Below are 55,526 nucleotides of genomic sequence, written 5' to 3'. Positions count from 1 at the left end.
ACTGGGCCGAGCCCCTCGATCTCGACGCGATCGCCGCGCACGCGGGCTATTCGCGGTACCACTTCGTGCGCGCTTTCAAGGCCGCGTACGGGCGGACGCCGGGCCAGTACCTGACCCTTCGCCGGATCGAGCGGGCCCAGGAGCTGCTGCGCACGGCAAACCTGAGCGTCACCGAAATCTGTCATCTGGTCGGCTTCACCAGTCTGGGCAGTTTCTCCACCCGGTTCAGGCAGGTCACCGGACTGAGCCCCACCGAGTACCGGGCGAAGCATGTGGGCCGCGGCGCCGCGCTGATTCCCGGCTGTTACGCCATGCTCTGGGCCGGTGGCTTTCCCCGGGCGGAGCCGGGCCCCGAAGCCCGCAATTCTCAAGAAGCACCCTGAGCCGGGTCGTGCCTACGGTGGCTGGGCACGAAGGCAGTCACATCAGGTTCAGGGAGCAGCGTATGATCAAGGGACTGGCCATTGCCACCATCTGGGTCCTCGACCAGGACCGTGCCAAGGAGTTCTACACGGAGAAGCTCGGGCTTGAGGTGCGCACGGACATGTCGTTCGGTGACGGCGGCATGCGCTGGCTCACGGTCGGGGCCAAGGACCAGCCGGAGGTGGAGCTGACGCTCATGGTGCCGGGCCCGCCGGCCATGGACGCGGAGTCCGCCGAGGCACTGCGGACACTGGTGTCCAAGGGGATGCTCGGCGCGGGTGTGCTGGCCACCGACGACATCCACGGCGACTACGCCACGCTCAAGGCCCGCGGGGTGCAGTTCCTGCAGGAGCCCAAGGAGCGCCCCTACGGCACCGAGGCGATCTTCCGCGACGACTCCGGCAATTGGTTCTCCTTCACCCAGCGGCGGGAGGGTGACCTCGACCTGGACAAGGACTGGGCCTGAACGAACGTGAGGTGCTGTCGAGCACCTCACGCGGCGACAGGCGTCCGCGAGGACGGCTTCGGTACCGGTGAGTCTCAGCAGACGCAGCAGCTGCAACAGGCATGTGAGAGCCGTGCAGTTCGTGGATGCCGGCCGTCAAGTCGCTTACGTATCCGCCTGCTTGACATCGCGGCACCCCCTCATGAGCGACGCCCGGCCTCCTGACCCGGAGCTTCACCGGCGAGGGCGGCATTCGGCCTGCGCAGCGGGGCTCCGGCGTTGTGGAGGCTCGCCAGAGCCTGCCTGTAGGAGGCGAGCAGGCTGGTTTCGAGGTAGCCCACGCCCAGCTCCTGGCAGTAGCCGCGGACGATGGCCTGGGCCTTGCGCAGGTGGGGGCTGGGCATGCTCGGGAAGAGGTGGTGCTCGATCTGGTAGTTCAGCCCGCCGAGCGCGATGTCGGTGAACCATCCCCCGCGCACATTGCGTGAGGTGAGCACCTGACGCCGCAGGAAGTCCGGGCGTTCCCTTCCGGTCAGGATCGGCATGCCCTTGTGGTTGGGGGCGAAGATCGAGCCGAGGTAGACGCCGAACAGGCACTGGTTCACCACGAGGAACGCGATGGCCATACCGGGCGGCAGCACCAGGAACAGTGCCGTCAGATACGCCGCGAAGTGCGCGAAGAGGAGCACGCCCTCCAGGCGGCGGTTCTTCAACGAAGGATTGGCGAGCGCTCGTACGCCCGAGAGGTGGAGGTTGAAGCCTTCCAGCGTCAGCAGCGGGAAGAAGAGATACGCCTGCCTGCGCCCGAGCAGTTTGGGCAGCCCCTTGGCCGCGCGGGCCTGGGACTGGGACCAGACCAGCACATCGGGGTCGAGATCCGGATCGAGGTCTTCATGGTTGGGGTTGGCGTGGTGACGGGTGTGCTTGTCCTGCCACCAGCCGTATCCCATGCCGATGCCGGCGTTGCCGGCGATGCGTCCTGACACCTCGCTCGCTCTGCGCAGCCGGAAGACCTGCCGGTGGGCGATGTCGTGTGCGACCAGCGCCACCTGCCCGAAGACCACGGCGAGGAACGCGGCGACGGCCAGGGTCCACCAGCTCCGCCCCACCAGCACGAAGGCGGCCCAACCGCCGATGTACAGCAAGGCGACGGCAGAGATGCGGATCGTGTAGTAGCCCGGGCGGCGGGCCATCAGGCGTGAATCGGCGATCCTCTTGGACAGCCGGGCGAAATCGCTCCCCGCCACATCCGTGGGTACGGGAATGGTGCTGTTCGTCGGCACGGCCTTGAGCCCTTCAGTGGACGGCACCCGGGTGCTGCAGCACCTGGTGCTCCACGCAGCCGAATGGCGGGGTCACGGCCGAGCGCATCCCTGGCGGGACCACTTCGAAGGTTGCGAGAGGCTTCCACCGTACCTCGCGGCCACCTCGCGGCCGATACCCGGCGGCCTGCCCCGCAAGGGCGCCCGTGCACGTACGTCGCCCTCCTTCACTCGCTGGAGCCGCCCCACGAGGAGACACCAAGCGGCGCGCTATGCTCCGCATCCGGATTGTTGGGTGTAGCCGTCAGTCTGATCGAGGTCTAGGCTGGTGTTGACGCCCCTGCCCCCGGCGGCCCTGTCCGCTCGGCCGAAGCAGGTGGCAACCCATGGCGCACAACGTAACCGCACCTCCCTACCGGGACACAGCGGCAAGCGCGGGAAGCGTACGAACGAGCGAGGCTCTGCGCATCTACGACCGCCACGGTGACGCGCTGTTCTCCCTGGCACTGCTTCTGTGCCGGGATGTCGAATGGGCCGTCGAGGCGGTCGTCGCCACCGTAACGCAGGGCTGCGGAACGGTATCTGACTCCGCGTCAGACGTGCAGCGGCAGGAACTGGCAGCGGATCTGTGGCACAGGTACGCGGCCGGTCCCCAAGCCCGGCAAGGCACTTCGGGGTCTGCCTACCGACCCGGCGACACCGACGACAGTGCGTGGCTCGGGCAGCAACAGGCCCTGCTGGGGCTGGTGTTGTTCGGCTGCCACACCTACGAGCAGGCCGCCGCGCTCATCGGCATCTCCGCGCCCACGGCAGCGCTGCACCTGCGCACCGTGTTGCGCAGAGCCGCGGCTGAAAAGTACTTCGTCGAACGATGAAGTTCGTCGCGGCAGGATGTCGTCGACTGGCGCTGCCCAGAGAGGTCTTTGTCGGGCGGCGCCGGCTCGAATGGCTCGCAACCCCCGTCACCCGACATGTCGTTGCCATGGGATCTCACCGGGAAGCCACCGGGACCTCGCCGACGGCACAGCAACCGCCCGACCGGGCACGACTTTCCCGGGATGAGTCATGCGTATATCACCGCTTCTGTTCATCGACCGGCGCCAAGAGGGCCTGCGTACATGGATCATCGCGGCAGGAGCCCTCGACCTGGACTCCGCCCCTGTGCTCGCCGATGCCTTCGCGCGGGAGCTCAAAGGTCGGGGTACGGCAGACCTGCACGTCGACCTGAGCGGCGTCGCATTCTGTGACTGTGTCGGACTCAGCGCTCTCCTCACCGCGGCTCATGACACCCGCGCGGCAGGGCGAGCCTTCCAGGCACACTCCCCCGTTCCCGCCGTCCTGCGCCTGTTCGGCCTGACCGGCACCACCGACATCCTGCTCAGCCGATCCCTCGCGCCCCGGGAAGCGGCTGCGGCGGGATGACGCCATAGCCAGCCGGCCTCGTCCGTGCCGCCACTATGCTGAGATACGAGAGGTGGCGCTGGTGCTCAGCCCGGAGATGAACGACAAGCTGAGAGCCCTGCACTCGGATGCCGGGTCCGGTCTCGACGGCTGTGCGGCGCTCCTCGGTATGGATCACCTCGTGGTCTCCCTCTCCCTCGGCGACCAGGTGACGGAACAGCTGTGGTCCTCCAGCCGCATCAGCGCGGACTTCGAGGACCTGCAGTTCACCTTGGGGGAAGGCCCCGGGCCGGACGCCCTGCGCACGCGCCGGCTGGTGCTGGAACACGATGTGGCCGCGGTCGACGCGGAGCGATGGCCGGCTCTCATCCCCGCGATGTCCCGTCTTCCGATCCAGGCCGTGTTCTGCCTCCCGCTGTCTCTCGGCGGCATCACGGTCGGTGTCCTCACCGGGCTGCGCGCATCGCCCGGTCACATGAGCGGTCAGGAAACGGATGACGCTCTGGGGCTCGCCGCGGCCCTGACCCTGCAGCTCCTCTGCGACGGCCGGCCGCCCGAAGACGAACTGCACCGGGCCGCGGTTCACCAGGCCACCGGCATGCTCAGCGTCCAGCTTGCCCTCCCGTTGAGCGAGGCGCTGCTGCGCCTGCGCGCCTACGCCTACAGTCACGACCGCTCCATCGTCGAAGCCGCCGAAGACGTCGTCTCCCGGCGGCTTCGGCTGGACGACGATGATCCGGAACCCGAATCACCCAAGGAGACGAGGGGATGACATCCATGTCCCGCGAACAGCGAGTATCAGAGGTCTTCGTGCAGGTCGCGGACTCCCTCATCGCCGACTTCGACCTCACCGAGTTTTTGGAGGAGCTGTGCGCCCATTGCGTACGCCTGCTCGACGTGTCCGCCGCAGGCCTTCTCCTCGCCAACGAGAGCGGTCTGCTGCACACGGTCGCGGCCTCCGACGAAAACACGCACCTGCTCGAACTCTTCGCCAGCCAGCACGATCAGGGCCCCTGCGTCGACTGCTACCACTCCCGCACAGCCCACCCGAATATCGACCTGCTCGACTCCGAGACCAGCCGAATCTGGCCGGCGTTCGCCGAGCAGGCCCGCAAAAGCGGCTTCCAACGGAGCCACGTCTTTCCGCTACGCCTGCGTGACCGCACGATCGGGGCGATGAATCTCTTCCACACGAGTCCGCAGTCGCTGAGCGCCCAGGACGCCTCCCTCGCCCAGGCCCTGGCCGACATCGCCACCATCGCGCTCCTGCAACAACGCGACCTCGGCCAGGAACAGATGGAGAAGATGCAGCTCCAGCACGCCCTCACCAGCCGCATCGTCATCGAACAGGCCAAGGGCATCCTGGCCGAGCGCTGGACCGTCAACCCCGACACCGCATACAGCGCCCTGCGCACCTACGCCCGCGCCAACCATCTGCGCATCTCCGACTGCGCCCGCCAGATCATCGACCAGACTCTCGACACCGGCCAGATCCCTCGTCCCCAGAGCACTCAGAACTAACCGCGTCGACGGAGTGCGAGGTGGGTGGCCCTCAGCGGCCTCACCGCTCCCCTGACATCCGGCAGTCAGGTAGGGGCGCGTCGCGGTCGGCTTCTGCTTGTGATTCAGGTGGGCCGAGTCGGTGGTCGAGTGCGGCGCCGACGTCGGGGCAGTTCGTGCGGATGACGTCGAGGAAGGCATCCAGTGCCGGGGAACGGTCCCGGGCGGTGAAGGACAGGACCAGGTCGGGCAGCGGCGTGCGTGGGGTCACCTCGCAGAACCACGTGCCGCGTCGCGGGGCCGCCAGCATGCGTGAGGGGCCCAGGCCGACGCCCACCCCGCAGGCGGCGAGGCCGATGATGGTGTGGATGTCCCTCGCGACGGTCGCACCGGAGAGCGCCGGGGAGTCCTTGCCCAGGAGGGTCCGCAGCGCGGTGACGACGGCGGGTTCGTCCTCGCCCGGCGCCACGATCAGCGGCTGTCGCCGCAGCTGGTCCACGTCCACCGACGACTGACCCGCGTACGGGTGCGTGCCGCTCACGACCGCGACCAAGTGGTCGTGCCCGACAGGCACGGACACCAGCTGCTCGGCTCCGACGCCCCGTGGCCGGCCGAGGCCGATCGACACGTCCAGTTCGCCGGCGACGAGCGCGGCCGTGCTGCGACTGGTCGCCATCTCGCGCAGTTCCAACCGCACGTCGGGCCGTTCACGGCCGAACCGGCCGAGGACGTCCGGCAGGGGTTCGAGCAGTGCCGAGGCGATGAAACCCAGGCGCAGTCGGCCCGTCTCACCGCGTGCTGCCCTGGCCGCGTCCACCGAGGCCGCCGTGATCTCGTCGAGCGCCCTGCGTGCCCGGGAGAGGAAGGCGGCGCCCGCAGCCGTGGGAAACACCCCTCGGCGGGTGCGGTCGAACAGGCGGGTGCCCACTTCCCGTTCGAGGTCGGCGATCTGCTTGGACAGCGGTGGCTGCGCGATGCCCAGCGCACCGGCCGCCCGGCCGAAGTGTTCGTGCTCGGCGAGAGCCAGCGCGTACCTCAGGTGCCGCGCCTCCATGTCGGCCTCCTCGCCATATCTCAGAGGTATCGTCGGCCAGCTTGTCAGATCTTTCGCTGGATGGTCGTGGCTGGGTCGCATGGAATGCGGTCATGACTGATTCCTCCTCCCCAGGCACCGTCTTCGTCCTCGTGCACGGAGCCTGGCACGGCTCCGGGCAGTGGGCGGCGACGCAGCGCGCACTCGCCGGACTCGGTGCCGCGAGCACGGCCGTCGACCTGCCCGGACACGGCTTCGACGCGCCACTGCCCAGCGGATACCTCCGGCCTGGCCAGCCGGGCCTGCTGACCGAGAGGTCCGCGCTCGCCGGCGTGACGATGGACGACTGCGCCGCGGCCGTGCTGGACACCCTGCGCCCGGTCCGCCACTACCGTCGGGTCGTGCTCGTCGCCCACAGCGCGGGCGGCGGCCCCGCGTCACTGGCCGCCGAGCGCGCACCCGGACTCGTCGACGAGATCGTCTACCTCTCTGCCTTCGTGCCCGCCGGACGGCCCCGGTTCTTCGACTATCTCGGCTCGCCCGAGAACGCCACGGCACGGGGTCAGAGCCTCAACCTCGGCGACCCCGGGCAGCTGGGCGCCGTGCGGATCAACCCGCTCTCGCAGGACCCCGCTTACGTCGAGGAACTGCGGCAGACCCACTACCACGACACCCCCCTTGACCGCTTCGACCGCTGGCGTTCGGCGCTGAGCCCCGATCTGCCGCTGGCGATCCCCACCACTCCGGTCATGGTGACTCCGCAACGGTGGGGGCGCGTCCCACGGACCTTCCTGCGCTGCGCCGACGATCGGGCGCTGCCGGCGGCCGTGCAGGACCTCATGATCGCGGAAGCCGACCGGGCCATGCCCGGCGATCCGTTCACCGTGCGCACCCTCCCGGGCAGCCACAGCCCGTTCGCCGCCCGGCCCAGTGAGCTCGCCGCGGCTCTGCTGCCGTGAGCGGCGGATGCCCCCTGCTCGCCTGTCGCGGCTCTGCTGCCGTGAGCGGCGGATGCTTCGTGCCGCCAGCGGTGCTCAGCGCCACCGCTCAGCGTGACTGTCGCCCTGGCGGCCGCGCCGGGCGGCCGCTCGCCACGCCCTCTTACGATCACGCCTGCGTGGGCAGGGTGAGAATCTCGGCTCCGTCGTCGGTGATGGCGATGGTGTGCTCGCTGTGCGCGGTCCGGCAGCCCGTCGCGCTGCGCAGTGTCCAGCCGTCGGCGTCGGTGACGAGCGTGGCGGTGTCGGCCATGACCCAGGGCTCCAGGGCGAGCAGCAGTCCGGGGCGCAGCTTGTATCCGCGGCCCGGCCGTCCGGTGTTCGCGACGTGGGGGTCCTGATGCATGGTCGAGCCGATGCCGTGGCCTCCGAACTCGGTGTTGATCGGGTAACCCGCCTCACTCAGAACCGTGCCGATGGCGTGGGAGAGATCGCCGATGCGCGCGCCAGGCTTGGCGGCGGCGATGCCGGCGGCGAGTGCGCGTTCGGTCGCCTCGATCATCGAGACGCTCTCCGCCGGCCTGGCCTTGCCCACCAGAAAGCTGATCGCGGCGTCAGCGGCCACTCCGCCCCTGGCCACGGCGAGGTCGAGAGTCAGCAGATCCCCGTCCGCCAGCGCGTAGTTGTGAGGGAGCCCGTGGAGCACTCCGTCGTTGACGGCCGTGCAGATGTAGTGCCCGAACGGGCCGCGCCCGAAGGAAGGTGCGTAGTCGACATAGCAGGACTGCGCGCCCGCCTCGGTGATCATCTCTTTGGCCCACTGGTCGATGTCCAGCAGGTTCGTCCCGACCGTGCTGCGCTGCTTCAGCGTGTGCAGGATGTCTCCGACCAGAGCGCCGGTGCCTCTCGCCCGCTCGAGTCGCGCGGCGTTCAGGATCTCGATCATGGGGGACCTCTCATGTGCGTCCAATAACTATCCCGGTCCAACTGTACCGGTATTAGAATTGGGCTCATGGTCAGGTTGCCGCTCACCCCCGCCGAGGTCGAACGCGGACAGCGCCTTGGCGCCCTGCTCCGCCGCGCCCGGGGCTGCCGCTCGATGCTGGACGTGGCGCTCGCTTCGCACATCTCGCCGGAGACCTTGCGGAAGATCGAATCCGGCCGTGTGGCCACCCCCGCCTTCCCGACCATCGCGGCGATCGCCGACACCCTCGGCCTGTCCCTCGACGCCGTCTGGGCCGAGATCGAGCCCAATCGGGCGGAGCGAACCGTGGAGGGTCAGTTGATCCCGCCTGTCGCACGGCGTCCATCGCTGGTGTCGTGACAGCCACTCCCCGCCTCACGTGCGCGTGAGCCGGCGAGCCTGGCCGTGGCCGCGTCAAGATCCGGTCCCGGAGCCACCCGGTCCGGGACACACACCGTCGGCCGGGCCAAGGGTGCTCACAGGGGGATCTGTTCGCCCATGCTGATGGAGCGGCTGATGGGGAGCCCGAAGTAGGCAACCGGGTGGGCGGAGTTGCGGGAGATGGCGAGGAAGAGCTTCTTGCGCCAGGACGCCATGTTCCGCTGGGAGGACTGCACGAGCGTGATCCGCGACAGGAAGTAGGTGACTTCCCTCAGATCCCGGGCGCTCAGGAGCCCGGTGGTGACGGCCAGGTGCAGGGCGGCGGGAACGTTGGGCTCGTCCTGGAATCCGAAGCTCGCGTTCAGGCTGCTGATGCCGTCGTCGTCGAAGCCCAGGTTGCCGCTGGTGAGGCGGTCGCCGACGGGCACGTGGGGAACGTTGCGGACCTGGATGTGCATGATGATCACCCGCTGCTGCAGGACGTGGTTGTGTTCGACGTTGGCCCGCAGGGCGAGGGGGGTGGTGTCGGGGTTCGCGTTGAGGAAGACGGCCGTGCCCGGCACTCGGTGGACCGGCGGGTCCAAGCCGCGCAGGTGCTCCACGAACTCCAGGAGCGGGCCCTCTTCCCGGGTGCGATTGCGGGTCACGATGATGCGGCCGCGCCGCCAGGTGAGCAGCACCGTGAAGACCGCGCCCGCTACCAGCAGGGGCAGCCATCCGCCGTGCGTGATCTTGGTGAGGTTGGCGAGGAAGAACGCGACCTCGACGGTCAGGAAGACCGCTCCGCCCAGCGCCACCAGCCACCGGGGTTTGTCCCACAGGCCGCGGGCCACTGCCAGGAACAGCACGGTGTTCAGGACGAACGTGCCGGTGACGGCCACCCCGTAGGCGGACGCCAGACCGGCGGACGATTCGAAACCCAGGACCAGGACCACCACCGCGGCGTACAGGGCCCAGTTGATCGCCGGGGAGTACACCTGCCCGACTTCCCGCTCGGAGGTGTGGCGGATCGTCATGCGCGGCAGGAAACCGAGCTGGACGGCCTGACGGGTCACGCTGAACGCACCGGAGATCACCGACTGGGAGGCGATGATGGTGGCCACCGTGGCGAGGAGCACCATCGGGATCCGGGCCCAGCCGGGGACGATCAGGAAGAAGGGGTTCTCCGCGGCGGAGGGGGTACGAAGGATCACCGCTCCCTGGCCGAGGTAGTTGAGGGTCAGCGCCGGAAAGACCACCAGGAACCAGGCGCGGGTGATGGGCCGGCGGCCGAAGTGGCCCATGTCCGCGTACAGCGCCTCCGCACCGGTCACCGCCAGCACTACCGCTCCCAGGGCGATGAACGCGACCGTCCCGTGCTCGGCGATGAACGCGGCGGCGTAGGTGGGCGAAAGGGCCCTGAGTATGGCGGGGTTCTCGCAGATCCCGTTGATCCCGGCGGCCGCCAGGACCGTGAACCACAGGGCCATCACCGGACCGAAGAGCTTGCCGACCAGGCCCGTGCCGTACCGCTGGATGACGAACAGGGCGGTCAGCACCGTCAGGGTGATCGGGACGACGAGGTGGCCGAGAGCGGGGGTGGCGACCTTGACGCCCTCGACAGCGGACAGCACCGAGATCGCGGGGGTGATGATGCCATCGCCGTAGAACAGCGAAGCCCCGAAGATGCCGAGCGCGATCAGAACGGCCTTGCCGCGCCGGGTCTTGAAGGAGTGGTTCTGCAGCATCGCGGTCAGGGCCATGATGCCGCCCTCGCCGTCGTTGTCGGCGCGCAGGATGAACGTCACGTACTTGACCGAGACGATCACGGTGATCGCCCAGAACACGAGCGAGATCACTCCGTACACCTCGACCGGGCTGGTCTGCACCCGGTGGTTGTCGGCGGTGAACACGGTCTGGACCGAGTACAGCGGGCTCGTGCCGATGTCGCCGAAGACCACCCCCAGCGCGCCCAGCGCCAACGCCACCGGCCCGCTGCGGTGCCGATCGGGACGGCTGCCGTCGTAGCGGCCCCCGTTCCGCGCCGGTTCGGCATCGGCGGCCGAGGAAGAAGAGGGGGCGGGTACATCAGGTTTGTCCGTCAACGCCCGAATCCAATCAATGGGAGCAGCGAGCCGATCCTAGAGGCCACCTGCCCCGATGACCCCCGGGCAAGTAGTGAGGAGGCTCGGCGATGCGCGGAATCACGTGCGCATCCGGGGACTTGACGCCATGTCAGATACCGGGGAGTTCCTGGCGGATGCGCCGCGAGGGCGGTGCGCAACGCCTTCGGCTGGGCCGCGCGGTCGAGCCCTGGCGCTTTCGGGGTCCCGCGGCAGCGACCGGGGCAGACGGTGGCGTCGGCGGTCTCCACGGCGAGGCCGGAGCCGGCCTTGCCCATCGCGATGCCGGAGTGGCCGGCGGCCGGAGCGGGGCGTCGTTGACACCGTCGCCGACGACCAGCACCCTGCGCCCTTCGGCCTCCCACTCCTTCACGACCGGCACCCTGCGCCCTCAGCCTCCCACTCCTCCACGGCCGCCAGCTTGCCCTGGGGCAGCAGCCCGGCGCGGACGTCGGTGATGCCCACCTCGCGCATGGACGGGGGCCCGGCCCCGCCTCACCGATGGCACCTGTCGGCCGCCCTCCCCTCCCCCGGGCACTTTGACCGGTTGCCGTCTTCGCCGTTTCCCGTGGCCCGGCCAACACCGGATCCCCGGCGTAGCCTGGCCCCCGCCATCGCGACAACGCGGTGGAAAGGTGGGGGAGGATGCATGAAGTCCCTTGATTCCAGAGCCCGTTGGCTGGCCGCCTTGTTATGTGCCGGGCTGCTGACGGTCGCCGGGACGGGCGTGGCGCAAGCCCGCCCGAATCCCGGTACCGAGAGCCTCACGCGGCTGCCCGCGTCCCAGTACGCGGTAGCGCCGCTCGTCAGCGCGGACGGCACCAAGGCGTACGTCCCGTCGATCGACGACGTCGGCACCTCGCTTGACGTCGTCAACACCCGGACCGGCAAGGTCACCGCGCAGGTGGCCACGGGCAGCGGACGGTGGGCCGGGCCGCTTCTTTTCGGTGCCGGGGGCAAGCAGATCTACCTGCTCACCGAGCGCACGCTCAACGTGTTCGACACGGCCACCAACACCCTGCGCGCCAGCTTCCCCGTTCCCGATCAGCCGAGGCCGGCGGGCTCGAACCCCGGATCGCTGTCGCGCATGGCCATCAGCCCGGACGGGGCCTCGATCTATCTGGGCCAGACCGGTCCGGACGACGGGACCCGGAGCACCGGGCCGTCCCGGCTGCTGGCGTTCTCTACGGTGCGGCAGGCGTTCACCACGACCGTGCCGTTGCCCGGCGAGAGCCCGCGCGCCGTCGTCGTCCGGCCGAACGGCAAGGACCTCTACGTCAGCGGCGATGTCGGGCTGATCCACTTCGACGTCTCGACCGGCGTCCCGACGCTGTTGCGCACCCTCTCGGACACGGGTTTCGTCGACGAACTGGCCCTCGCTCCCGACGGCCGCCGCCTGTACGCGCTGAGCAAGCCGGACGGCCACGCGGTCCTGGTCGACCTCGACAGCGACCGGGTACTGACCACCATCGACTTCCAGTCGAACTACCAACCGATCCTGAGCCCGGCCGTGAGCCGTGACGGCAGCCGGTTCTACGTGCTCGAGGACGACCAGCGCAGCGTGCCGAAGGTGCTGTCCTACAAGACGGCGACCAACACCCGCGTGGCCCGCGAGACGGTCAGCGGTTTCGACATGGAGCACGGGACGGGTCTGACCCTGGGGCCCGACGGCGAAACGATGTACATCACCGGCGTGAATTACGTCGACGATCCCGGGGCGTTCCTCCAGATCGTCACCTTCTGACGGCACGGTCGTCACCATCTGACGGCTCGGGCCCGGGCCCCGGCGGGCCCGGGCCCGAGCGGCGGCGAAGGCCCCTCTCTCCCTCCCATGGCGCATCCCGTCATGATCAATAGCCACCCGGCCCCAGGCCCCCGCAGCGACGCCCATGGACGCCATCCCAAGAAAGATCCGGGCGGCTGTCGATTACGCCGCGCCCCGTTCGACGTCCTGGTGAGCGGCGTCTCGCCGCACAATGGCGCTACCGGACCTGACAAGGGGATCCCATGGTTCAACTTCTGAGAGTCATGAACTTCAACGTGTCGAGCGACGGCATCGGTGCCGGTGAGCACCAGAGCCTTGAGCTGCCGTTCGGCCTTGAGCACCCCGAGAGGCTCTTCTCCTGGGCCGGAGCCACCGCGAGCTGGCCCATGCGCACGGATCCCGGCGGGAGCCGTGGCCTCGACGACTACTTCACGCGGGACTTCGCCCACAACATCGGCGCCGAGATCATGGGCCGCAACAAGTTCGGACCCCAGCGAGGCCCGTGGCAGGACCACGAGTGGCAGGGCTGGTGGGGGCAGGAGCCGCCGTTCCACACACCCGTCTACGTGATGACGCACCACCCGCGTCCCTCGTTCACGCTCTCCGACACCACGTTCCACTTCACCGATGCCGAGCCCGCCGAGGTCCTGAAGGAGGCACGGGAGGCGGCGCAGGGCAGGGACGTACGACTCGGCGGCGGGGTCAGCACGATCCGCCAGTACCTCGACGCCGGGCTCGTCGACACCCTGCACGTGGCCGTCTCGCCGTTCGAGCTCGGGTCCGGACTGCGGCTCTGGGACTCACCCGACGACCTCCTCGACCGGTTCCACCTGGAGGTCGTGCCGAGCCCCAGCGGCGTACGGCACCACTTGTTCTGGAGAAGGTGACACGGGGTTCGGGGCGGGCAGCGGCCGGCCCCGCTCGGTCGTCCCCTCAGCACCAGCCGCGCCGCGCGGCGCGCAGCCCCGCCTCGAAGCGGCTCCGGGCACCGAGCCGCTCCATCAGGGCCGCCATCGTGCGCCGTACGGTGCTGAGGGAGACGCCGAGTTGGCGTGCCGCGGCCTCGTCCGTGATGCCCCGGCCGAGCAGCGTGAGCAGTTCCCGCTCCTGCGGGGTGAGGCCGGTCCGCTCCTCGCGCGGCGCCGCGCACCCCAGCGGCAGCGCGGTCACCCACACCCGCTCGAACAGCACCACGAGCGCGGCGACCACGCCGGGCACCCGCAGTACCACCGCCCCGGCGCGGCTGTCCGACGGGTCGAGCGGGACGAGCGCGCAGCTCCGGTCGACGAGGATCATGCGCGGGGACAGCGTCGGCACGGTGCGCACCTCGCCGCCCGACTCGGCGAGCCAGCGGGCGTAGCCGAGGGTGGGGGCGCTGCCGCGCACGCTGTCCAGGCACACGGTGCGCATCGCCACTCCCCGGCCGAGCAGCAGCGCGTCATTGGGCTTGGCCGCGTCGAGCGCGGCCTGCGACTGGGCGCCGCCGGGCATGAACGTACAGATCTCCTCGGCCGCCTCAGCGGCTATCAGGTCGAGCCTCGCCTGGATCGCGTCGATGCCCACGAGCTGCTCGCTGTCGGTGCCGGGTGCCGCGCTCGGCCCCGCGCACAGACTGGAGATCATGCGGGTGACCTCGGTGTGAGCGGCGGTGATCTCCCTTTGCCGGCGGTCGAGTTCGTCCTGCCGGCGGCGTAGCAGGAGCCGTACTCCGAGTTCGGGGCTCACCGCCCGCCAGGTCCCCGGCCGGCCGACCGACTGGCGCAGCAGCTCCGCCTCGGCCAGCCGGTCCAGAGCCTCGCGCACCTCGTCGCCGTCCCGGCCCAAGTGCTCGGTGAGCTGCTCCACTCCCCAGCCCTCGGGCCGTGTGGCCATCAGCTGGTACACGGCCTCCGCGGTCGGATCGAGTCCGAGCGTCGACAACATCTGGTCCCCTCGTGTCCTGTCCGTGCGCCGCGTGGCCGGCCAGTGCGCCGGCGGCACGGGCCGGTCGGCGCCCGCCCGCGACGGTGCCCACGAGTCTGGCAAGCGGCAGCGGGGGCGTCTTGTGGAAATCGGCATGCGGGGCGGATCCGGTGCCGGGCGCCACTGCCCCGTACGCGGCCGCGCGCCATCGGTGCTTCGGGCTTCGGTGCTTCGGTGTTCCGGCTTGGGGCTTCGGGCTCGGGCCGGCGGCCGTTCAGCCCTCGAGGACCACGCTGGTCATCCGGCCGGGCACCCGGTCGAGGGGCGAGCCCGGGGGCAGCCCGCCGCGTGCCCGCGCGAAGGCCGACGGGGTCAGGCCCGTCATGGCCTTCACCTCCCGGCTGAGGTGGGCCTGATCGTGGAACCCGCACAGCGCGGCCGTCTGCGCGCCGCTGCCGCCGGCCGCGAGCATCCGCAGGGCCTGCTGCAAGCGGCCGACGCGTGCCATCGACTTGGGTGAGAGCCCCACCTGCTCCTGGAACCGGGCACGCAGCAGGCGCGGGCTCCAGCCGGTCTCGTCGGCGATGGCGGTGAGCGTCCGGGGGCCGCCGCCCCGCGTGCAGAGCCGGGACACCGCCCAGCGCACCTCGGGCGCGACGGTACGGGCCTCGTCGAGCCGGCCCGCCAGTTCGCGGTCCAGGACGTCGAACCGCTCCGGCCAGCCCGGCGCGTCCCGCAGCCGGTCGGCGAGCCGGTCGCTGCCGGCACCGAACACGTCCGCCAGGTCGAGGTAGGCGCTCTCGAAGTGCCGCATGGGGATGCCGAAGAGACGGTAGGCGCCGGTCAGCGTCATGTTCACCTCGACGCCGTGCACCACTCCTGAGTGCTCGCCGAGCGTCGGGAAGACCCGGGGCCCGGTGAGCATGGCCCGGTGCGCGGCCCTGGCCGACCCCTCGGCGGACAGCCTGAGCCCCTCGTGGAACGAGAAGACCAGGGTGATCAGGCCGATGGGCAGCTCCAACCGCCTGCGGGGCGTGGCGAATTCGGTCTGGAACCCCGAGTAGCACACCACGTGCGGACGCAGCGCGGCGGCGGGCAGCCGCCAGGAGATCCCGTCGCGTGCGCCCTGGACGCAGCCTCTCGCGGACAACCCAGACAGCCCTTGGGACGTACCCAACTCTCTTCACTCCCCGTACCGCACGGTGGTCGTGCCGTGACGAGCGCCGATCCTGCCAGGGGTGCCCGGGTGCCAACAGTGCTCCGCGCGCCACTTCTCCGGCCCGGATGACAGCAACCACTCAGAACGGTTGGTGTCACCCGCCGTGCCTTCCCCGCTCAGCGTGTCGCGTTGAAGACTTCCGGTGTCGCCACGGAACTCCGCAGATACGCAACGGAATAAGGAGGGCCGATCATGTTCTTCAGCTTCTTCGGGCTCATCTGGGACTGACCCACGCATGTATCTCACCATGGTGCCGCTGCATCTGACGGCCGGTCAGGAGGCGCGGCACCAGGTCGTCGACCACCATCTCCTGGGCGACCTCCTCTGGGTCGTCGCCGACGTCGGGGACCGCCTGGAGCACGTCTACGTGCAGGCCGCCCCCGGCCGCCTGGGCGTCGTGCTCTATCTCCTCGCCGACTCCCCGCGCTCCGCGCGACCGGTCGCCCTCGCCATCTGCCGCCGCGCGCTGCGCACTTCGCCGCTGCTGCGCGGCTGGCGCGTGGCCGAAGGTCCGGGGAGCAGCGCACCGTAGACTTCTCAAGGAGCTCGTGTTGATAGCCCAACTTCCGCTGCGCAGACCGCTGTTCGCGGTGTTGCTGCTCGCTCTGGCCCTCCTCGGTCCGGCCGCCTTCCTCTCCCCCGTCGCCCACGCCGTCGACTCGGTGCGCTGGGAGCAGACCAACCTCGCCGGCCTCGGCTACCTGCCGAGCGCCGAGATCGACGGTGTGGACGGCCCCCGGACGCACGCCGCGCTCAAGGCGTTCCAGTACGACAACGGCCTCGACGAGGACGGCGCGTACGGAGCGCGCAGCGACCTGGCCCTGCACCGCCAGGTCCGCGCCGTCCAGGCCAGGGCAAAGGTCGCGGCCGACGGCCTCTACGGGTCCGGCACGGGTGCCGCCGTCAAGAACTGGCAGGGGGCCCACGGCCTCGGCGCCGACGGCGTCGCCGGGCCCGCGACGATGTCGGGCATGGGCGTACCGCGCACCGTGTGGCTCACCGCGCAGGGCATGTTCGCCGCGCACGGCTGGAGTGTGTCCGCCCAGTTCAGCTGCCTCAAGAACCTGTGGAACGGCGAAAGCGACTGGAAGGTGTACGCAACCAACCCGAGCAGCGGCGCGTACGGCATCCCCCAGGCGCTGCCCGGCAGCAAGATGGCCACCGCGGGCTCCGACTGGCAGAGCGATCCGGCCACCCAGATCAGCTGGGGCCTCACCTACATCAGCGGCCGCTACAGCACCCCGTGCGGCGCGTGGAGCGCCTGGCAGTCCCGCTCCCCGCACTGGTACTGAGCCGCACGTCCGCCGGCCCGGAGCCCGCGACCGCCAGGGTCCGGGCTCCTCGCCCCACCGCACGACTCCCTCACCTCCCGAGGTTCCGGCATGCCCGCAGACTCCGCCGTCCTGTCCCACCGCACCCGCGTGCCGGATGCGGTGCGCACCGCGCCCTGCCCCGAATTGCGCGGCGCCGTCGTCTCCTACCGCGCGTTCACGGCCGCTCCCGGCCGGTCCACCAGACGTCTCGCGCTGCCGACGGGACTCGTCTCCCTCGTGATCGGCTTCGCCTTGCCGCGCCCGGTGCACGAGGGCGCCGCGCCATCGCCGCCCGTGTCGTCACTGGTCTCCGGAGTCCGGACGAGGGCCGCCTTCACCGGGTTGGCCGGACCGGCCACCGGCATCGAGGTGACGCTGACACCCACGGCGGCCTATTCCCTCTTCGACGCCTCTCTGCCCGAACTCACCGACCATCAGGTCGAGTTGCCCAATCGGCCCCTGCCCGAGACCGGACGGATTGCCTTGCGGCTGGGCCAACTGACGTGCTGGGAAGAACGGTTCGCACTGCTGGACCGATTCCTGTCGGAGCGGATCGCGGCCGGTCCCCCGGCCGCGCCGGGTGTCGTCCGCGCGGTCCTGGCCGTCCGGCGCGACGGTGGACGCCACTCCGTGACCGAGCTCGCCGCCGAGACCCGCCACAGCCCGCGTCACCTGGAGCGGCTGTTCAAGGAGCAAGTGGGCGTACCACCCAAGGCGTACGCGCAGATCGCCCGGTTCAGGAACGCCCTGTGGCTCCTCGGCACCGGCCTGCCGCCGGCCGATGTCGCCGCGCGGGCCGGGTTCCACGATCAGGCCCATCTCCACCGGGAATTCAAGTCGATGACGGGCCGCACGCCGCGCCAATTCCTGGAACGCGCACGCCTCGGGGGCCTCCGGTAAAGCCGCGTCGCATTCTTACAATCCCCCGGATTCAACGCGCGACAGTATGAATCCCGGAGAGCGCGGACAGCGTAACTCCCGCCCCGTTCCACATGTTTCCGGGAACGCCACGGGGGCTCCCGGAAAAACCCGGAAGAGGAATCTCATGAATCTCACCCAGAAGATCACCAGGTCCGCGGCCGTGGTCGCCGTCGCCGCCGGGATGGCCACAGGCGCGCTGGCCGCACCGGCGAGCGCGGCCCCCGGGATCTCCAACATCTCGGTGGGCTCGGGCAACACGCACGGCGTGTGGTGCGTCCAGAATGCCGTGAACAACTGGGCCCAGCGCACCGGCAAGGGCCGCCCGCTCGGCCAGGACAACATTTTCGGCAACGGCACCAAGTCCTGGGTCCAGGCATTCCAGCGGGCGTCGGGTCTTCCTGACGACGGAATCGTCGGGCAGAACACCGGAAACAGCATCCTCGACAATTCCGGCGGCTACCGCGCCTACTGCTACGACTACGTACCCAGCACCCGCCACTGACGCGATTCCCATGACGGCCAGGGGGCGGGCACGGCGGCCAAGTGGACCGATTCGGTCCGCCCCCTCCCACGAGCCGGGCGGGTGCGTCATCATCGTTGCCGGACCGGACACCCCCAACCCCGCACACCCGCCCCCCTCTCAACCCTTGCGCCCGCAGCGCACCTCTCGACGCGATGCGGTCGTCTCAACTCACAGGAGGAAAAGGCAACATGATGGATCGTCAGCGACTCTTCATCGGTTCTGGTGCCCTGGCCGCAGCCGCCGTCCTCGCCCTGTCAGGCACCGCCGACGCGGCCGTCGCCAAGCTCAGCCAGTCCGCGGCCGCCTCCCAGCTGTCGGCCGCCGGAGTCACCCACTCCTCCACCGGCGGCTGCACCACCCGGTCCAACGCCCACTGCACCTCGTACGACCAGATCAACCAGGCGACCGTGGACGGCCTCAAGACGCTCAAGAGCGCCAGCGGCTGTGCGATCAACGTCACCGGCGGCACCGAAGTCGGCCACGCCTCGGGCACCTACAGCCACTACAACGGCTACAAGGCCGACATCGCCCGCAACTCCTGCATCGACTCGTACGTCACGAACAGCTTCACCCACATCGCGACCCGCAGCGACGGTGCGACCCGCTGGCGCTCCTCGGCGGGCAACGTCTACGCGAACGAGGGCAGCCACTGGGACATCACGTACTGCGGCGGCAACTCGTCCTGCACGGCGGCAGCCAGCGCCTGACGCACACCTCGGCCTGTACGACGAACCAGTGCGGGCGGCTCGTACCGGCCGAGCGCTGGATGATCGACCAGTGATGCCGCGCGGGCGCACGCTGTTAGGTTCGGCCACGTGGTCGGGGCTCCTCCCTTCGCGCCGGTCGATCACCACCCCCCGCTTCGAGCCCGCTCCGGCGTGTCACGGCCGATTCGGGTGGTAGCCCGGGCCCCGGCGGGCCCGGCAGCAGGCGGCGCGAGCATGGGCTGACAGCAAGGACGCACGATGGCGACGTTGGACCGGATGAACGTAGGGCTGCGGAGCCTGCGGCTGCTGGAAGGCCAGCGCATGGCGCAGCGCCTGTTCTCGCACGTGATCGCCACACAGGTGATCAGGCCCGGGCGCAGCGAGGAGGAGGCCGACAACCGGATCGCCCTGATCGCCCGGGAGTTGTTCGGCGCACGGGCGGGCCGGTTCGGCCGCCGGGTCGTGCGGTCGGGGCCGGGCACCGTGGCCGGCGGGCGGTGTCCGGAGCGGGTCATCGGCGCGCAGGACCTGGTCGTGCTGGACTTCGAGTCGCTGTTGGCCCCCTACGAGACGGGCTTCGCCCGGACCGTGGCCCTCGGTGACGGTCTCGCGCGCCGCCGCCTCGTGCACGACCTGGCCGTCGTGGCCACCGGCGCCCGGGATGCCTTCCTGGCCGACGATTCCATCACCGGCGGCGAGCTCTACGCGAAGGTCCGCGGCCTGGCGGCCAAGGCCGGCCGCAGCCTGGGCGCCCGGCACTGCGGTCGGCTGACCGGCACCGCACCCGCCCCGCACGCGGAGGCAACCCGGCCGGAGGTCCTCATCGGCCCGCACAACGACCGGCCCCTGCGCCGGACGCTGGCGGGAGGGTGGCGGGCCCACTGGATCCTTCAGATCCGCCTCGTCGACGAACACCGTGGCTACGCCGCCGTGCACACGGAACTGCTCGACCTCGTCTGACCGGCTCGTGGTCCGCGCGGACCCTTGGCCCGCGCGGACCCTGCCGGGACCCGTGCGGAGGGTGCGCGGCAGCTCTCGCACGGTCCTAGGCCGATCCCGTCCGGAACACCGCGACCGTGCCGGTCGCGGGATCGGCCGCGTACACCTTGCCCGTGGTGTTGTTCGTCGCCAACGCGCTGAACTCGCGGGGTGTGCCGAGCGGAGACCGCCCCAGCAGCGTGCCGCCGTCGGCCACCCCGAGGCCGCCCGGCGCGCCGCGGCTGCTCGCCTGTGCGACGAAGATCCTGTTGAAGTCCTTCAGCACGGTGAGCTTGTGCGCTTGGTTTCCGGGGACGAGCGACACTCCGCACAGAGACGCTTGTCCCGTGACCGTCGTCCCGACGATCCGGTCGACGCGGGCCCCGGTACTGCCGCAGTTCGCTCCACCGTCCAAGTAGACGTAGACCGCACCCGCCGCGGCGTTGTAGACCGCCGCGTTGGGCCCGAAGGGCAGCCCCACCGGATCGTTGATCGGCGTCGAACTGCCGTCGCCGGGGTTGATGGCGATCGTTGTCGCGACGGCCTTCCACGCGCCCGAGGGGTTCGCCGGGCTCACCACGACGCACCTCTTGGCGAGGAGGTAGACGAGGTTGCGGCCCGGATCGACGGCGATGCTGCCACGAACGGAGCCGGCGACGAGGACGTCCCCGCTGTTGGTGCCGCAGGACGACTTCGTCGGGAACTGCGTCACGACCTTGACGTCGTGGGTCCCCGACGAGATGGCGAAGAGGCCGATGCCGGCGCCAGGGCTCGTGCCGGTGCCGATACCCGCCTTCGCGAGGTACACCGCGTGGTGCACGGGGTCGAAGGAGAAGTCCATGCTGTTGCTCGCGGCCACAACTCCCGCGGTGGGCAGCGCGATCGGCGTCGCCGACGCGTTACCGGCCGCTATGTAGGCGACCGCCGAGGTGCCTGCGACACCGCCGCCGACGTAGACGTCACCGTTCTCGGGAGAGACGGCCAGGCCGCTGACGGTCGTCGTGAAACCGCTGACGTGGGTCACTTGATTGGAGTTGGCCGTGTCGATGATCGCGACGCCGCCCGTACCCCCGACGTAGACCTGCCCCGTACCGGGGTTGACCGCGATGCGGGTGGGGTTCGACACGGCGCTGGACACGTCGATCGGGGAACCGACCGGAGTGTCGGTCCTGCCGTCGATCACGGTCACGTTGTTGCTGCCGCTGGCCACGACGTACACGCGATTGGCCTTCTCGTCCACCGCGAGGTCGGCCGGATTCGTGCCCGCCCGGATCGAGTCCGCGCCACTCTCCGTCGGCGTGGATGTGTCGTGCAGCGCGAACGACGACTTCTCGCCCCGGCCGCACTTGTTCTCCTCGCCGACCACCACCATGTTGTAGACCGGGTCGCCGGACAGCAGCCCGTCAGCCGTCAGATCGTCGGCCGTCCCATAGTGTCCGTGCTTCGCGCAGTAGGACTCCTCCGCCGTTCGCAGTGTGGCCGCGTCCGCGGCGATCGCCTTCTTGCGGCCCTTGTCGCCGATGCCCCTGACGGAGAACACCACGATGGCGGCGAGGACGCCGAGGATCACGATGACCACGAGCAACTCGATGAGCGTGAAGCCGTCCTGGCGTCTGGCGCGCAAGGAGAACAGGCGATGGTCCGATGTCATGGCAGTGGGCGCTTCCTTCGATCGATGGATCACGTTCAGCCCGAGCGCACGCGCGAGCCCTTGCCGCGTCACGGTGTTGCCCGTCGCACGGGCTTGACGTCCTTGGCTCCCCGTAGGTCGGGGCAGGCGATGCCCTTCCCGTCGTCGAGGTGGTTCGGGTCGGCCGGCGCGAAACGCAGCACGGCCTGCGCGTCCGCTTGGCTGGCGAAGTCCGCGCAGTCGTAGGCGTCATTGCCGTAGCGCAGGAAGTAGCGGGCGTCGAAGGACCGCTTCGGCTGCGGGCAGAGCGCGCTGCGCGTGTCGCCAGGACCGCACGTGAAGTGCTGCGCGATGGCGGCAACCGGTGTGGTGTCGCGCGGTTTTGGCAGTCCACGGCACGCGACGCCGCCTCCGTCGTCGAGGTGGTTCGGGTCGCTGGGGTCGGCCCGCAGCACCGCCTGGGCATCCGCCTGACTGGCGAAGCCGATGCACTCGAAGGCGTCGCCGTGGACGGCGTACTGCTTCGCGTCGAACACCTTGCTGTGGGGGCAGAGCGCGGTGCGCTGAGTGCCCGGCGTGCACCACGCGGGGTCGGACCCCTGGGCCGAGGCGGCCGAACCCGACCCGTCGCGCGCAAGCGTCACGACGACCAGCGCCACGGCGGCCAGCGCGAGAACCAGCCCACCCCACCTGATCGCGCGCGAGCGCGACGGTCTGCTCAACTGTGCCATTTCACGCCTCTGCCCATCGTGCCGCCGACCCCTTTCGCGCGTCCCGCAGCGGGCCGACGGCACACACTCGGCCGCCGAACCGTCGCAGGCTGGATACGTGCATTACATGCGCGGCGAGCCCGGTTGTCAATCATTGACTACTGGGATCCCGAGTGCGCACCATCTAGGCATGTGCGGCACCGCCATGCCGGAGGACCACGCAGATGCCAGGCGTTCCGGCACATCTGCCCACCCCCACCAGCGGGGTGCACAGGTGGCAGCCGCCACCCATCGGATCCACCAGGAGTAGCAGATGCAACCAAGATCCAGACACACCCGAAGCGCCCCCGACTCCGGCTTCAGAGCGATGCGCCGGGTACGGAACGCGTTCGCCGTGGGCGCCCTCGCGACGGCGCTGATCGTCGCCGCGGCACCGACAGGATTCGCCTCGACGGGTTCGCAGGTCGGCATCGCGAACAACATGTATCCCGCGGTGAAGGACATGAAGGGCGCGATCGAGTCGCTCGGGTCGTTCACGACGTTCTCGGCGAACACCGCGTCGCAGGTCGGCGGGTTCTGGAACAAGCCGGCGATCGATACGTCGACGATGCGCGGCATCACATCGGGAAGCCTGCGCCAGCAGCTGAAGAGCGCCGGTCCCTACACCACGTGCGACCCCTCGTCGTCGAACAACTGCGTCAACGGGCCGTTGCACATCGACGCGTTCCTGTCGGCGGACGAGACCAACGTGGACGCGGTCATCCCGACCGCGGACGGCGGGACGTGCACGGCGAGCGGGAGCGTCGAGTGCAACGGCGCGGTCGCGAGCAAACACGCCGTGGCGATCGGGCACTTGGCGATCTACAGCTGCAGCGGCAGCTGGGCCGGCTCGACTCACGGTGACGACCCGTCCAACGGCGGAACTCCGCCGCTGGCGTTCGGCGCGGACGCCAACGGCAGCGGCAACGGCAAGGCGCAGTCGCCTCGCTGTGACGCGTCGCCGGTCACCGGCGGCGCCCCCACGACGATCCCGGCGGTGGTGACCTGGCTCGGGACGAGTGGGCACCGGATCGCGGTCGCCGACCCGGCCTCCGCGCCGTTCGGCGCCGCGTCCAAGCAGGCGCTGATCCAGAACGGGTTCTCCTGGGTCACCAGCGGGGCGGGTCAGAACGTGTTCACCGGAAGCGCGTGCGACAGCGCGGGCACCGCGTGCAAGGTGCGCCTTGAGTCGGGGATCAGCCAGGTGCGCGGCGCGGTGACGGCGAACGCCGGCGGGAACACCCAGCTGGGTCTGGTCGCGAAGTCGAACATCATGCACGTGAGCTGGACGTCCAGCTCGCTGAACGGCACCACGGGCAACGACCCCAACACGTGGGCCGACGTCGATCCGAGCGCGTACTCGGCCTACGGAGACATCGAGCAGTACGGCGTCGCCCTGAACGGCGGCAACTCCGGGGCGGAGGCCGCCTGGGAAAACCTGTTCAACAGCAAGTGGGACAACGACACCACCATCCAGTCGACCCTCGCCGCCTACGGCTACTAGGCGATTCGGAACACTGGCACCGGACCGTCGGCCGGGCGCGAACATCGCCCGCCGACGGTCCCGGCGCGCCGATCCCCGTCGGCCGCCGCTCTGCCAATCGGCGGCAGGACCGCCGAAGCGCGATCCGGCGGCAACGCCAACTACCGTTCCCCTGAGTCCAGTTCGACCCATCCCGCCGTGAACCTCGGCCCGGATCGGCAACTGCCGCACTGCGGGTGCCGACCGGCACTCGCAGTGCCGAAGTGCGTCCCCGACTCTTGTTCGTCAGGCCCTGAGGAGGGGCCTCACTCATGCACAGATCACCACGTCGGCACCTCGCGCCGAGCGACCGCTCGGTCACGGTCACAGGCCGTCGCTCACGCCGGGTTCCGACACTCATCCTCGCGCTGGCGACCGTCGTGCTGGCCGGAAGCCCCGTCTCGGCCGCCGTCGCCCACCCGACCGGCTTCGCCACCGCGGTGAACCTCGACGACAACGGCCGCGGCAGCGCCGCCGTCACGATCGGCGATCTCAACCACGACGGGATACCGGACCTCGTGACGGCGATCCGCGCCGAGGGCCTCGGCGTGTTCCTCGGCTCGGGCGGCGGCGGCTTCGGCGCGGTGACGAAGTACGCGGCGCCGCGCACCGTTTCGAGCGTCTTCCTCGGCTCGGCTGTGCTCCGCGACGTCAACGGCGACGGCCACATGGACGTCATCAGTCAGGACGCGCGCGGCAACGCGGCCCTGGTCTGGCTCGGCGACGGCTCCGGCGCGCTCGGCGCGGGAGCGGCGGTGCGGCTCAACCCGACGGCCGGGTGCGACACCACGGGCGACAACCCGTGTGTGGCGCGCTTCCCGACCGACGTCGCCGTGGGCGACTTCGACGAGGACGGCAAGCCGGATCTCGCGACGTCCAACGCGAACACGAACAACGTCTCGGCAGTGCTCGGCAGCGGCGGCGGCACGTTCGGCGTGGCGACGCGGTTCGCACTGGGCGGCGGTACCAATCCGCAAGGCATCGCTGCCGCCGATCTCGACGGCGACGGCCATCTGGATCTCATCACGTCGAACGCGTCGAGCGGCACGCTCTCCGTGCTGCGTGGCGACGGGCACGGGGGCTTCGGCACGGCGTCGAGCGTCCCCGCCGGAGTGGCCCTGCCGTCCAAGCTCAGGCTCGCCGACGTCAACGAGGACGGCAAGCTGGACGCCGTCGTCGTGGCGCCCGGCACGCCAGGGCGCGTCGCCGTCCTGCTCGGCGACGGCACGGGCGGGTTCGGCACCGCGAACGTCCTGTCGGCGGGGGCGAACCTCACCTCCGTGTCGGTGTCCGACCTGAATGGCGACGGCCACGCCGACCTGGTCGTTTCCAGCGCCGATTCGGACGAGGCCGTGGTGCTCGAGGGCGACGGCACCGGCGCGTTCGCGGGACCGCTCGCGTTCGGACTCAACGGCGGCCGCAACCCGCAGGCCACAGCGGTGGGCGACCTCGACGGCGACGGTCGTCCCGATGTCGCCACGGCCAACAGCAACAGCGCGGCGACGTTCGTCGCCGACGCGTCGGTGCTGCTCAACACGACGAACCGGCCGCCTACGGCCACCAACGAGTCGTACGGCCACGTCGGGGCGGACACCCCGCTCGTCGTCGGCGCTCCCGGTGTCCTCGGCAACGATGCGGATGCCGACGGCAACGCGCTGACGGCGTCGCTCGTGGCCGGGCCGACGCACGGCACCCTCACACTCACCCCGGACGGCGCGTTCAGCTACCAGCCCGGCAGCGCCTACGTCGGGACCGACAGCTTCACGTACAAGGCATCTGACGGCACGGACGACTCGAACGTCGCGACCGTGACGATCAGTGTCTCGGCCGGCTGTCGCGGTCTCGCCGCCACGATCACCGGCAACGGAGTCGTGAACGGCACGAGCGGCGCCGATGTGATCGTGACCGGCAACGGGAACGACAGTGTCAGCGGGAACGGGGGCAACGACACGATCTGCGCGTTCGGTGGCAACGACGCCGTCTCGGCCGGCAGCGGCGCCGACTACGTCGACGGTGGCGACGGCAACGACGCCATCAGCGGCGGTGACGGCGACGACACCCTCCATGGCGGGGCCGGCGGTGACGCGCTCTCCGGTGGCGGCGGCAACGACATCGTGGTCGGTGGCGCGGACAGCGACGCCCTGGCCGGTGGCAGCGGCACGGACGTCTGCGCCGGCGACGCCAACGGCGGTCCGACGCTCCCGGGCACGGATGCGATCGCGGCCGGCGGCTCCTGCGAGACCGTCGTCGAGGTGCCGTAACCGACGAGCCGTTCCGGCGGCTGTCTACAGGACGCTGAGATGCGTCGCGGGCCCGGCGATCACGATGGCGCGATCGCCGGGCCCGTCGCGCGCCGGCACACCCGGCCCGTCGAGTCGTCCGGTGTCCACCGGATCGGGTCGTGGCACGCGCGCGGCGGTGTCGTGGATGCCGAGGGAGGAATGAACACGAGCCTGCCGTCAGCCGGTCTTGACGGCCGGCCGCGGCGAGTCGACGTCGACGGCGTCGAGAAAGCGGCGGGCGGCACGGACGTGTTCCAGTCTCCAGGCGTAGCTCGCGCGGGCGATGTGGTCGCCGGCGGCGTGCTCCTTGGCGCGCAGCGACTCCTCGATCTCGTCGATGACGACCCGTTGACGCTCGACCAGGCGAGCCGGGCTGGTGTCGCGACGCTGGAGCAGCAGAAGCTTGCACGTGAGGTCGGCGCGGACGTCGAACAGTTCGGTGACGGGTTCGCTGAGCCACCGGGTGACCGCCGTCTTGGCCGAGCGAGTGGCGGCGTAGATCATGCGCTGCGGTCCGCGGTTGCCTTCCTCGGCGCCGACCGGCGTGATCAGCTCGCGCTCGACCAGCCGCGTGATCGACCGGTAGACCATGGGGCGCGAGATGTACCAGAACTCGCCGATTTCCGCGCCCTCGGCGGTGAGGCTCGCGAGGGCGAAGCCGTGACTGGGTCGTTCGGCCAGGAGCGCGAGCACGATCCACTCGGCCAGTGGCAGATCAAGTTCCTTCATAGTAACCAGGGTAAGGATCGCAGGTGGTGTTGGCGATGCCCGCCCAGTCCGGAGCCGCGGAGTCCGGCCCGGGTGCGTGTGGTCAGCGGACCGTCGTGAGCGGCACACCCACCGCGTAGGGGTCGCTCACGCTCTCGTACCAGTGGATGACGGGAGCGCCCACGAGGATGGCGGCGATGGCGCCGGCGGTGAGGAACACGCCGAAGGGCAGGCGGGTGTGGCGGGTCGCCCGCCCCGTCGCCATGAGCGCGATGCCCACCAGCAAGCCGGCGGTGCTCCCGGCCAGCAGCGCGAAGACGAGATGCCCCGGACCGAGCCAGCCGAGGCCGGTGCCGAGCAGGCCGGCCAGGCGCACGTCACCGAACCCGAGCCAGGCCGGCCGCACCCAGTGCAGGGCGAAGAACACGGCGAACGCGCCCACTCCGCACACCGCGGTGACGCCGAGCCGATGCCACTGCCCGGTGGCCGCCGCGGCCGCGATCAGGCAGACGGCGGTGAGCCAGAGCGTCGGGTAGACCAACCGCCGAGGGAGCAGGAACTCCTCCGCGTCGCAGGCGGCCAGGGCCAACAGCCCGGCGGTGAAGACCAGTTCGGCCGGTAGCGCTTCGGTCCGGCCGAAGCGCAGCGCCTCGGCGGCGAACAGGATCGCCGTGAGCGCTTCGAGGAGCGGGTAGCGCGCGGGGATCGGAACCCGGCAGGCGCGGCAGCGCCGGCCCAGCAGGAGCCAGGACACGAGGGGAATGTTGTCCCGGGCGGCGATCGGCGTCGCGCAGCGCGGGCAGGCGGAGCGGGGCCGTAGGACCGAGCCGCCGGCCGGTACCCGGGAGACGGCGACGTTGAGGAACGACCCCACCGCGAGCCCCAACAGACCGATGAAAACGACATATATGGATGACATGGGCGCAATGGTGCCTCAGCGTGCACATCCGTCAAGACCGGCCGCGATGCGAGCGCTCCGGAGCGGCACTCCAGGCATCAGCGACCCGCGCCGCACCCTCGCCCACCAGCCGTAGGACCGTTCGGACGCACGGCGGCTCCGGCGATGCGCCGACCGCCGTTCGCCAGGTGGCGCCTTCCGGTGCCACCTGGCCAACTCGGCCGTGCGACGACCGCCGGCCGGTCACGTCCGGTGCGGACTCCCCCGCATCAGGTGCAGGGGTTCGACTGGCCACCCGGGAGTGCGGCCTTCGGCGTGATGTCGTACGTGGCGCCGCTCGGATTGGCGTCGTACCAGGTGGAGGCGGTGGACAGGAACCCGCCGTTCACCAGGTCGGTCATGGTGCCGTACACGCCGCGGTTGTCACTGGCGAAGTACGCCTCTTCCGCGGTCTGGATCGTGGACTTGTCGGTCTTGCACGCCGACCCCTGGCCCTTGTCGTTGATGCCGCGAACGGAGAAGACGACGACGGCGGACAGGATGCCGAGGATCACGATGACCACGAGAAGCTCGATGAGCGTGAAGCCGGCTTCCGCCGTCTCGTTCGGCGCACGCATTCGCCGGTGCGACTTGCCTTGCAGGTGTGTGGACATCGTTCTCCATTTACGGCGACCGGTTCAGCGAACCGAGTGCTAGTAACAACCTGAGTAATCAGCGGCAGACTACGCAGCGGGCGTTGGACTTACAAGAGGTGACTTCGACGGGCACCGCGCCCCCGGGGTGCGGGCGGCAGCCCGGTGGGCTCATGTAGTATCCGGCTGACTAATCAGCTGCTGACAGTTACTGCGGATGCTTTCGCTTCGCGTGATCGGCCGCTGTTCCGGATGCGCGAAAGGGTGGGTTCCTTGACGAATCGCCGGCTTCTCCGGCGCCGCGCGGCGACGACAGACCCAGCGGGCGAGGGCGGCGCCCTGCCCGATGGAGCACGGGGCCCCGTGGCGTCCGCGGTCACGGTGGGCGAACCGGCCGGGGACGCGACGGCTCGCGCGGCGCAGTCGGCGCCCGCGGGGCAGAAGCAGCCGCGCATCGGGGAACTGCTGGTGCGGCGCGGGCTGCTCACCCCGGCGCAGGTGGACGAGGCGCTCCTCCAGCAGTCGGCATCCGGCAAGCGGCTCGGCGCCCTGCTGGTCGAACTCGGCATGGTCGACGAGCGGGCCCTGGTCGAGGCTCTGTCTGTTCAACTCGGCGTCCCCGTAGCCGACTTGAGCCAGAGCGAACCTGATCCCGAGGCGGCCGCCCGGGTGCCGGAGGCGCTGGCCCGCTCGCTGGGCGTCGTCGCGGTACGGCGGGCCGAAGGCACGCTGCTGATCGCGGCGGGCGACCCGGGCGACCCGCGCGTGCTCGACGAGGTCGGCCGGGCCGTCGCGCCGGACCGGGTGCGGCTGGCCATCGCGGCCCCCTCGGACATCCGGCGCTCGATCGACAGCACGTACCGGGCGCTGGCCGGCGTCAGCAGCCTGGTCGACGCCTTCGAGGCGACCGAGACCGGCCGCAGCACCGCCTCCGGGGCCAGGGTGGTGAGCGAGGACGCGCCGATCGTGCACCTGGTCAACCTCATGCTGACCCAGGGCCTGCGCGACCGGGCCTCGGACATCCACATCGAACCCCACGCCGACCGGGTCCGGGTCCGGTACCGCATCGACGGCGCGCTGCACGACGTGCTGAGCCTGCCGGAGAACATGGGCCCGTCCCTGGTCAGCCGGATCAAGATCATGGCGAATATGAACATCGTCGACCGGCGGCGCCCGCAGGACGGGCAGATAGCCACCGAGATCGACGACAGGCCGGTCGACATCCGGGTCGCGACCAGCCCCACGATCTGGGGCGAGAAGGCGGTGCTGCGGCTGCTCGACAGCAACCGCACCCTGTTCCGGCTCGCCGAGCTCGGCATGCCCGCCGCGACCTACGAACGGTTCTCGTCCCTGCTGCGCTCCCCCTACGGCATGGTCGCCTGCGGCGGACCGACCGGCAGCGGCAAGACGACCACCCTGTACGCCACGCTCGGCGAGCTGAACCAGAGCGAGCGCAACATCACCACCATCGAAGACCCGGTGGAGTACGTGTTCCCGTCGATCAACCAGATCCAGATCAACGACCAGGCGGGGATCTCGTTCGCGACCGGGCTGCGCTCGATCCTCCGCCAGGACCCCGACGTGATCCTGGTCGGCGAGATCCGGGACGCCGAGACGGCGCGGATCGCGGTCGAGTCCGCCCTCACCGGCCACTTCGTCCTGTCGTCCATCCACGCCGCCGACGCCTGCTCCGCGCTGCACCGGTTCGTCGACATGGGCATCGAGCCGTTCCTGATCACCTCCACGGTCGCCGGGGTGGTCAGCCAGCGACTGGTGCGGCGGATCTGCGACCAGTGCCGCGAGCCGTACCGGCCGGGCGTGGACGAACTGGCCTTCTTCGCCAAGGCCGGCGGCTCGACCGACAGCGAATTCTGGCAGGGCCGGGGCTGCAACTTCTGTTCCCGTACCGGCTACCAGGAGCGGATCGGCGTCTTCGAACTGCTGGTGATGAGCGACGCGGTCAAGCGGCTGCTCGTCGAGAAGGCGCCGATCGACAGCCTGCGCAAGGCCGCCCGCGAGCAGCACATGGACAGCCTCCTGGACGGAGGCGTCCGTCTGGTCGAGGAGGGGATCACGACCATCGCCGAGATCATGTCCAGCGTGTACGTGGTCTAGCCCGGTGCGGGATGCCGCACTCGAACACTGACGACGCGAACCACTGACACGGGAACCAGGAGGGCATCGGCATGGCCACCTTCAAGTATGTCGCGGTCGGCCCGGACGGAAAACAGGCCACCGGCGTACTCAAGGGCTCCAGTGTCGAGGGCGTGACCGACAGCCTGGCCCGGCAGGGCTACGACGTGCGGTCGGTCAAGGCCGAGGGCCGCAACCTGCTGCGGCTCGAACTCACCGCGGAGAAGGTCGACCTGGTCGAGCTGAGCAACTTCTCCCGCCAGATGGCCGCCTTCATCAAGGCCGGAGTGCCCATCCTGGACGCCCTGGAGATCATCCGCGCCGAGACCAAGGACAAGAAGCTGGGCAAGGTGCTCGTCGACGTCATGGACTCGCTGCGCTTCGGCGAAGGCTTCGCCGTGGCCATGGCCGCCCACGCCAAGGCGCTGCCGCCGTTCTACATCGCCGTCCTCCGCTCGGCGGAGGCGACCGGTGAACTCGACGTGGTGATGGCCCAGTTGGGCCGCTACATCGAGCGCAACGTCGAGGGCCGGCGCAGTATCCGCTCCGCTCTGACCTACCCGATCCTGGTGATGGGTCTGGCCATCGCCGTCGTCCTCGTCCTCGTCGTCTTCGTGCTGCCGCGCTTCAAGGTGTTCTTCGAGTCCTTCCACGCCCAACTGCCGCTGCCGACAAGGATTCTGCTGGGCTTCACCGACTTCGTCACGGCCTGGTATCCGGCCATCGTCGGCGTGCTCGTCGCGCTCGTCGTGGCACTGATCGCCGGACTGCGGACCGAGCGCGGACGGGTACTGCGCGACCGCTTCCTGCTGACGCTGCCGGTGGTCGGCGACGTGGTCCGCTTCATGGTCATCGAACGGTTCTGCCGCATCCTGACCTCGATGATCAAGGCGGGCGTGCCCATCACGGAGGCGCTCAGCCTGGCCGGCTCGGGCGCCAACAACCTGGTGTACGAACGGTTCATCGGGACGGCCCGAACGGAGATGCTCGAAGGCGGCGGCATCTCCGGGCCGATCGCCCGCACCAAGCTGTTCCCGGGGGCGGTCACCCAGATGATGCGCGTGGGGGAAGAGACCGGAACCCTGGACGACCAGCTGGAGAACGTGTCGGAGTTCTACGAGAAGGAACTGCACCACAAGCTCAAGCGGTTGACCAGTCTCTTCGAGCCGACCGTGGTGATCATGGTCGGGGTCGTCGTGGGGTTCGTGGCCGTCGCCCTCATCTCGGCGATCTACGGCGTCTACAACCAGGTCAACGTCCAATGACCGGCCTGGCAGGCCGGGCGTGGCGCCGGCGCGGCGAAGAGGGCGAGACCCTGGTCGAGGTTCTCGTCGCCGTGGTGCTCATGGGCGTCGCCTTCGTGACCATCCTCGGGGGCATCGGCACCGCGATCATCAGCTCGGCCACACAGCAGAAGGTGACCGGCGCCGATTCGGTGGCCCGCAGCGCCGCCGAGAAGGTCGTCAGCGACCCGTACGTGTCCTGCGCCGGGAGTTACGGGACGCCGACGCCGCCGGCCGGGTACACCGTGGCCGTCGAGATCGAGTACTGGGACGGGGTGGGTGCGTTCGGTCCGTCCTGCCCGACGGCCGACACCGGCGTGCAGAAGGTGACGCTCACCGTGCGCTCGAGCGGCCCACACCCCGTCAGGGACGCGACACTTGAGGTGGTCAAGCGGGAGTCGATGCTGTCATGACGACGCAACGGCCCACGGGCCGCCCGGAGTCGGGGTTCACCCTGACCGAGCTGCTGGTCACGATCGTCATCCTGGGCATCATCGGCGTACTGCTGCCCCAGGCGATCATCCTCGGACTGCGGTTCACAGCGGGCACCGAGAAGCGGGTGGCCGCCACCAGCGCGCTGGGCACGCTCAACCGCTACTTCTACGGCGACGTCCAGAGCGCGGACAGCGTCACGACCGACCCCGCGTGCGGGGCGACCGGCGTGATCGTCCACCTGAGCCGGCCCGGCACCGACGTCGTCTACACCTACGACCGGCCGACCGGCGCCCTCAACCGGGTGACGTGCACCGAAGCGGGCGTCGTCACCACGCTGCTCGGCCGGTTCGACAACGCCGCTTCGCCCCATCCGGTGACTCTGAGCTGCGGTGCCGAGACCTCGTGCACCCCGCCCATGGAGGTAACGCTGACCGTGCGGAACGACCCCGCCGCGCCCCCGACGGCCCTCACCGCCGTCCGGCGATCGAGCTCGTCATGACCGCCCGCCCCAATCCGCGCCGCCGGCGCGACGACGAACAGGGCGCGACACTGATCCTCGCGCTGGTCTTCGTCGTCGTCTTCGGCCTGGTCACCGTGTCGGTCCTGTCCTTCGCCGGCACGGGCCTCAAGGCCGCGGGCGTGTATGTGGACCAGGGCAAGCGGGGTTACAGCGCGGACGGTGCCACACAGCTCGCGATCGAGAACTTCTCGCAGGGCAACCCGTGCGCCGACTACACCGCCCCGCCGATCAACGGCCGGCAGATGATCGTCCACTGCGACCCCCTCAACACGTCCGAGGCGGCCACGCGCGCGTCCCAGCCACAGGACGCGCTGCGCAGCCTGGGCCGGGCGGCACAGGACGGCATCAACGTCACCTCGCACGGCCTGCGTGTGCAGGGCAGCGTGTTCTCCCACTCGGACATCACCACCGGCGCAGGTGCCTCGATGGTGGTGTCGGGCGATGTGTCCGCCGTCGGCGACTGCTCCGGTGCCGTGTCACAGACCCGGCTGCCCGCGACCCAGGCGCCGTACGCGCACGACTGCGCCAACGACACCCCGTCGGCCCCCGCCGACGAGGTCGTGGGCGCCGACCCGGACTACACCCCGCCCGCCACGGCCGTCCCGGTCCGGCGGACGGTGCCCGCGTGTCCCGACGCCGGTTCCTGGCTGGTGCGGCTACGGCCCGGCTACTACGACGACGCCCGCGCCCTCACCCGCCTCACCGGCGGCGACTGCCACAACGCCGTCGTGTGGCTGCAACCGGGCGTCTACTACTTCGACTTCACCTTCACCGGCGGCCCCGGGGTGTGGACGGTCGACGATCCCACGGTCAGCGTGGTCGGCGGCACGCCGGCGGGCTGGGATCCCGGGGCCCCCGCCCGCCCGGCCATCCCCGATCCGGGCGGCTGCGGCACAACGCGGCCCGAAGGCGTCGAGGTCATGATGGGCGGCGGCAGCCGGTTCCAGGTCGACCGCGGACACGCCGAACTGTGCGCCCCGGTGACCCCGGACGCACAGCAGGTGGCGGTGTACGGGGTCCAGCCGCCGAAGCCGTCCCACACCCTGAAGCCGACGGCGGTGGTCACGAACACCGGCTTCGCCAACCCGGTTCACGCCCTGACCAGCGGCGAACAGCCGACCCTGCCCGGGTGTTCGCAGCCGACGGGCGCCGCGAGCTGCACGGCCGACGCCGTCCTGGACCCGACGGCCCATCGGTCCGCCTCGCTGCGGCTCGCCGGCTTCACTCCGCGGGTGCCGCCCGGCTCGGTCATCACCAGCGCGACGCTGCGTGCCAAGCACGAGGACGACGGCGGCCTGACCGCCCCCGGCGCGGTCAAGGTCACCACCGCCGTCGGCGGGGACACCTGCCGCACCGACAACCTGCCCCGGCACTCGGCGCTCGCCACGGATCCCCCGATCGACCTGCTCAGCGCGTGCGGGCTCACCGACCCGGCCCGGCTCACCGGCCTGACGGTGACCTACACCGCGACCCTGGACACCGACGCCACCACGGCCACCGAACGCCTCGACGGCATCTGGCTGGAGGTCGCCTACCGCACGCCGACCACGTTCAAGCCGACCGCCGTGACGGCGTCCACCGGGTTCACCGATCCCGACAACGCCCTGGAGATCGGCGAACAGCCGACGCCGTCGGCGGCCGGCGCCGGTCTGAGCACGGCGGCCCGGTCCGCGTCGATCACCCTGGCCGGGTTCGGCCGGCCGCCCCTGCCGCCGGGGTCGAGGGTCGACTCCGCCGTGCTGCGGGTGGCCCATCGGGAGACCGGCGACGCCGCGGACCCCCGAATCGACGTCAACCCCGGTGTTGGAGGCGGCAGTTGTACCGATCTGCCGCTCACCGCGCGAGCCGCCTCTGGCGACGACCGCGTCGACCTGACGGCATGCGGCATCACCGACCCGGCACAGCTGACCGGCCTGACCGCGACCTACAGCGCCGCACTGGACGGGGGCGGCACCGCGGGCACCGATTCCCTGGACGGCATGTGGCTCGAAGTCGTCTACGACCCGCCGTCGCCCCGGCCGGCGACGAGCGCGGAGTCGACGACGTTCGTCGCCGCGAACAACGCCGAGGCGATCGACGGCGCCAACTCCGCCCGCGCCACCCTCGATTCGGTCACGACTCCGACCGCCACCATCGACCTCGGTGGTTACGACACCCCCGCGCCGGCGCCCGGCTCGGTCCTGGACGCGGCCCTGCTGCACGTCGCGCATCGCGACGAACCCGGGGCGAGCGGAGGGCCGCCGCCGACGGCCGCGGTCACCCTGACCGGGCCCGGCCTGCCCCGCTCCTGCGCCGGCTCGCAGAAGCTCGCCACGCACCCGGACACCCTGGGCACCGACACCCTGGACCTGGTCGCCACCTGCGGGCTGACCGACCCCGCCCAGCTGGCCGGTCTGGTCGTGACCTACACCGCCGCCCTCGGCGCCGGCGGCACCACCGCCACCGCTCAGCTCGACGGCGCCACCCTGGAACTGGCCTACCGACCCCCGATCACGGTGCGGCCCACCACGGCGATCAGCACCGCGACGCCCACCGCCGCGCCGTTCCTCGACCCGAAGGACGCGCAAGCGATCGACACCGCCACCTCGACCGCGAGGCTCGCCACGGCCACCCCGTCGGCGTCGGTCCAGCTCGGCGGATTCGCGATGCCGCCCCTGCCGGCGGGGGCGGTGATCGACAAGGTCGTGCTGCGCGTATCGCACCAGGACGACGACACCACCCCGGCACCGCCCGCACCGCCCGCACCGCCCGCACCGCCCGCACCGCCGAAGCCACCCACGGCCGCACTGACCGTCTCCGGCACCGGCACCCCCTGCGACGCGAGCCACGCCCTGACCGCGCATGCGGGGGCACTCGGTGTCGACGTGGTCGACCTCGGGGCCTGCGGGGTCACGAGGGGCAACCAGTTGTCCGAGCTCGCTGTCGACTACGCGGCGAGGCTGGACACGGGAAGTACCGAAGCCGCCGACCAACTCGACGGCGTCGAGCTCGACATCGTGTTCCGAGCCCCGTCCATCAGGGCCCTGTCCGGCTGCCTCACCTCGGGCAGCGGTTGCGCGGTGCTGAAGTCGACCGACGACGCCGACACGGCCACCGACCACAGCCGTCTGGTGATCAACGGCACCGTCTACGCGCCGACCGCTGCCGTCGACCTGTCGATGGCCCAGGTCGGCTCGCAGGTAGTCACCCGTGGCATCATCGCCCGGACCATCGGTCTCGGCATCAGCCCGGCCGCCGGATACCTCCGCCCGGTGATCGGAATCCCGCCGGAGCCCGTGCTGTTCACGACCTATCCGGCCGTGACGGCGAACCCGGCGTCGGTCACCGCGATCTCCAGGTTCACAACTCCCGCTTCCGGAGCGCCCGTTGACGTCACGGACGCCACCATCCCCGGCGGTGGCCGGGCGTCCCTCACGTTCGGCGGCTACGCTCGGCCGGCGCCGGCCACGAACGGACCGCTCGACCACGTCGTGCTGCGAGTGGCACACCACGAGGACGGCGACGTGGAGTCGGTGAAGGTGTCGGTGGACTTCCCCGGCAACACCTGCACCGGCGTCGACGACGCGCTGGACGTGCCGGCCCGGCTCGGCTCGGACCGCCCGGTGACCGACCAGATCGACCTGGCACCGTGTGGCCTGACCAAAGCCGCCCAGCTGGCCGGGCTGAGCGTGACCTACACCGTCACCGCCGGGAGCGGCCGCGCGACCGAACACCTCGCCGGCGCCCGGGTCGACCTGCTGTCCGGCCCGCTCGTCAGGGCCGCCGTGTCCTTCGACGGCCACGCCGCCACCGTCAAGCAGTGGACGGTCCTGCCATGAGCGAGCACACCACCTTGGAGGCCGTTTTGCCCGGGCCGAGTTCCGCGAACATCGACCACCTGCTCACTGAGCTCTGGGAGCGGGGCGGCAGCGACCTGTTGCTCACCGCCGGATCGGCGCCGTTCCTCCGCGTCGACGGCGCCCTGCGACCGGTCGAGGGAGCCGCCCTGACCGAGCCGGAGGCCGATCGTCTGGTGACGGGGGTGCTGGGCAGGGAACTCACGGAGCGGTTCCGCAGGGAGAAGCAGGTCGATTTCGCGTTCAGCTGGGGCGAGCGGGCCAGGTTGCGCGGGAACGCCTTCGTGCAGCGCGGCGCGTCGGCGCTGGCGCTGCGGATCATCCCGTTCGACGTGCCGTCGCCCGAGCAGCTCGGGCTCCCCCCGGTCGTCGTCGGGTGGGCGGGGATGCCACGCGGGTTCGTGCTGGTCACGGGGCCGACCGGGTCGGGGAAGTCGACCAGCCTGGCGGCGCTCCTCGACCACGTCAACACGCACCGGTCGGCACACATCCTCACCATCGAGGACCCGGTCGAGTATCTGCACCAGCACAAGCGCTCGGCGGTCAGCCAGCGCGAGGTCGGCACCGACACCGACTCGTTCCCCGCCGCGCTGCGCTCGGCCCTGCGCGAGGACCCCGATGTCCTGCTCCTCGGCGAGATGCGCGACCCGGAGAGCATCTCCGCGGCCCTGACCATCGCCGAGACCGGGCACCTGGTGTTCGCCACCCTGCACACCAACGACACGTCGCAGACGCTCGACCGCATCGTCGACGTGTTCCCCGCCGAGCAACAGCCGCAGATCCGACTGCAGTTGGCGCACACACTGGTCGGCATCCTCAACCAGACGCTCGTCCCCCGGATCGGCGGCGGCCGGGTGGCCGCCTTCGAGGTACTGGTGGGTACGTCAGCGATCCGCAACCTGATCCGCGAGGGCAAGACCCGCCAGATCCGCAACATGGTCTCGACCGGCCACCGTGACGGCATGCAGACCCTGGAGACCAGTGTCAACGCCCTCGTCGCGGCGGGCGTCATCGCTTACGACGAGGCCGTACTGTGCACGGCCCACCCGGAGGACATCCAGCGGCCCCACGTTCCGGTCGGCGGCAGGTGACAGTCGGGGCGGTCGAGTCGGCGGGACTCGGACCGGAACCGCCGGGCCGGGCGGAGCCTCGGCAGGAAGCGGGTCGGCGTTCGCGGGAGGCAGCGGGTCCGGATCGGCTCGGGGAAGGACGAAGTCCTCCCACCACGACAGGCCCAGAAGTGTGGCGAGCAGAACGAACGGGGCAAGAACGGGGAACAGGAGCGCGTACATGAGTACCGCCTGCTGAGTGTGGTTGCGCACGGGGGCCGGCGGGCAGCACGAGCACACGGGAGCTGCCCGAGGGGCGCACGGGGCCATGGGTCCGCCTCTTGTCGTACGGGGACGCAGGCATCGATGCGCGAAGTGGTGCGAGGGCTTGCTGACGATCGACACGGCCGGGGTCGCGGGCTGCCAGACGCACGCTAGTGCGCTCCGCACCCCATGACCAGACGCCGGACGCCCATCGGCGGGTATCCGCAACCATCGGGCGGGGCTAGGCTGTCGGGCGAGGCCCCAGTCCCCGGCAGCGACCGACCGTTTCCGCCTCCGGAGGCCTGCCGTGGTTGTGCTGCTCGCCCTGCTCCTCGTGCTTCTCTTCGGCCTCGGATTCCTCAATGCCCTCTGGTGGGTGGCGGCGGCCGTGGTGCTGTTCGGCCTCTTCCGCTACCGGAGCGGTGGCTTCAGCCGATGGGGCAGCGGCGAGGGCGACGGGTTCCGCGACTACCGGGACTACCGGGACCGTCAGGACCGGTGGAGCCGCCGGTACGACCGGCAGCGCCGGGGCCGCCGGCGCCGCGAAAGCCGCGGGGACCGTTAGCACCAGGGGTGATCAACACAGAGAGGCCCCGCCGTGCACAGGACGACGACGAGCCGCCAGGTCCAGCCCCCGCCCGCACCGGCGGCCCCCTCCGATGGCCTCCCGGTCGCGGAGACCGCCTTCGAACTACCGCTCCCAGAAGCACAGTTGCGCCGCGAGATGGCCGACCGTGCCGTGATCGACCAGGCCCGCGGCATGGTGATGGTCCTGGCGCCCTGCCCGCGCGGGCAGGCATGGAAGGTGCTGGTCGACGTGTCGCAGCACTGCAACATCAAACTGCGCGACGTGGCGTGTGCCCTGGTGGCCACCACGGACGGCGAGCGGCTCCCGTCCGCCCTGCGCCATGCGCTGCATCACGCACTGGTCCGCCAACGGGCGGCGCAGCGGGCGTAGTTACGGTCTGCCACACCCCGGGAATCCGCCCGTCAGCACCTTCCTCCGGCCCTCGAAGGCCGGGCTGCCTGTTACCCCGTCAGGGCCGGGGCTGCTGCTGGGTGACGCAGTGGATGCCGCCGCCGCCCGCGCCGAGACTGTCGATGTTGAGCTGCTCCACCACCCGGCCCGGGAACAGCCGCTGAAGGCTCGACTTGGCCGCGGCGTCCGCGCGGCTGTCGCCGAACTGGGCCGAGATCACTGCCCCGTTGCAGACGTAGTAATTGGCGTACGCCGCGACGAAGTTGGGGTCGCTCGACCGGATGCGCCCGTAGTCGGGGCCCTGGATCTGGGTGACGGCGATGGGATCGCCGTCGGCGTCCTTGGCCGCCGAGAGGATCTGGTACTGCTGGCGGGCGTCCTTGGACCAGGCGTCGTTGTCGGTGGCCGTCGGCATCTGGACGAGCCCGGCACCGGCCGCCAGGAACCGGGAGGTGGCGTCCACGTGGTCGTCGGTGATGTCGCGTCCGGTCACACCGTTGAACCAGATCACCTGGTCGGCGCCGAACGCGGCGCACAGCGCCGCTTCGATCTGGGCCTGCTTGAGCTTGGGGTTGCGGTTGGTGTTGATGAGACTGCTCCGGGTCGCCATGAGGGTGCCGGCGCCGTCCGTCTCCACGGCGCCGCCCTCACCGACGAGGCCCGCCGAGGTGAACGGGACCCCGAGGCTCGCCGCTATCCGCTGGGCGACCAGGGCGTCCTTGGCGTGGGTCTGCTTGTTGCCCCAGCCGTTGAAGTTGAGGCCGACGGCGTCCAGGCCGCCGGCGCCGTCGGTGCGGAAGACCGGCCCGGTGTCCCGCATCCAGCAGTCGTCGACCGGGATCGAGCCGATCACGGTCACGGCCGGGCCGCAGGCGGTCTGCGCCTTCGCCACGCCGGCGGAGTTGGCGCAGACCGTGACGGGTTCGTACTTGGCGATGGTCTTCGCGATCAGCGCGATATTGGCCTGGACACCGGCCAGTTGACGGCCCCAGATGGCGCTGCTGTCGGGCCACGCCATCCAGGTACGGGTGTGCGGGACGGTGTCGAGGGGCACGGCGAAGGACGACGCCTGCGCCGGGGCGGCATGGGCCCTGCCGCCGGCGGTGACCGCCCAGGCCGCTCCGGCCGCAGCCGCACCGGTGGCGGCCAGGAAGGTACGTCTGCCGAGCGGGCCGGCGGAGGTCGCGCGTGGTGCCGAGTGGTCGTTCATCTCTGATCTCCGATCAGTTGTGTACGGTGCTCTGGCCGTTGGTGCTGTCGGGATGGGAGGGGACGGCGTGCAGCGCCCGGCGTGCGGCCGCGATGGCGTGCGGATCCCAGCCGGGACGCGGCACGGACTCCAACAGGAGCCGTGTGTAGGGATGTTGGGGAGCGGAGAGGACCTGTTCGGTGCTGCCCGCTTCGACGATCCGGCCCCGTCGCATGACGATCACGTCGTCGGTGACACAGCGCACCACCCCGAGGTCGTGGGTGATGAACAGATAGCCGACGCCCGTCTCCGCGCGGATGTCGGCCAGCAGGTTGAGGATCTGGGCCTGCACGGACACGTCCAGGGCGGCGACGGCTTCGTCCAGCACGAGTAGGGCCGGCTCCACCGCGAGTGCGCGGGCGATGGCGACCCGCTGGCGCTGGCCGCCCGACAGCTGGCGGGGCAGCGCGTCGCGGGTCCGCGCCCCCAGGCCGACCTGGTCGAGGAGTTCGGCCAGCCGGCGGGCGTGGTCGGCGCCGGGGAAGTGCAGGCGCAGGGTCTCCCTCAGCGCCGCCTCGACGCTCACCCTCGGATCGAGCGAGAGGAAGGGGTCCTGGAAGACCATCTGGACCTCGCGGGCCCGCGCGAGCCGGGCCGCCCGGCCGCGCACCCGGCGCGTGCGCTCGCGGCCGCCCACCCGTACGTGCCCCGAGTCCGCGGCCTCCAGGCCCACGACGATCCGGGCCGTGGTGGTCTTGCCCGAGCCGGATTCTCCGACGATGCCGAGCGAGCCGCCCCTGGCGAGGGAGAACGACACGTCGTCGACGGCCCGGACGTCCCCGTACCGGCGGTGTACGCCGCTGACGTGCAGCACGGTCTCAGTCATGGGCGGCACTCCCCTGGAGGCGGTCGCTGTGGTGGCAGGCGACACGGTGTGCACGCCCGGCGGGGCCGTCCGTGACCGCCCGGTCCCCGGGGGCCTGTTCCGTACAGAGCGCGGTGGCGTGGACACAACGTGGCGCGAAGGGACAACCCGTCAACTCGACGCGCAGGTCCGGTGGTTGGCCGTCGATGGCGTTCAGCCGGCCCTGCGGGGCGTCGAGCCTCGGGGTGGCCGCGAGCAGGGCTGCCGTGTACGGGTGGCGGGGCCGGGCGAACAGCGTGTCGGCGGGTCCCGTCTCGACGATGCGCCCGGCGTACATCACGTACACCCGGTCGCTGATGGTCGCGGCGAGGCCGAGGTCGTGGGTCACGAAGAGCAGCCCGGTGCCGAAGCGGTCGCGCAGGTCCCCGAGGAGGGCGACGACCTCGGCCTGGGTGGTGACGTCCAGGGCCGTGGTGGCTTCGTCGGCGAGGAGCAGTGCGGGCTCCCCCATCAACGCGGCCGCGATCATGACGCGTTGGAGCATCCCGCCGGAGAGCTGCCCCGGGTAGTGGCGCATCGCGGCCGGGGTGAGGCCGACCGCCACGAGCATCTCCCCCGCTCGGCGCTCGGCCTCCTCGGCCGGTGTTCCGGCGTTGAGGCGCAGGCTCTCGGTGAGGAAGTCACCGATCCGGCGCAGCGGGTTGATGGCCGCGCGGGGGTCCTGGAAGATCATGGCGGCCGTACCGGTGCGCAGCGCGCGCAGGCGTGCGGCGGTCATGGTGAGCACGTCCTCGCCCGCCACCTCGACGGTGCCTTCGGTGGTGGCACCGGGAGGCAGGAGGCGCAGCGCGCTGCGTGAGGTGAGGGTCTTGCCGGAGCCCGACTCGCCGACCAGGGCGACGGTCTCCCCGGCCGTCACGGTGAGGTCGACGCCGTCGAGCACGGGCCGGACGGTGTGCGGGAGGCGCAGGCGCAGCCCTCGGATGTCGAGTACGGGCGAGGCCCCGGCGGGGCTCCTGGGCGCGGAAGTGCCGCGCGTCCGTTGGGTGTTCATCGGTCCCTCCTGGCGACGCGGTCGGCCCAGCGCTCGCCGACGACGTTGAACGCGACGACGGTGAGGACGATCGCGACGCACGGCCAGATCGCCGAGAGCGGGTAGCCGCGCTGGATGGCGGTCTGGCCGTCGAGCACCATGCGGCCCCAGTCGGGGGTGAGCGCGGGGACGCCGAGGCCGAGGAAGGAGAGCCCGGCCAGGTCGATGAGGGCGTACCCGAAGTTGATGGTGGACTGGGCGAGGACGACGGGTCCCACGTTGGGCAGCACGTGCCGAAGACAGATCTGCACTCCGGAGTGGCCCTGCACCACGTAGGCGTTCACATAAGGGCGTTCGCGTTCGGCGAGCACCAGGGAGCGGGTGAGTCTGCTGACGTACGGGAGGTAGGCGACGGCGAGTGCGATGACCGGGGCGGTGAGGCCCTCTCCGTACACCGCGACGATGAGGATCGCGAGGAGCATGCCGGGGAAGGCGAAGACGAGTTCGGTGCTGCGGGAGAGCACCGAGTCGAGCCAGCCGCCCCGCCAGGCCGCGGTGGTCCCGATGGCCACGCCGGCCAGGGTGGAGAAGGCGACCACGCCGAGCGGCCCGAGCAGGGAGGTGCGGGCGCCGGTGACCAGGCGGGCCAGGGTGTCGCGGCCCGAGGAGTCGACGCCGAAGGGGTGGGCGGCGGACGGGCCCGCTAGCGCGTTGCCCAGGTCCACGGCGTTGGGGTCGGCGGGAGAGAGCCAGGGGGCGAGCAGTGCCGCGAGGACGACGAGGGTGACGAAGGCGAGGCACAGCAGGTACAGGGGGGCGCGAGGGGTGCGGAGCCGGGACAGGCCCGGGCGCCGCAGGACGGCGACGCTCATGCGGCGGACCTCCGGGGGCCGAGGGCGATGCGCGGGTCGACCAGGGGATGGGCCAGGTCGACGGCCAGGTTCACTGCCATGAACAGGCCGACCATGGTCAGTGAGATGGCCTGCACGGTCGGGAAGTCCTTGGTGGTGATGGAGAGTTCGAGGAGCTGGCCGATGCCGCCGACGCCGAACGCCGACTCGACGAGGACGGTGCACACCAGGAGGGTGGACACGATCAGACCGCCGGTGGTGAGGACCGTGCCGAGCGCGTTGCGGAACACATGACGGCCCATCACTTTTCGTCGGGGCACGCCCCGGCTGAGGGCGACGGTCACGTGCTCCTGTCCGAGGACCTCGACCATGGCGCTGCGGGTGACCCGGGCGAGCATGCCGATCAGGTACAGGGCGAGCGCTACGGCGGGGAGGGTCAGGTGCCAGAGCATCTGGGCGAGCCCGTCGCCGGTTCCGCCGGCCGGGAACCAGTGCAGCCGCACCGCGAACAGGCCTTGCAGCAGGACGGCGGCGACGAAGGACGGGGTGCCGACGGCCAGCGTGGTGGTGACCAGGATCGTCGAGTCCACCGCGCCGCCGCGCACCGCCGCGATCCGGCCGAGCACGAGACCCACGACCACGACGAGCACCAGGGCCATGGTGACCAGGAGCAGGGTGCTGGGGAGACGGTCGGCGAGCAGCCGTGACACATCGGTGCGGTAGGTGATCGACCGGCCGAAGTCGCCGTGCAGCAGCTGGCCGAGCCAGCGCAAGTACCGTACGGCGAACGGGTCGTCGAGGTGGTACTGCCGGTTGATGGCCTCCAGCGCGGCCGGCGATGCGGAGCGTCCGGACAGCAGGAAGCTGGCGGGGCTGCCCGGCGCCAGATACATCGCGCCGAAGATCACGAACGAGGCCGCCAGCAGGGTCACCGCCATTTCGGCGAGACGGCGCAGGCCGAATCTGAGGAAGCTCACCGTGCCGCCCCCACATCCGCCGCCCAGGGGTAGTACAGGTAGGAGATGGTGGTGGGGGCGCCGGTGATCCGCTTGTTGAGGAACACGGCGGTCGGCCATTCGGCGACGGGGATCCACAGCACCTGCTCGGCCGCCTTCCGCTGGAGCTTCGCCTCGACGGCGAAGCGGGTGGCCGGGTCGTAGGCGGCGCGCGCCTGGTCGACGAGCCGGTCGTAGGAGCGGTCGCTGTATCCGGCGTAGTTCTGGTAGGCGCCGGTGCGGAAGTTGCTCAGGAGGTCCAGCGGGTCGGTGATGGAGTCGTAGTACGTCTCCGGGAACAGGTCGATGCCCTCGCGCGCCTTGGGGTCGGTGAACAGTGCGGTGAAGGCGTTCGGGGCGATCGTCTTCAGCTGGACGTCGAGCCCGATCTGGGTGCCGGCCGCCTGGAGGGCGGTGGCGAGCAGCGACACGTCCTGCCCGATCGAGCTGGTCGCGACGGTCACCCTCTTCCCGCTGGCCCCGGCTTGCTTGATGAGCTTCCTGGCCTCGTCCAGGTTCGGCTCGGTGGAGGGCAGCCCCGCGAAGGCGGCCTGCCGGACCTGTTCGGGCGCCTCGGCCCACGCCGCTCTGGTGGTGAGGGAGTGGGTGACGGTTCCGGCACCGCCGAGGCCGGTCTTGACGAAGCCCCGGCGGTCCAGGGCGAGGGAGAGGGCCTGCCGCACCCGGACGTCGCCGAGCACGCCGTGCATGTTGGTCACATTGACGTTGTCGGTGCTGAGGCCCTCGCCGAAGTAGAGGGTGCCGGCGCCGCTGGAGCGCAGCGCCCCGTAGCTCTCGGTGGGGATGAGGTACCCGCCGTCCACTTCGCCGCTGAGCATGGCCTTGGTGCGCGCGGAGGAGTCGGTGAGGAAGCGGAACAGCACTTTGCCGGACTTGGCCCTGGCCCCCCAGTACCCGGCGAACCGGTCGAGCTCGATCGACTGGCCCTTCTCCCATTTTCCGAGCTCGTACGGTCCCGTGCAGTCGAGGCCGCCGGAGGTGCCGTAGTCCTTGCCCGCCGCCTCCACCCCGGCCCGGCTCGCGACCACACCCGCGGCGGTCGCCATGTACTGGGGGAACTGGGAGTCGGGCCGCTTCAGCTTCACGGTGACCTGGAGCGGGCCGGTCTTGGTGACCGAGCCGACGTTCTCGAAGACCTGCGCCCAGGATGCCCCGTTGTCCGGGTTCATCTGCCGGCCGAGGCTGAAGACGACGTCGTCGGCGGTCATGGTGGCGCCGTTGTGGAAGCGCACACCGGGGCGCAGGTCGTAGACCCAGGTCGACGGGTCGGGGTTGGTCGCCTTTTCGGCCAGGCCCGGGACCGTCTTGAGCTGGGGCGTCCAGCGCATCAGGCTCTCGCAGACATTGGAGAGAATCATGTTCTGCGGGTAGTCGAAGGCGGAGATGTAGTCGAGCGTCGGGGGTTCCGCGTACAGGGCCCAGCCGAACGAGTCGATCTCGCCCTTGGCCGGCGGAGTGCCGGCGGACAGCTCGAAGTCGGCTGCCGCGGCTGGGGAGTTGGTGCCGGGAGGTCCCGCGCAGGCGGACATCAGGAGGGCGGCGGACAGGGCCGCGGCGATCAGGGCGAGCCGGTGGGGACGGCGCTCCCTGGGCCGGGGCGGTGGGGTGGGCATCGGCGCGGTTCCTCTCCGTACGGGCGCGATGGAGGTGGGGCGGGGTGGCCCGCCCGGTCTCGCGGTCAGGGACCGGGCGGGCGGCGCTGGGCGGGAGGGGTCAGGCTCGGCGGGGCGCGGCGGGTACCTGCTGGGTGATGCAGTGGATGCCGCCGCCACCGTGGGCGAGCGCCGTGGTGGGAACGCCGACGACCTTGCGGTCGGGGCAGGCGGCGGCGATGACGGCCAGCGCCTCGGCGTCCTGGGGCAGTCCGGCAATGGGGACGACGACGCCGCCGTTGGCCAGGTAGAAGTTCAGGTAGCCGACCTCGACGGTTTCCCCGTCGACCTCGGTGAACGCGCTCTGCGGGAGGTCGACGATCTCCAGGGTGCGCCCCTGGGCGTCGGGGGTGGCTTCGAGGACCGCGCGGTTGGCGCGCATCCGCGCGTAGTCGGGGTGCTCCGGGTCGTCGGGGAGCTGGACCACGACCTTGCCCGGGGCGACGAAGGCGCAGACGCCGTCCACGTGGCCGTCGGTCTCGGTGTCCAGGAGCCCGCCGTACGGCAGCCAGACGACCTTGGTGACGCCGAGCCGCGCCTTCAGCTCCGCCTCGATCTCGTCCCTGTTCAGGCCCGGGTTGCGGTTGGGGTGGAGCAGGCACTGTTCGGTGGTGATCAGGGTGCCCTCGCCGTCCACGGTGACCGCGCCGCCTTCGAGGATCATCTCGGAGCGGATCGCGTTCTCGCCGAGGCGCTCCAGGAGCAGCCCCCCGAGCCGGTCGTCGGCGTCGTACGGGTGGTGCTTGCGGCCCCAGGCGTTGAAGCGGAAGTCGACGCCGGCGCGGTGGCCTTCGGCGTCGAGCACGAAGATCGGCGCGGAGTCCCTGAACCACGAGTCGTCCAGCTCCAGTTCGATCACCTCGACGCCGTCGCCGCACCGGGAGCGGGCCTCCTCGGCGTGGCCGGGCGGCGCGACCATGGTCACCGGCTCGAACCCGGCGATCGCGCGGGCCACTTGGGCGTACTCCTGCTTGGCCTGCTCCAGGACGGCACCCCACAGGTCGGGCCGGGTGGGCCAGGCCATCAGACAGCACTCGTGCTCGGTCCACTCGGCGGGCATGCGGAAGGTCATCACAACTCTCTTCGTCGGGTCTTCACAAGGACGGGCAAGCGGGGACGTGGATCGGGGGCCACGAGGGTGTGTGGCTGAATCCGGTCCGGTCGTCCGGGAGTGGGGCCGGGCGGACGAGGGCCGTGCTGACCGCTGGTGTGCCCGGAATACTCCACTGAACTGAAAATTCAGTCAATACAAAAGGCCGAAGGATCTCGGCCACTCGGCGAGCGGACCGACCTGCGGTCCGACCGCTCGTATACGAGGGCGGCTCGTCGGCTAGAGGAAGTACAGGCGGCTCAGGGATACCTCCTGAGCCGGTTGCGAGCTGATGGGAACGCCGTCCAGGGTCACGAGCCCGGTGTCCGCCCCGACCCCCACCTCGCCCAGACGCGAGTTGAGCAGCAGGTCGGCGGGGCCGATGCCACGGGTGCCGCGGACCGCGACCCGGCGGCGGCGGGTGGGCAGCGAGTCGTACGGCCGCCCCGAAGAGCCGGACTCGGCCGCGGCCCGGCTGACGAACGCCACGGACAAGTCGGCCGGCGTGGCCCCGTGGCCGCCGAACAACGGCCCTAGGACCAGGGGTTCACAGCGATCCGTGGCGGCGTTGGGGTCGCCGGTGACACCCCACGCGGGGAAGCCGGACTTGAGGACCATCTGCGGCTTGGCACCGAAGTAGGCCGGCCGCCACAGCACGATGTCGGCCATCTTGCCGACCTCGATGGAGCCGATCTCGTGCGAGAGACCGTGCGCGATCGCGGGGTTGATGGTCAGCTTCGCCATATAGCGCAGCACCCGCGCGTTGTCGTCGCCGTCCCCGTCGCCCTCCAGTGGGCCCAGCTCGGCCTTCATCTTCCCCGCCATCGCGAACGTGCGCCGCACCGTCTCACCGGCCCGGCCCATGCCCTGCGCGTCCGAGGACGTGATACCGATCGCACCCAGGTCGTGCAGCACGTCCTCGGCACCCATCGTGCCCGCCCGGATCCGGTCCCGGGCCATCGCCGCGTCCCCCGGCAGATCCGTCTTCAGATCGTGCACCGAGACGATCATGCCGTAATGCTCCGCGACCGCGTCCCGCCCGAACGGCAGCGTCGGATTCGTGGACGAGCCGATCACGTTCGCCACCCCCGCCATCTTCAGCACGTTCGGCACATGCCCGCCCCCGCACCCCTCGATGTGGAAGGCGTGGATCGTGCGCCCCTCCAGCACCTTCAAGGTGTCCTCGACCGTCAGGCACTCGTTCAACCCGTCGCTGTGCAGGGCGACTTGGACATCGTGCTCCTCCGCCACCCGCAACGCCGTATCCAACGCCCGGGTGTGCGCGCCCATGTCCTCATGCACCTTGAACCCGCACGCCCCGCCCTCCGCCAACGCCTCCACCAACGGAGCCGGATGCGAGGACGAACCCCGGCCCAGGAAACCGATGTTGACCGGCCACGCGTCGAACGCCGCGAAGGCGTTGCGCAACGCCCACGGCGAGTTCACCCCCACCCCCCACACCGGGCCGAACTCCTGCCCGATGATCGTCGTCACACCCGAGGCGAGGGAGGCCTCCATGATGCGCGGCGACAACAGATGCACATGGGTGTCGACCGCCCCGGCGGTCGCGATCAGCCCCTCGCCCGAGACGATCGACGTGCCGGTGCCGACCACGACGTCCACCCCGTCGAGCGTGTCCGGATTCCCGGCCCGCCCGACCGAGCAGATCCGCCCCTCACGGATACCGATCGACACCTTGCGGATGCCCTGCACCGCGTCGATGACGACGACGTTGCTGATCACGACATCACACGTCTCGCGGACGGCGGCCGCCTTCAGATGCAGCCCGTCCCGGGCCGTCTTGCCGAACCCGGCCAGGAACTCATCACCCGGGGCCTGCGAGTCGGACTCGACGCGCACGGTCAGACCGGAGTCCCCCAGCCGGATCCGGTCCCCCGCACGGGTGCCGTGCACGGAGGCGTACTCATACGGGTCCATCACTTGTCTCCCTCTCCCGCACCGGTTCCGAGGTATCCGCAGGCAGCGGCCCTGCGCAGGGCCTCGTCCTTCGCGCCGGGCGCATCGAGCGGCCCGTCCACCAGACCCGCGAAGCCGATCGCGACACGCGCGCCACCGATGGGCACGAGGCCGACCTCCGCACTCTCCCCCGGCCCGAACCTCACCGACGACCCCGCCGGCACACACAACCGCATGCCATAAGCAGCAGCCCGGTCGAAATCCAGCCGGGGGTTGCACTCGAAGAAGTGGAAGTGCGAGGTGACGCTGATCGGGACCTCGGCGGCGTTGCGGACCGTCAGCAGACACACCGGCTCGGGGTCGCGAACGTCCTCGGCACCGGGCAGTACCGCCCCCGGGGCGAGCGCGCCGCGACCGCCGCCGCCGAAGGGATCCCCGACCACGGCCAGCCTGCTTCCGTCGTCGAACACCGCCTCCACATGGATCTCGGTGACGACATCGGGTACGCCGGGCAGTACGTCGTCAGGCCCGAGGACCTTGCGGGCCGCGGCGACCGCCTCGGCGAGACGGGCGCCGTCCCGGGCCGCCTCGCACACCGTGTCGGCGATGAGCGCGGTCGCCTCCGGAATGTTCAGCCGCAGTCCCCGGGCCTGTCGTGCGCGAGCCAGCTCGGCGGCGCCGAACAGCAGGAGCCGGTCACGTTCCGTGGGGGTCAGTCGCATGTCCGCGGCTCCGGGTGAGCGCCCGGGCAGGAACCCGGGACAGGGGCGTGGAAGAGCATGAGGAAGACCTCTTTCGATGCGGGCCGACTACTTGGCGGGTCGGCGGCGCGTGGCCTGAACATCTCACTGACTGAAAATTCAGTCAAGAGATCTGGCGGCACGACTGTGAGGCCGTCGACAGCGCGGAAGGGGCGTCGCGCCCCCTGGCCGCGTTCCCGCGCGTGACGCCCGGGCCCGCCGGGATCCGTCCGGCCGGTCATCCAGCTCGCCGGCCCTGCCTACCCCCGCAAACATGGCCCAAATTGATTTAAAGTTCAACCTGATTTGGCGGCATGCTGTTCAGGGCGTCGCCAACCAGCTCTCCCGGCGACCGGCCCAACACCCCATACACGTAACGGAGATGACTCGACATGACGCAGACACAGACACAGCCCAGGCCCCAAGCGCAGGCTCAGGCTCAGGGCCTGCCCCTCCGACTGCATCACCACGCCTGGATCACCGACGACCAGGAAGCCAACCGGCGCTTCTACGAGGACGTGATCGGCCTGCCTCTGGTAGCCACATGGACCGAGCACGAGGTGATGGCCGGCGCCGAGCGCGCTTACAGTCACGCCCTCTACGGTCTGGCCGACGGCAGTGCGCTCGCCTTCTTCCAGTTCGCCGACGCCAAGGACCAGGAGGAGTTCAGGACCAGCATCAACTCAACTCCCTTGCGCCACATAGCCTTCAAAGTCGAGGCCGATGTACAGGAAGCCATCCGCGAGCGCATCAACGCGGCCGGCCTCACGGAAACGAACCCCCATGTGCTCGACCACGGCTTCTGCGTTTCGCTGTACGTCACGGACCCCAACGGGCTGATCCTGGAGTTCGCCGTCGACCACCCCGACGTGGAGAGGATCGACGCCGAGCAGCGCGCCACCGCACACGCCGACCTCGCCCGCTGGCTCGCCGGTGACCACACCAGCAACAACCGCTGGCGCTGACCGCCATTCCCCGGCCGGCCGCACCAGGCCCTCTCCGACCAGGTGCGGCCCCGCGGTGGCGCGTGGCTCTGCGGGGTGCGGTGAATCCGGTTCCGCTTCCGCAGGCAGTCGTGGCCCGGCCCGCCGCCGCTCCCCACCAGCCTCACTGAGCACCTCGGCCCGCCCACCCGTCAGGATCCGGCCGGGCACGGCGGATATAGGGTGGTGAACCGTGGGTGACCGTAGAACAGCGATCATGGAAGCAGCCGCGCGGGTCATCGCCCGGCGCGGAGTTCGGGGACTGCGGGTGGAGGAACTGGCCGCCGAGGCCGGGGTGTCCACCGCGCTGATCTACTACCACTTCAAGGACCGGGCCGGAATCCTGCGCCGCACCCTGGAGTTCATCAGCGACCGCGCCGAGCGGTACACCACCGAGCGCGAGGCACGGTCCGAGCCCCTCGATCCGCGCCAGGAACTGGAGCAGACCCTCCTTCTCGAGCTGCAGGACGAACCCGTCGTCCGGGAGAACAGCACGGCCTGGGGCGAGCTGCGGGCACACGCCGTCTTCGATCCCGAACTGCGCGAGGACCTCGCCAAGGCCACGCTGGTCTGGGTGCAGGAGATCGCCGAGCTGCTCGGCCAGGTCAGCCCCATGTCCCCCGCCGCCGGCCTGGCCGCCTCCGCCGAGCGGCTCACGGCGCTCCTCGAAGGGCTCAGCATGCGCTGGCTCAGCGGCATCCTTCCGCTGAAGCACGCCCGCACCCTGCTGCTCGAAGCGATCGCCGTGGAGCTGGAGCGGCTGGAGCGCGCGTAGCAGTGCGCGCCGGACGGCAAGCGCACCGCTGTTGAATGGTTACTGTACGAACGTGAGTACTCGACGCGCCAAGCTGCTGGAAGCGACCTGCCGAGTGATAGCCCTGCGGGGCGTCCGAGGGCTGCGGGTGGAGGACGTCGCCGCCGAGGCGGGCGTCTCCAAGACGCTGATCTACTACCACTTCCGCGATCGCGCGGGCCTGGTCACCAGCGCCCTCGAGTACGTCAACGACCGTGCCGAGGGCTACGCGGACATCGCGGAGGACGACGACTCCCCCGCCCGTGAGCTGCTCCTTCGCCTTCTCGCCGCAGAGTTCCAGGACGATGCCGCGGTACGCGAGAACTCCGCGGTGTGGGCCGAGGTGCGCGCGGCGGCCACCTTCGACGAAGGCCTCCGGCCGGTCCTGACCGCGCTGACCGAGCGCTGGCTCGTCGATCTGGCCGAGCTGATCGCCGACGGTCAGGACGACGGCACCATCCCGGCCTCGGTGGACTCACGTGCCGCCGCGATCCGGCTGACCGCCCTGGTCGAAGGCCTCAGTGGCCGCTGGCTGGCCGGCCTCGTCACCACCTTGGAGGCGAGGGCCCACGTGGCGGCGGCCCTGGAACGGGAGCTCCTCCCGAGCCCGTAGGCCTGATCCGGTAGGCCTGATCCGGTAGGCCGATCCGGTAGGCCCGATCCCCGGGCTCCCGCAGGCCCGGGGTCCCGGGCGTCCCCACTCCGAGGTGTCTCCCCTGACCCCCGCCTCTCTTCTTGACTGAATTTTCAGTCAGTGCGAGAGTGGAGCCAGGCGAGACACCCGGACTCCCGGTGTGTCTCGGTGTGTCCCCGTGTGCCGGGCGCCCCATCCCCGTACACACGAGGTGACGCTCCAGCGAGCCCGCGTCGGCCCGTCCCTGGACCGTAGGCCTCACCCCCCTCGTTCAACAGCACGTGATGTGGAGCACCACCCATGAGCCACCTCCCCACAGGCAGGCGTCTGCTGGATGCCCTCTTCGGCACGAACCCCGGCGCCGAGCCCGGCGCCGGCCGCGCGAACGGCGACTGGCGGGTCCCGGCGGACGATGTGGCGCATGTCAGGACCTGGATGTCCTGGCCGTCGCGCAGGTCCGTCTGGGGGCGTCGACTGGGCGGCGTACAGCAGGACATCGCGCTGATCGCCCGTACGGTCGCGGCGTACGAGACCGTCGTCATGTGTGCCCCGGACGACTACACGGCCGCGCAGGCCAGGTCCGCCTGCGGGCCGGGCGTCACCGTCATCGACTCGATCCCCACCGACGACCTGTGGATGCGTGACACCTGCGCGGTCTTCCGCCGCGACGGCCACGGCGGCCTCGACGCCGTCGGCCTCAACTTCAACGGCTGGGGCAACAAGCAGACCCATCACGACGATGCCGAAGTCGCCCCGCACGTGGCCGAGTTCAGCGGGCTCGGATTCCACTGGGCCGGGTTCGTCGGGGAGGGCGGCTCGGTGGAGACCGACGGCGACGGCACGGTCATGGCCACCGAGAGCAGTCTCGTGAACAAGAACCGCAATCGCGGGATGAGCCGTCCCGAGATCGAGGAGGCCGTGCTCAAGGCCTACGGCGCCGAGAAGATGATCTGGGTTCCCGGCGTGCGCGGCCGGGACATCACCGACAACCACATCGACGTCACCTCCCGCTTCGTCCGCCCCGGTGTCGTCCTGGTGCAGCTGCCGCCCGAGGACCGGAACGACGTCTGGGCCCGGGACGCGCGCGAGCAGTTCGCGATCCTGTCCGCTGCCACCGACGCGCGCGGCAGGCGGCTCCGGGTGATCCGGGTGGACGGCCCCGACACCGTACGGTCCCGGAGTTCGGCGTTCGTCGACTCCTATCTCAACTTCCACCTCGTCAACGGCGCCGTCATCACCGCGCAGTTCGGCGACACCGCGAAGGACGCGGCGGCCCGCCGGACCCTCGCCGAGGCGTTCCCCGGGCGCGAGGTGGTCCAACTCGACGTGGACCGCCTCATGACCGGAGGCGGCGGAATCCACTGCTCCACGATGCAGCAGCCGCACCCCTGATCCGGGATCCGCCCTCGTGGCGCCCCAACACGCACGCGCTCCCCCGGGTGCGCGAAAAGAAAAACACCCTCGGCTACTTTCCTCCCAAGGGAGCGCGTTTCGGGTTCTGCCCGGCATCCGCCCGGCTTCTGTACGTCCCGAACGCCGCCCCACCAGCACCACGCAGGAGTTTCTCCGTGACCCCTCCCCCCATGTCCCGGCGCACCGCGCTGCGCACGTTCGCCGGCATCGGCGCGCTCTCCCTCTTCTCCGCGGCCTGCGGCCCCGGGGACGAACCGGCAGGACCGGCCTCGGCCTCACCCGCGGCGGCCGGCGAGCGGACGGCGGGGCGTCGCTTCGGCGCCGAGTGGGACAGTCACGCCCGTACGTTCATGTCGTGGCCCGCGCTCGACTCGGTGTGGGGCGAGGAACTCCCGTCCGTGCGCGCGGACATCGCCCGGGTGGCCCGGGCCGTCGCGGAGTACGAGCCGGTGGTCATGATGGCCAGGCCCGACCAGCAGTCGGCGGCCCAGTCGGCGTGCGGTTCCCAGGTCGAGGTGATTCCGCTGGCCGTGGACGACCTGTGGGCCCGTGACACGGTGCCGGTGTTCGTGGAGGAGGACGGCCACACCCTGGGCGTCGACTTCAACTTCAGTGGTTGGGGCAACAAGCAGGTCCACACCAACGACGCGCAGGTCGGCCGCCTGTTGCTGGCGAAGTACGGCATCGCGCGCGCCAAGGCGCCGCTGGTCGCCGAGGGTGGTTCGTTCGAGACCGACGGCGAGGGCACGCTGATGGTCACCGAGAGCTCGGTGGTCAACAAGAACCGCAACCCCGGCAAGACGCGGGACCAGATCGAGGCCGAACTCAAGAGCAGCCTCGGCGTGAAGAAGGTGCTGTGGCTGGCCGGAGTGCGGGGCAAGGACATCACGGACGCACACGTCGACAGCATCGCCCGCTTCACCGCGCCGGGGGTCGTCCTGGTCGACCAGGCCTTCCCCGGCAGCCCGCCGGACGTCTGGTCGCAGTCGGCGGACCAGGCCAGGTCGGTCCTCAAGCAGGCAACGGACGCGCGGGGCAAGCGACTTCAGGTCATCGACCTGCCACAGCCCGACCTCGACCGGATCACCGGCCGGGGCGACGCCTTCGTCTCCACCTACGCGAACTTCTACGTCGCCAACGACTCCGTGTTCATGCCCCGCTTCGGCGACGCGCAGGCCGACGACCGGGCGAAGGGCATTCTCCAGGAGCACTTCCCCAAGCGCGACATCGTGATGGTGAAGATCGACACCATCGCCTCCGGTGGCGGCGGCATCCACTGCTCGACCCACGACCAGCCCGGCAAGCCCGCCCTGTGAGCCGTCGCCCCGCCCGAGCCCGGCCGCCCGGCGGGAGGCGGAAACGTCCGCGTCGAGGCGGAACCCTTTCCCCCGCCCCCGCAAGTGGTGGACGATCCGCGCATGACTCGGCAGCCGGCTGACGGAACGCCCTCGGGCGATGCGGCCCACACCTACCTTGAGGCACTCCGCGAGCGGCTCGCCGCCGACAGGCGATGTCCTACGCGAGGAGCTGCCGCGGCGGGCTGCCCGGCGCGCGCAACGCCATGATGGTCCTGCCCGCCTTGATCAGCGGGGGTGTTCAGGCGTCCGCGCGGGAGTGGGCCGCGCGGGACGCCCGGGTCCTGGAGACGTCCGTGATCGGCCGGCCGCTCACCGTGGAAGCCGCCTCGGGGGTCAGCCGGGTCACCATGTACCGGGGCGGGGTCGTGTGGGGCGGGATGTTCACCGGCCACGTGCTGGAGAAGGCGTCCCTCTACTTCCCCTGACCCCGCCCTCCCCGACGCGGGCCCGCCGCCCCTGACGCGGCTTCCTCGGCACTCCTGCGTTCCCTCGCGTCCGAAGGCCCGCCGCTACCGGGGCCCGTCACGCCCGAAGGCCCGCCGCGTACCGGGGCCGGTCACGTCCGAAGGTACGACGCGCCGTTCAGATCCAGGACCGACCCCGAGGCCCACTCGGCCTCCGGCGACGCCAGCCACAGGACCGCCGACGCGACCTCCCGCGCCGACGCCACCCGGCCGAACGGGCTCTGCGCCCGGATCGCCTCGCCCTCGGCGCCGCTCAGGCGGGGCGCCACCCGCTCGGTGTCGAAGAACCCGGGGGCGACGGAGGCGACGCCGATGCCGTACGGGGCGAGCGAGACGGCGAGTGACTGGCCGAGCGCGTGCACGGCCGCCTTCGTCGCGCCGTAGGCGGGATGGTCCGGCTCGCCCTTGAACGCGCCGCGCGAGCCGATGTTGACGATCCGGCCGGCCGTCCCCTGCCCGATGACGCGGCGGCCGACGAGGTAGCTGAGATGGGCCGTGCCCAGCAGGTTCACCGTGACGTGGCGCCGCCACACGTCGACCCACTCGTCGTACGAGGTCTCGGCGAGCGGGTGGCGCAGATTCACGGCCGCGTTGTTCACCAGCACATCGATCCCGCCCAGCAGTTCGGCCGCCGCCGACTCCACGGCCGCCGCCCCGGCGGGGTCGGACAGGTCACCACCGACGAGCCCGTGCCCCTTCCCCTCCAGGGAGTCCAGCGTCGTCCGCGCCTCGTCCTCGCGCGAACCGTAGTGCACGGCGACGCGGTCACCGTTGGCCGCGAACGCCCGGCAGACGGCTCGGCCGAGTCCCCGCGAGGCACCACTCACAAGG

53 protein-coding genes (2 of these 53 cut by a window edge) are annotated in these 55,526 nt (G+C 70.8%); 32 read left to right on the top strand and 21 right to left on the bottom strand.

Features of this window, described 5'->3' with window-relative positions; genetic code table 11:
• Together ACFYZA_RS03390 and ACFYZA_RS03385 are read left to right on the top strand one after the other, a co-directional pair.
• On the top strand, positions 1-383 hold the 3' portion of the coding sequence (locus tag ACFYZA_RS03390; RefSeq protein ID WP_382584629.1) for a helix-turn-helix transcriptional regulator. 10 nt of this gene lie to the left of the window's left edge; 383 of the gene's 393 nt are visible here — the last part of the coding sequence; its start codon lies beyond the left edge, outside the window; it ends in the stop codon at positions 381-383.
• Between the two features lie 62 nt (positions 384-445).
• Positions 446-889 carry a VOC family protein gene (locus tag ACFYZA_RS03385; protein WP_382583840.1) on the top strand — a complete coding sequence of 148 codons (444 nt, stop codon included), beginning with the start codon at positions 446-448 and terminating at the stop codon, positions 887-889.
• A 179-nt stretch (positions 890-1,068) separates the two neighbouring features.
• Here the strand turns inward: ACFYZA_RS03385 and ACFYZA_RS03380 are convergent, their stop codons facing one another.
• Positions 1,069-2,151, bottom strand: coding sequence for a fatty acid desaturase family protein (locus ACFYZA_RS03380; RefSeq protein WP_388486719.1), 1,083 nt, complete (start codon positions 2,149-2,151; stop codon positions 1,069-1,071).
• 365 nt (positions 2,152-2,516) lie between these two features.
• Between ACFYZA_RS03380 and ACFYZA_RS03375 the strand changes: the two genes are divergently transcribed.
• From ACFYZA_RS03375 to ACFYZA_RS03360, 4 genes are all read left to right on the top strand, one after another.
• Positions 2,517-3,005 carry a hypothetical protein gene (locus tag ACFYZA_RS03375; RefSeq protein WP_388486717.1) on the top strand — a complete coding sequence of 163 codons (489 nt, stop codon included), beginning with the start codon at positions 2,517-2,519 and terminating at the stop codon, positions 3,003-3,005.
• 190 nt (positions 3,006-3,195) lie between these two features.
• On the top strand, positions 3,196-3,552 hold the full coding sequence (locus tag ACFYZA_RS03370) for an STAS domain-containing protein (RefSeq protein ID WP_388486715.1): 357 nt from the start codon (positions 3,196-3,198) through the stop codon (positions 3,550-3,552).
• A gap of 61 nt (positions 3,553-3,613) precedes the next feature.
• Complete coding sequence (locus ACFYZA_RS03365) at positions 3,614-4,303, top strand: ANTAR domain-containing protein (RefSeq protein ID WP_388486712.1); 690 nt, start codon at positions 3,614-3,616, stop codon at positions 4,301-4,303.
• Entirely contained in the window at positions 4,300-5,052 is a 753-nt protein-coding gene (locus ACFYZA_RS03360; protein WP_382583852.1) for an ANTAR domain-containing protein, read from the top strand. The genes ACFYZA_RS03365 and ACFYZA_RS03360 overlap by 4 nt, the downstream gene beginning before the upstream one ends.
• Before the next feature lie 40 nt (positions 5,053-5,092).
• On the opposite strand, the gene ACFYZA_RS03355 is transcribed toward ACFYZA_RS03360, so the two are convergent.
• Entirely contained in the window at positions 5,093-6,085 is a 993-nt protein-coding gene (locus ACFYZA_RS03355) for a LysR family transcriptional regulator (protein ID WP_388486709.1), read from the bottom strand.
• Between the two features lie 92 nt (positions 6,086-6,177).
• On the opposite strand from ACFYZA_RS03355, the gene ACFYZA_RS03350 reads away from it, so the two are divergent.
• The gene (locus tag ACFYZA_RS03350; RefSeq protein WP_388486706.1) at positions 6,178-7,023 is read left to right on the top strand and encodes an alpha/beta hydrolase; all 846 of its coding nucleotides are present in this window, start codon (positions 6,178-6,180) and stop codon (positions 7,021-7,023) included.
• A 148-nt stretch (positions 7,024-7,171) separates the two neighbouring features.
• Here ACFYZA_RS03350 and map read toward each other — a convergent pair whose 3' ends face one another.
• Positions 7,172-7,948 (bottom strand): type I methionyl aminopeptidase, encoded by a 777-nt coding sequence (gene map / locus ACFYZA_RS03345; protein ID WP_388486704.1) that lies wholly within the window; start codon positions 7,946-7,948, stop codon positions 7,172-7,174.
• 66 nt (positions 7,949-8,014) lie between these two features.
• Between map and ACFYZA_RS03340 the strand changes: the two genes are divergently transcribed.
• Positions 8,015-8,326, top strand: a complete 312-nt coding sequence (locus ACFYZA_RS03340) for a helix-turn-helix domain-containing protein (protein WP_382583864.1) — start codon at positions 8,015-8,017, stop codon at positions 8,324-8,326.
• A 116-nt stretch (positions 8,327-8,442) separates the two neighbouring features.
• Here ACFYZA_RS03340 and ACFYZA_RS03335 read toward each other — a convergent pair whose 3' ends face one another.
• Positions 8,443-10,431 (bottom strand): potassium transporter Kup, encoded by a 1,989-nt coding sequence (locus ACFYZA_RS03335; RefSeq protein ID WP_388486701.1) that lies wholly within the window; start codon positions 10,429-10,431, stop codon positions 8,443-8,445.
• Positions 10,432-11,098: 667 nt separating this feature from the next.
• Between ACFYZA_RS03335 and ACFYZA_RS03330 the strand changes: the two genes are divergently transcribed.
• Both ACFYZA_RS03330 and ACFYZA_RS03325 read left to right on the top strand, forming a co-directional pair.
• Positions 11,099-12,193 carry a WD40 repeat domain-containing protein gene (locus ACFYZA_RS03330; RefSeq protein ID WP_382583870.1) on the top strand — a complete coding sequence of 365 codons (1,095 nt, stop codon included), beginning with the start codon at positions 11,099-11,101 and terminating at the stop codon, positions 12,191-12,193.
• 263 nt (positions 12,194-12,456) lie between these two features.
• Entirely contained in the window at positions 12,457-13,101 is a 645-nt protein-coding gene (locus ACFYZA_RS03325; RefSeq protein WP_388486698.1) for a dihydrofolate reductase family protein, read from the top strand.
• Positions 13,102-13,147: 46 nt separating this feature from the next.
• Here ACFYZA_RS03325 and ACFYZA_RS03320 read toward each other — a convergent pair whose 3' ends face one another.
• Both ACFYZA_RS03320 and ACFYZA_RS03315 read right to left on the bottom strand, forming a co-directional pair.
• The gene (locus ACFYZA_RS03320) at positions 13,148-14,137 is read right to left on the bottom strand and encodes a LuxR C-terminal-related transcriptional regulator (protein ID WP_382583876.1); all 990 of its coding nucleotides are present in this window, start codon (positions 14,135-14,137) and stop codon (positions 13,148-13,150) included.
• Between the two features lie 253 nt (positions 14,138-14,390).
• Positions 14,391-15,266: a helix-turn-helix domain-containing protein gene (locus ACFYZA_RS03315; protein ID WP_382583879.1), complete on the bottom strand. Its 876-nt coding sequence runs from the start codon at positions 15,264-15,266 to the stop codon at positions 14,391-14,393.
• A 304-nt stretch (positions 15,267-15,570) separates the two neighbouring features.
• On the opposite strand from ACFYZA_RS03315, the gene ACFYZA_RS03310 reads away from it, so the two are divergent.
• The 6 genes from ACFYZA_RS03310 (at position 15,571) to ACFYZA_RS03285 (ending at position 19,759) form a co-directional block, all read left to right on the top strand.
• Positions 15,571-15,867 (top strand): hypothetical protein, encoded by a 297-nt coding sequence (locus tag ACFYZA_RS03310; RefSeq protein ID WP_382583882.1) that lies wholly within the window; start codon positions 15,571-15,573, stop codon positions 15,865-15,867.
• Positions 15,868-15,886: 19 nt separating this feature from the next.
• A complete protein-coding gene (locus tag ACFYZA_RS03305) occupies positions 15,887-16,627 on the top strand; it encodes a peptidoglycan-binding protein (protein WP_388486693.1) in 741 nt (246 codons plus the stop codon).
• Positions 16,628-16,717: 90 nt separating this feature from the next.
• Positions 16,718-17,548, top strand: a complete 831-nt coding sequence (locus tag ACFYZA_RS03300) for a helix-turn-helix domain-containing protein (protein WP_388486691.1) — start codon at positions 16,718-16,720, stop codon at positions 17,546-17,548.
• A gap of 145 nt (positions 17,549-17,693) precedes the next feature.
• Positions 17,694-18,071, top strand: coding sequence for a peptidoglycan-binding protein (locus tag ACFYZA_RS03295; protein ID WP_382583891.1), 378 nt, complete (start codon positions 17,694-17,696; stop codon positions 18,069-18,071).
• A gap of 209 nt (positions 18,072-18,280) precedes the next feature.
• Positions 18,281-18,799 (top strand): hypothetical protein, encoded by a 519-nt coding sequence (locus ACFYZA_RS03290; RefSeq protein ID WP_382583894.1) that lies wholly within the window; start codon positions 18,281-18,283, stop codon positions 18,797-18,799.
• A gap of 258 nt (positions 18,800-19,057) precedes the next feature.
• Positions 19,058-19,759, top strand: coding sequence for a M24 family metallopeptidase (locus ACFYZA_RS03285; protein WP_382583897.1), 702 nt, complete (start codon positions 19,058-19,060; stop codon positions 19,757-19,759).
• Positions 19,760-19,844: 85 nt separating this feature from the next.
• Here the strand turns inward: ACFYZA_RS03285 and ACFYZA_RS03280 are convergent, their stop codons facing one another.
• Together ACFYZA_RS03280 and ACFYZA_RS03275 are read right to left on the bottom strand one after the other, a co-directional pair.
• On the bottom strand, positions 19,845-21,428 hold the full coding sequence (locus tag ACFYZA_RS03280; RefSeq protein WP_388486688.1) for a prepilin-type N-terminal cleavage/methylation domain-containing protein: 1,584 nt from the start codon (positions 21,426-21,428) through the stop codon (positions 19,845-19,847).
• A 68-nt stretch (positions 21,429-21,496) separates the two neighbouring features.
• Positions 21,497-22,129 carry a hypothetical protein gene (locus ACFYZA_RS03275; protein ID WP_382583903.1) on the bottom strand — a complete coding sequence of 211 codons (633 nt, stop codon included), beginning with the start codon at positions 22,127-22,129 and terminating at the stop codon, positions 21,497-21,499.
• A 301-nt stretch (positions 22,130-22,430) separates the two neighbouring features.
• On the opposite strand from ACFYZA_RS03275, the gene ACFYZA_RS03270 reads away from it, so the two are divergent.
• Positions 22,431-23,660 carry a hypothetical protein gene (locus ACFYZA_RS03270; RefSeq protein ID WP_388486686.1) on the top strand — a complete coding sequence of 410 codons (1,230 nt, stop codon included), beginning with the start codon at positions 22,431-22,433 and terminating at the stop codon, positions 23,658-23,660.
• 290 nt (positions 23,661-23,950) lie between these two features.
• On the top strand, positions 23,951-25,939 hold the full coding sequence (locus tag ACFYZA_RS03265) for an FG-GAP-like repeat-containing protein (protein WP_388486684.1): 1,989 nt from the start codon (positions 23,951-23,953) through the stop codon (positions 25,937-25,939).
• 198 nt (positions 25,940-26,137) lie between these two features.
• Here the strand turns inward: ACFYZA_RS03265 and ACFYZA_RS03260 are convergent, their stop codons facing one another.
• The 3 genes from ACFYZA_RS03260 to ACFYZA_RS03250 all read right to left on the bottom strand — a co-directional run bounded on the left by ACFYZA_RS03260 (position 26,138) and on the right by ACFYZA_RS03250 (position 28,219).
• Positions 26,138-26,689, bottom strand: a complete 552-nt coding sequence (locus ACFYZA_RS03260; RefSeq protein WP_382583912.1) for a PadR family transcriptional regulator — start codon at positions 26,687-26,689, stop codon at positions 26,138-26,140.
• 82 nt (positions 26,690-26,771) lie between these two features.
• On the bottom strand, positions 26,772-27,587 hold the full coding sequence (locus ACFYZA_RS03255; protein ID WP_388486682.1) for a prepilin peptidase: 816 nt from the start codon (positions 27,585-27,587) through the stop codon (positions 26,772-26,774).
• 248 nt (positions 27,588-27,835) lie between these two features.
• Complete coding sequence (locus tag ACFYZA_RS03250; protein WP_382583918.1) at positions 27,836-28,219, bottom strand: type IV pilin protein; 384 nt, start codon at positions 28,217-28,219, stop codon at positions 27,836-27,838.
• 342 nt (positions 28,220-28,561) lie between these two features.
• Here ACFYZA_RS03250 and ACFYZA_RS03245 point away from each other — a divergent pair, with 342 nt between their 5' ends.
• The 8 genes from ACFYZA_RS03245 to ACFYZA_RS03210 all read left to right on the top strand — a co-directional run bounded on the left by ACFYZA_RS03245 (position 28,562) and on the right by ACFYZA_RS03210 (position 38,676).
• Positions 28,562-30,313: a GspE/PulE family protein gene (locus ACFYZA_RS03245; protein WP_388486680.1), complete on the top strand. Its 1,752-nt coding sequence runs from the start codon at positions 28,562-28,564 to the stop codon at positions 30,311-30,313.
• Positions 30,314-30,384: 71 nt separating this feature from the next.
• Positions 30,385-31,596: a type II secretion system F family protein gene (locus tag ACFYZA_RS03240; RefSeq protein WP_388486679.1), complete on the top strand. Its 1,212-nt coding sequence runs from the start codon at positions 30,385-30,387 to the stop codon at positions 31,594-31,596.
• On the top strand, positions 31,593-32,027 hold the full coding sequence (locus ACFYZA_RS03235; protein WP_388486676.1) for a type II secretion system protein: 435 nt from the start codon (positions 31,593-31,595) through the stop codon (positions 32,025-32,027). Before ACFYZA_RS03240 ends, ACFYZA_RS03235 begins: the two co-directional genes overlap by 4 nt.
• Entirely contained in the window at positions 32,024-32,548 is a 525-nt protein-coding gene (locus tag ACFYZA_RS03230) for a type II secretion system protein (protein ID WP_382583930.1), read from the top strand. The genes ACFYZA_RS03235 and ACFYZA_RS03230 overlap by 4 nt, the downstream gene beginning before the upstream one ends.
• Positions 32,545-36,387, top strand: a complete 3,843-nt coding sequence (locus ACFYZA_RS03225) for a hypothetical protein (RefSeq protein ID WP_388486674.1) — start codon at positions 32,545-32,547, stop codon at positions 36,385-36,387. Before ACFYZA_RS03230 ends, ACFYZA_RS03225 begins: the two co-directional genes overlap by 4 nt.
• Positions 36,384-37,496 (top strand): type IV pilus twitching motility protein PilT, encoded by a 1,113-nt coding sequence (locus ACFYZA_RS03220; RefSeq protein WP_382583937.1) that lies wholly within the window; start codon positions 36,384-36,386, stop codon positions 37,494-37,496. The genes ACFYZA_RS03225 and ACFYZA_RS03220 overlap by 4 nt, the downstream gene beginning before the upstream one ends.
• A gap of 529 nt (positions 37,497-38,025) precedes the next feature.
• The gene (locus ACFYZA_RS03215) at positions 38,026-38,283 is read left to right on the top strand and encodes a hypothetical protein (RefSeq protein ID WP_388486671.1); all 258 of its coding nucleotides are present in this window, start codon (positions 38,026-38,028) and stop codon (positions 38,281-38,283) included.
• A gap of 33 nt (positions 38,284-38,316) precedes the next feature.
• Entirely contained in the window at positions 38,317-38,676 is a 360-nt protein-coding gene (locus ACFYZA_RS03210; protein WP_388486670.1) for an ANTAR domain-containing protein, read from the top strand.
• Between the two features lie 79 nt (positions 38,677-38,755).
• On the opposite strand, the gene ACFYZA_RS03205 is transcribed toward ACFYZA_RS03210, so the two are convergent.
• From ACFYZA_RS03205 to ureA, 9 genes are all read right to left on the bottom strand, one after another.
• Positions 38,756-39,907, bottom strand: a complete 1,152-nt coding sequence (locus ACFYZA_RS03205; RefSeq protein ID WP_388486668.1) for an agmatine/peptidylarginine deiminase — start codon at positions 39,905-39,907, stop codon at positions 38,756-38,758.
• A gap of 13 nt (positions 39,908-39,920) precedes the next feature.
• On the bottom strand, positions 39,921-40,772 hold the full coding sequence (locus ACFYZA_RS03200) for an ABC transporter ATP-binding protein (protein WP_388486665.1): 852 nt from the start codon (positions 40,770-40,772) through the stop codon (positions 39,921-39,923).
• Entirely contained in the window at positions 40,765-41,805 is a 1,041-nt protein-coding gene (locus ACFYZA_RS03195) for an ABC transporter ATP-binding protein (RefSeq protein WP_382583952.1), read from the bottom strand. Before ACFYZA_RS03195 ends, ACFYZA_RS03200 begins: the two co-directional genes overlap by 8 nt.
• Entirely contained in the window at positions 41,802-42,656 is an 855-nt protein-coding gene (locus ACFYZA_RS03190) for an ABC transporter permease (protein ID WP_382583955.1), read from the bottom strand. The genes ACFYZA_RS03195 and ACFYZA_RS03190 overlap by 4 nt, the downstream gene beginning before the upstream one ends.
• Positions 42,653-43,612: an ABC transporter permease gene (locus ACFYZA_RS03185; protein ID WP_388486662.1), complete on the bottom strand. Its 960-nt coding sequence runs from the start codon at positions 43,610-43,612 to the stop codon at positions 42,653-42,655. The genes ACFYZA_RS03190 and ACFYZA_RS03185 overlap by 4 nt, the downstream gene beginning before the upstream one ends.
• On the bottom strand, positions 43,609-45,264 hold the full coding sequence (locus ACFYZA_RS03180; RefSeq protein ID WP_388486659.1) for an ABC transporter substrate-binding protein: 1,656 nt from the start codon (positions 45,262-45,264) through the stop codon (positions 43,609-43,611). Before ACFYZA_RS03180 ends, ACFYZA_RS03185 begins: the two co-directional genes overlap by 4 nt.
• A gap of 100 nt (positions 45,265-45,364) precedes the next feature.
• Positions 45,365-46,375 carry an agmatine/peptidylarginine deiminase gene (locus tag ACFYZA_RS03175; RefSeq protein WP_388486656.1) on the bottom strand — a complete coding sequence of 337 codons (1,011 nt, stop codon included), beginning with the start codon at positions 46,373-46,375 and terminating at the stop codon, positions 45,365-45,367.
• Positions 46,376-46,633: 258 nt separating this feature from the next.
• On the bottom strand, positions 46,634-48,331 hold the full coding sequence (locus ACFYZA_RS03170; protein ID WP_388486655.1) for an urease subunit alpha: 1,698 nt from the start codon (positions 48,329-48,331) through the stop codon (positions 46,634-46,636).
• A complete protein-coding gene (gene ureA / locus ACFYZA_RS03165; RefSeq protein WP_388486653.1) occupies positions 48,331-49,032 on the bottom strand; it encodes an urease subunit gamma in 702 nt (233 codons plus the stop codon). Before ureA ends, ACFYZA_RS03170 begins: the two co-directional genes overlap by 1 nt.
• 410 nt (positions 49,033-49,442) lie before the next feature.
• Between ureA and ACFYZA_RS03160 the strand changes: the two genes are divergently transcribed.
• The 6 genes from ACFYZA_RS03160 to ACFYZA_RS03135 all read left to right on the top strand — a co-directional run bounded on the left by ACFYZA_RS03160 (position 49,443) and on the right by ACFYZA_RS03135 (position 54,656).
• Complete coding sequence (locus ACFYZA_RS03160; RefSeq protein ID WP_388486650.1) at positions 49,443-50,015, top strand: VOC family protein; 573 nt, start codon at positions 49,443-49,445, stop codon at positions 50,013-50,015.
• A 235-nt stretch (positions 50,016-50,250) separates the two neighbouring features.
• Positions 50,251-50,808 carry a TetR/AcrR family transcriptional regulator gene (locus ACFYZA_RS03155; protein ID WP_388486648.1) on the top strand — a complete coding sequence of 186 codons (558 nt, stop codon included), beginning with the start codon at positions 50,251-50,253 and terminating at the stop codon, positions 50,806-50,808.
• Positions 50,809-50,860: 52 nt separating this feature from the next.
• The gene (locus ACFYZA_RS03150) at positions 50,861-51,439 is read left to right on the top strand and encodes a TetR/AcrR family transcriptional regulator (RefSeq protein ID WP_388486645.1); all 579 of its coding nucleotides are present in this window, start codon (positions 50,861-50,863) and stop codon (positions 51,437-51,439) included.
• A 321-nt stretch (positions 51,440-51,760) separates the two neighbouring features.
• On the top strand, positions 51,761-52,852 hold the full coding sequence (locus ACFYZA_RS03145) for an agmatine/peptidylarginine deiminase (RefSeq protein WP_388486643.1): 1,092 nt from the start codon (positions 51,761-51,763) through the stop codon (positions 52,850-52,852).
• A 191-nt stretch (positions 52,853-53,043) separates the two neighbouring features.
• Positions 53,044-54,189: an agmatine/peptidylarginine deiminase gene (locus tag ACFYZA_RS03140; RefSeq protein WP_388487967.1), complete on the top strand. Its 1,146-nt coding sequence runs from the start codon at positions 53,044-53,046 to the stop codon at positions 54,187-54,189.
• A 194-nt stretch (positions 54,190-54,383) separates the two neighbouring features.
• Entirely contained in the window at positions 54,384-54,656 is a 273-nt protein-coding gene (locus ACFYZA_RS03135; RefSeq protein WP_382583981.1) for a hypothetical protein, read from the top strand.
• Positions 54,657-54,787: 131 nt separating this feature from the next.
• Here the strand turns inward: ACFYZA_RS03135 and ACFYZA_RS03130 are convergent, their stop codons facing one another.
• Positions 54,788-55,526: the 3' portion of an SDR family NAD(P)-dependent oxidoreductase gene (locus tag ACFYZA_RS03130; protein ID WP_382583984.1), read on the bottom strand. Its footprint extends 29 nt past the window's final position; 739 of the gene's 768 nt are visible here — the last part of the coding sequence; its start codon lies beyond the right edge, outside the window; it ends in the stop codon at positions 54,788-54,790.

This window comes from Streptomyces sp. NPDC001828 (genome assembly GCF_042892175.1).
GTDB lineage: Bacteria > Actinomycetota > Actinomycetes > Streptomycetales > Streptomycetaceae > Streptomyces.
The sequence above is the reverse complement of the archived record's forward strand: the minus strand, read 5'-3'. Positions and strand labels throughout refer to the sequence as shown.

What these genes read in the sequence shown, in the direction of transcription:
- ACFYZA_RS03270 (WP_388486686.1), top strand. Translation starts at nt 22,431, where the DNA reads ATGCAACCAAGATCCAGACACACCCGAAGCGCCCCCGACTCCGGCTTC.
- ACFYZA_RS03225 (WP_388486674.1), top strand. Translation starts at nt 32,545, where the DNA reads ATGACCGCCCGCCCCAATCCGCGCCGCCGGCGCGACGACGAACAGGGC.
- ACFYZA_RS03285 (WP_382583897.1), top strand. Translation starts at nt 19,058, where the DNA reads ATGGCGACGTTGGACCGGATGAACGTAGGGCTGCGGAGCCTGCGGCTG.
- ACFYZA_RS03260 (WP_382583912.1), bottom strand. Translation starts at nt 26,689, where the DNA reads ATGAAGGAACTTGATCTGCCACTGGCCGAGTGGATCGTGCTCGCGCTC.
- ACFYZA_RS03355 (WP_388486709.1), bottom strand. Translation starts at nt 6,085, where the DNA reads ATGGAGGCGCGGCACCTGAGGTACGCGCTGGCTCTCGCCGAGCACGAA.
- ACFYZA_RS03255 (WP_388486682.1), bottom strand. Translation starts at nt 27,587, where the DNA reads ATGTCATCCATATATGTCGTTTTCATCGGTCTGTTGGGGCTCGCGGTG.
- ACFYZA_RS03135 (WP_382583981.1), top strand. Translation starts at nt 54,384, where the DNA reads ATGTCCTACGCGAGGAGCTGCCGCGGCGGGCTGCCCGGCGCGCGCAAC.
- ACFYZA_RS03370 (WP_388486715.1), top strand. Translation starts at nt 3,196, where the DNA reads ATGCGTATATCACCGCTTCTGTTCATCGACCGGCGCCAAGAGGGCCTG.
- ACFYZA_RS03155 (WP_388486648.1), top strand. Translation starts at nt 50,251, where the DNA reads ATGGAAGCAGCCGCGCGGGTCATCGCCCGGCGCGGAGTTCGGGGACTG.
- ACFYZA_RS03145 (WP_388486643.1), top strand. Translation starts at nt 51,761, where the DNA reads ATGAGCCACCTCCCCACAGGCAGGCGTCTGCTGGATGCCCTCTTCGGC.
- ACFYZA_RS03360 (WP_382583852.1), top strand. Translation starts at nt 4,300, where the DNA reads ATGACATCCATGTCCCGCGAACAGCGAGTATCAGAGGTCTTCGTGCAG.
- ureA (WP_388486653.1), bottom strand. Translation starts at nt 49,032, where the DNA reads ATGCGACTGACCCCCACGGAACGTGACCGGCTCCTGCTGTTCGGCGCC.
- ACFYZA_RS03190 (WP_382583955.1), bottom strand. Translation starts at nt 42,656, where the DNA reads ATGAGCGTCGCCGTCCTGCGGCGCCCGGGCCTGTCCCGGCTCCGCACC.
- ACFYZA_RS03195 (WP_382583952.1), bottom strand. Translation starts at nt 41,805, where the DNA reads ATGAACACCCAACGGACGCGCGGCACTTCCGCGCCCAGGAGCCCCGCC.
- ACFYZA_RS03265 (WP_388486684.1), top strand. Translation starts at nt 23,951, where the DNA reads ATGCACAGATCACCACGTCGGCACCTCGCGCCGAGCGACCGCTCGGTC.
- ACFYZA_RS03290 (WP_382583894.1), top strand. Translation starts at nt 18,281, where the DNA reads ATGATGGATCGTCAGCGACTCTTCATCGGTTCTGGTGCCCTGGCCGCA.
- ACFYZA_RS03385 (WP_382583840.1), top strand. Translation starts at nt 446, where the DNA reads ATGATCAAGGGACTGGCCATTGCCACCATCTGGGTCCTCGACCAGGAC.
- ACFYZA_RS03230 (WP_382583930.1), top strand. Translation starts at nt 32,024, where the DNA reads ATGACGACGCAACGGCCCACGGGCCGCCCGGAGTCGGGGTTCACCCTG.
- ACFYZA_RS03175 (WP_388486656.1), bottom strand. Translation starts at nt 46,375, where the DNA reads ATGACCTTCCGCATGCCCGCCGAGTGGACCGAGCACGAGTGCTGTCTG.
- ACFYZA_RS03375 (WP_388486717.1), top strand. Translation starts at nt 2,517, where the DNA reads ATGGCGCACAACGTAACCGCACCTCCCTACCGGGACACAGCGGCAAGC.
- ACFYZA_RS03250 (WP_382583918.1), bottom strand. Translation starts at nt 28,219, where the DNA reads ATGTCCACACACCTGCAAGGCAAGTCGCACCGGCGAATGCGTGCGCCG.
- ACFYZA_RS03295 (WP_382583891.1), top strand. Translation starts at nt 17,694, where the DNA reads ATGAATCTCACCCAGAAGATCACCAGGTCCGCGGCCGTGGTCGCCGTC.
- ACFYZA_RS03205 (WP_388486668.1), bottom strand. Translation starts at nt 39,907, where the DNA reads ATGAACGACCACTCGGCACCACGCGCGACCTCCGCCGGCCCGCTCGGC.
- ACFYZA_RS03280 (WP_388486688.1), bottom strand. Translation starts at nt 21,428, where the DNA reads ATGACATCGGACCATCGCCTGTTCTCCTTGCGCGCCAGACGCCAGGAC.
- ACFYZA_RS03240 (WP_388486679.1), top strand. Translation starts at nt 30,385, where the DNA reads ATGGCCACCTTCAAGTATGTCGCGGTCGGCCCGGACGGAAAACAGGCC.
- ACFYZA_RS03235 (WP_388486676.1), top strand. Translation starts at nt 31,593, where the DNA reads ATGACCGGCCTGGCAGGCCGGGCGTGGCGCCGGCGCGGCGAAGAGGGC.
- ACFYZA_RS03320 (WP_382583876.1), bottom strand. Translation starts at nt 14,137, where the DNA reads ATGTTGTCGACGCTCGGACTCGATCCGACCGCGGAGGCCGTGTACCAG.
- ACFYZA_RS03300 (WP_388486691.1), top strand. Translation starts at nt 16,718, where the DNA reads ATGCCCGCAGACTCCGCCGTCCTGTCCCACCGCACCCGCGTGCCGGAT.
- ACFYZA_RS03200 (WP_388486665.1), bottom strand. Translation starts at nt 40,772, where the DNA reads ATGACTGAGACCGTGCTGCACGTCAGCGGCGTACACCGCCGGTACGGG.
- ACFYZA_RS03170 (WP_388486655.1), bottom strand. Translation starts at nt 48,331, where the DNA reads ATGGACCCGTATGAGTACGCCTCCGTGCACGGCACCCGTGCGGGGGAC.
- ACFYZA_RS03330 (WP_382583870.1), top strand. Translation starts at nt 11,099, where the DNA reads ATGAAGTCCCTTGATTCCAGAGCCCGTTGGCTGGCCGCCTTGTTATGT.
- ACFYZA_RS03340 (WP_382583864.1), top strand. Translation starts at nt 8,015, where the DNA reads ATGGTCAGGTTGCCGCTCACCCCCGCCGAGGTCGAACGCGGACAGCGC.
- ACFYZA_RS03180 (WP_388486659.1), bottom strand. Translation starts at nt 45,264, where the DNA reads ATGCCCACCCCACCGCCCCGGCCCAGGGAGCGCCGTCCCCACCGGCTC.
- map (WP_388486704.1), bottom strand. Translation starts at nt 7,948, where the DNA reads ATGATCGAGATCCTGAACGCCGCGCGACTCGAGCGGGCGAGAGGCACC.
- ACFYZA_RS03140 (WP_388487967.1), top strand. Translation starts at nt 53,044, where the DNA reads ATGTCCCGGCGCACCGCGCTGCGCACGTTCGCCGGCATCGGCGCGCTC.
- ACFYZA_RS03350 (WP_388486706.1), top strand. Translation starts at nt 6,178, where the DNA reads ATGACTGATTCCTCCTCCCCAGGCACCGTCTTCGTCCTCGTGCACGGA.
- ACFYZA_RS03160 (WP_388486650.1), top strand. Translation starts at nt 49,443, where the DNA reads ATGACGCAGACACAGACACAGCCCAGGCCCCAAGCGCAGGCTCAGGCT.
- ACFYZA_RS03220 (WP_382583937.1), top strand. Translation starts at nt 36,384, where the DNA reads ATGAGCGAGCACACCACCTTGGAGGCCGTTTTGCCCGGGCCGAGTTCC.
- ACFYZA_RS03310 (WP_382583882.1), top strand. Translation starts at nt 15,571, where the DNA reads ATGTATCTCACCATGGTGCCGCTGCATCTGACGGCCGGTCAGGAGGCG.
- ACFYZA_RS03325 (WP_388486698.1), top strand. Translation starts at nt 12,457, where the DNA reads ATGGTTCAACTTCTGAGAGTCATGAACTTCAACGTGTCGAGCGACGGC.